This window comes from Maritimimonas sp. 2205BS37-2 (assembly GCF_056591755.1).
Genome location: NZ_JBWQOI010000001.1, coordinates 57,672 through 115,342, shown reverse-complemented (window position 1 = coordinate 115,342; position 57,671 = coordinate 57,672). Strand labels below are relative to the sequence as shown.

Genomic DNA, 57,671 nt, shown 5'->3' with positions numbered 1-57,671 from the left:
ACCGGAACCAATATAGGTAAGCCTGTTATAAGAGGGCTTAGCGGCAATCGCGTTTTGGTTTATACGCAAGGTATACGATTAGAAAATCAACAATTTGGTGATGAGCATGGTCTTGGTATTAATGAAGCCGGTATCGGTAGTGCAGAAGTGATAAAAGGTCCTGCATCTTTGCTTTATGGTTCTGATGCTTTAGGTGGAGTTTTATATTTAAATCCAGAAAAATTCGCTAAAACTAATTCAGTGAGTTCTAATGTAAGTTCTAAATATTTTTCGAATACAGAAGGAACAAATACATCATATGTTTTTAAAGCATCGGGTGATAAATTAAAATTTTTGGGCCGTGGAACCTATAATAGACATATTGATTATAAAACTGGAAATGACGAACGCGTTACAAACTCAAGATTTAGTGAATATGATATGAAAACGGCATTGGGATTAGAACTAAAAAGTTTTAGTTCTGAACTACGCTATAATTATAATCAGTCTAGAATTGGTATCCCAGAAGAAATTGGTGAGCAAAACACTCATATTGCTCTTGAAGCACCATATCAACGTATTGATAATCATATTTTAAGTCTACATAATCATGTTTATTTTAAAAATTCAAACCTTGATTTCAATATTGGCTACGTTGCCAATAATAGAAAAGAGTTTGAAGGTGAGCATGGACACGAGGAGGAGCATGGCGAGGAAGAAGAGGAGGAACATGAAGAAGAACACGACGAAGAAGCTCCGGAATTAGCCTTACATATGAAGCTAAAAACCTTAACCTATGATGCAAAGTATCATTTACCAAAGTTTGGTAAACTAGAAACTATATTTGGAGTACAAGGTTTACATCAAGAAAATAGAAATTTTGGTGAAGAGCTTTTAATTCCTAATGCTAAGGTAAATGATATTGGTGTTTTTGGTACCGTAGCATATACTTGGGATGATCATCATATACAGGGTGGAATTCGTTTTGACAATAGAAATATTTCGTCTGAAAGAATGATTGTAGAAGAACATCACGAGGAAGGTGAAGAACATGAGGAAGAGGAAGAAGAGCATGAAGAAGAAGAGCGCGTTTTTGAAGCAATTGATCGCTCTTTTAATAGTTTTACAGCTTCATTGGGTTACAAAACAACTTTATTTAAGGTAATTACCACACGTTTGAATTTAGCAACAGGGTTTAGAGCTCCAAATTTAGCTGAACTAACTTCCAATGGGGTGCATCATGGTACCAATCGTTTTGAAATTGGTAATGCTAATCTAAATAATGAGCAAAATTACCAGGTAGATTTAGCACTTGAATATAAGAATGAACATATAGAATTTTTCGTTAATGCGTTTTATAATGCCATTAACGATTATATTTTTATTAGTCCAACCGGCGAATTTGAAGAAGATAATGCCGTATTTAATTATGTTCAAGAAAATGCTAAACTTTATGGTGGAGAGGCTGGTTTTCACTTTCACCCTCACCCTTTAGATTGGTTGCATATAGAAAGTAGTTTTGAATTAGTTATTGGTGAACAAGATAATGGTGATTACTTGCCTTTAATACCTGCGAACCAATGGAATAATACAATAAGAGCAGAATTTAACAATAGTAATTGGTTAAAAGATGGATTTATTGCATTAACTCTAGAAACAGCTTTTGAACAGAATAATGTAAGTCAATTCGAAACAGTAACTGACGGCTATAGCTTACTTAACTTTGGTTTTGGAGGTGATTTCTCTTTAGGAAAAACAAAATTTAATGCCAGTTTAAATGTTAACAATCTGCTGGATGAAGAATATATTTCTCATCTTTCTCGATTGAAAAATGATGGTATACAAAATATGGGTAGAAATATAGTTGTAGGTCTACAATTTAATATTTAACCTTTTAATACCCCCTGAAGATGAATTAAAACTTGCTTTAGCTTTAAACAGTTAAATTAATATAACTGTACAATAGAGTACCATATTTTAGTTTAAAATACCCTCCGGTTTAAAATCAGAGGGTATTTTTTTCGATAGAAAATAAAAGATTGAAATATAATTGTTGGTCAATAATTTAATATTTAAACTTTCTGCTTAATTTTAGAACTTATGAGAATCAGGAGCATAGTTCTATTAATATTACTCTTTTGTTCAGCACACTCACTGCTTGCACAAAAATATGAACCCGCAGACGGAAAATGCCTCGTTTTTATTGGCCAAGATTTAACCGCAATAGGTGGTTTAGAAACTTATAGCAACGGATATACAGACTATTTCAAAACTCCTGCCGGTATCACTACATATACAAACCTATCACCTGGTGATGAATCTTTTGGATATTATAATAAGGGATTAGACGGAATCAAAACTAAGGCTAATTGGGGAGCAGGAGATTCATGGGCTAATCTCTACCTTCAGGATACAACCTATCAAAATAGCGCAATTGCCATTGGATTATCACTTGTTAATCATGAGAAAAATATTTCTAAAGGAAAGCATGATCTCTTAATTGAAGAACTCGGCATGTGGATTAAATCTGCGAAGCGTCCTGTTTTTTTAAGAATCGGCTATGAGTTTGATGGCTGGGAATGGAATCACTATAAAAGGAAACATTATTTAAATGCATGGAAAAGAATACATTCAATTTTTAAAAGAATGGAAATAACTAATGTTGCATTTGTTTGGCAATCAAAAGGCGAGGGATCAAATCAGAAGGTTTTAGAGCGATGGTACCCAGGAGATGGTTTAGTAGATTGGTGTGCTTATTCATATTTTGGACAACCAGATCAAGAAATGCTTCTTTTTGCAAGGAAGCATGGTAAGCCGGTATTTATTTCTGAAGCCACTCCAGTAAGGCAAATAGAAAATCTATACTTTGATAGTGATTTAAAGAAAACGGTATATGAAAAAATAATATGGAAAGAATGGTTCGTTCCCTTTTTTAATACTATAAAAGATAACGCCGACGTTATAAAAGCATTTAGTTATATAAATTCAGATTGGTCTTCTCAACCTATGTGGATTTCAAGTCCCGTATTCAAAAAAGTAGATTCTAGACTTCAAGTTAGCAAGTATATTTCAAAAAAATGGAAGGAGGAAATACAAAATTTACGTTACCTAAATGCATCTAATAAACCTTGGGGTACGTTACCGGAATAGCTTTAAAATCCTCGTATTATTAAGTTGCTTTATGTAACTTATAATCGGTTGGTTATCTCCTTGAATAATTTGGAGCTTCTTTAGTAATCATAACATCATGCGGATGGCTTTCATTGATCCCAGAAGCCGTTATTTTTACAAACTTACCCGAATCTTTAAGTGTTTGAATATCTTTCGATCCACAATAGCCCATACCGGCTCGTAATCCTCCAATAAACTGATGAATACTTTCAAATAGTTCTCCTTTATATGGTACACGCCCTACAATTCCTTCAGGCACCAATTTCTTAATATCGTCTTCAACATCTTGAAAATAACGATCTTTTGAGCCTTGTTTCATAGCTTCTACAGAGCCCATTCCGCGATAAGATTTAAACTTACGCCCTTCATAGATAATGGTTTCTCCTGGAGATTCTTTAGTTCCAGCTAATAAAGATCCTAACATTACACTATCTGCTCCCGCCGCAATGGCTTTCGGGATATCACCTGTATGACGAATCCCTCCGTCTGCAATAACGGGCACTCCGGTATCTTTAATTGCTTCGGCCACTTCTAGCACGGCAGAAAACTGCGGAAACCCTACTCCGGCAACCACCCTTGTTGTACAAATAGACCCTGGACCAATTCCTACTTTTACAGCATCAGCTCCAGCTTCTACCAAATACTTTGCGGCTTCGGGCGTAGCAATATTTCCAACAACCACATCTAAGTTCTTAAATTTATTTTTTACCTCTTTTAAAACTTCAACCACACCTTTTGTATGCCCATGCGCAGTATCAATAATCACGGCATCAACACCAGCATTTACTAAAGCTTCTACCCTATCAACGGCATCTGGGGTTACACCTACTGCTGCTGCAACGCGTAACCTACCATACCTATCTTTATTAGCTGTTGGCTTTTGGGTTAGCTTTGTAATATCACGAAAGGTGATTAATCCTATAAGTTTATAGTTTTCGTTAACAACCGGAAGTTTTTCAATCTTATTTTCTTGTAAGATTACTTCAGCATCACCTAATGAAGTTCCCTCACCTGCAGTTACAAGATTCTCGCTTGTCATTACTTCAGAAATTGCACGCTCATTGTTTTTCTCAAATCGCAAGTCACGATTGGTTACAATTCCTAATAATTTACCTTCATCATCTACCACCGGAATTCCGCCAATTTTATGCTCTGCCATATTACGTTTGGCATCAATTACTTTTGCCGAAATTGGTAAAGTTACCGGATCAATGATCATACCTGATTCTGCCCTTTTTACTCTTCGCACTTCACCTGCCTGTGCTTCTATGGTCATATTTTTATGTAGAACACCAATTCCTCCTTCGCGCGCAATGGCTATTGCCATTGCCGATTCTGTAACCGTATCCATGGCAGCAGATACTATTGGTATATTGATCGTAATATTTCTGGTAAATTTTGTTTGAATGTTGACCTCGCGTGGTAAAACTTCTGAGTAAGCCGGAACGAGTAATACGTCGTCGTATGTTAATCCTTCGCCAACAAATTTAGACTGATGAGCTTTCATGGTGCAATTAAGATTTAATTGCGAGCAAATATACTTCTTTTAAAGTAATTAGAAACAATAAAAACAGTTAAAACTAGCAGTTACAATCACTTCCACCACAGTCATGTGTTTTCTTCTTTTTTTTAAAGAATTTACTGTAGAGAATATATACTGCAATTAGCGCTGTACAAATCACCAATATGTTTTGAACCCACTGCATTATTTTAGGAATTGAAAGGCCAATAAAGCAGAAATATACGCAATAATTGTCATAGACGTTAACTGTATCATAGGCCATTTCCAACTATTGGTCTCTCTTTTTACAATTGCCAAAGTGCTCATACATTGCATGGCAAAGGCATAAAATAGCAATATAGAGATTCCCGAAGCCAAGTTATATACGGGTTTCCCTGAAATAGTATGTCGCTCTTTCCGTAATTTATTCTTTATAGAGTCTTCTTCTTCTGAGCCTACACTATAAATGGTAGCCAATGTCCCTACAAAAACTTCTCGCGCTGCGAATGAGGTAATTAATGCAATACCAATTTTCCAGTCGTAACCTAAAGGTTTTATAACAGGTTCAATGGTTTTACCTAAAATACCGATGTATGAATTTTCTAATTTATAAGATGCTATTTTAGTGTCAATATCAACATCATTTATCGTATTGGCATAGTCTCTTTTTACGATTTCTTCAGCATTACTAAATTTTTCGGTTGGTCCATTAGAGGCTAATATCCACAAGAGCACTGAAATTGCTAGAATAATCTTACCAGCTCCGAATACAAAAGCTTTGGTTTTTTCAAGCACATGATAGATTACATTTTTAAACAATGGAAGTTTGTAATCTGGCATTTCGATTACGAAATACGATTTAGATTTTATCTTTAGTGTACGATTTAAAATTGCAGCTGCTATAATAGCCGATACAAAGCCTAATAAATACAACAACATTAATGTAAGGCCTTGCAGGTTCAAAAAGCCGCCAAGTATTGCATTATTTGGAATTACCAAGCTAATAATAATAGCATATACGGGTATTCTTGCAGAACAGGTAGTAAACGGTGTTACCAAAATAGTAATTAAACGTTCTTTCCAGCTTTCTATATTTCTAGCAGCCATAATTGCCGGTATAGCACAAGCGGTACCCGAAACTAAAGGGACCACACTTTTTCCACTTAGTCCAAATCGTTTCATAATCCTGTCCATTAAAAAGACAACACGACTCATGTATCCTGTTTCTTCTAATATTGATAGAACCATAAAGAGAAAGGCGATCTGAGGAATAAAAATTACTACTCCACCAATACCAGGTATAACGCCTTCAGCCAATAGATTAGTAAAAGCTCCTTTTGGTAAGGTATTTTTTACCCATTCACTTAATGATGCGAATGAAGTATCAATATAATCCATAGGGGCTTCTGACCAGTAGAACAACCCTTGAAAAATTAAAAATAAAATGGTAAAGAAGATTATATATCCAAAAACAGGATGCGTTAGTATTGCATCAAGTCTAGCACGCAAGTCGGTTGCCTTATCTCGGTTAATCGTATAAGATTTATTAAGGATATCTGTTAAAAACTGATAGCGCTTAATCGTTTCGCGATGTTTTTGTTTTTTCTCGCCTTTTTTTTGTTTGTCTAATATCCCATTTATATCAGTAAAACAAGGTTCTAAAGGAAGATTCTTATAATCTAAAATGAGTTGTTTTAGCTCATTAATACCAGTATTTTTCTTAGTACTGATTAATGCAATTTTGGTTTTTAGATCATTCTCCAGGCTCTTTACATCAATAGAAATGCCCCTACTTTTCATTTGATCTTGCATATTGATTGCCAAAATAGTAGGTAAGCCTAAATCTTTAACTTGAGTAAATAATAAGAGGTTACGTTTTAGATTTTGAGCATCTGCTACCACCACAATAATATCAGGGTAATCTTTGTTATTAGCGTTAGAAAGTACTTTAACGGCAATGTCTTCATCTAACGAGCTCGGGTTTAAACTATAGGCTCCGGGGAGGTCAATAATTTTGGCTTGCTCATTTTTTGATAATCGACTATTTCCAGTTTTTTTATCTACGGTAACCCCTGGATAATTACCTACTTTTTGGTTTAAGCCGGTGAGTCTATTAAATAGTGAGGTTTTCCCAGTATTAGGATTACCGATTAAGGCAACTTTCAACCGCTCTTTCATACACGTTCTACTTGAATTAAAGCTGCCGTTTCTTTGCGAATAGCTAAATAGGTGCCGTTAATGTTAAGATATAACGGGTCTGAGAACGGAGCATGCTGCACTAATTCGACATGGCTGCCTTCTATACATCCCATTTCTATTAGTTTTAAAGGAATTTTCTTAATCAAAAATTTTTTGATAACTGCTCGCTCTCCCTTTATCAATTCATCAATCGTAATTAACATATTCGCTGTCGCCTATTAGGTGAGCAAAAATACACATTATTTAGAATTAATCTAATTAATGAAGTGCGATTTTTTTAGGAGGTTTACTGTACTTTGTTATACTGACTTTTCCAGATATTTTCATTGAAGTTCTTTCCGGTTGTAATACCATAGAAAAGAATAAATCCTATAGCAAATTTAAAAACGAAAAGAAATAATACTAATGAATATTTTGGACTTGCATTATTTGCAAATACAAAGTCTTTAAAGACTAAAGTAAGTAGTAAACTAGCTACTAAAGTTATCGCAATTAGATTACCAACATTCTTTAAAGACCATACCTTATACTTTCGTAATGGGTGTAGATCCTTGCCCCATTTGTGAATAAAATAATAATAGTCATTCCCCATGGGTGCAAATAATAAAGGATCATCAGCCTTTTTTAAAACGAATAGCTTCGAAGGTGCAATAATCTTAAATCCGTTGAGTTCGGTTTCATGCTCTTTTTCTAATTCATGAATCTTAGAAATTACTTCTTCCGGATAGCCTCCTTTAAAAAATTTTGTATCTAAAAACCGGAGTCTATAGTCTATACATATCTTTTTTATATCATTAATATGAAAAACCCTATTTACATCAATTTTATCACTATTAAATTTGTTTGAAGCCTGTTCTTGTGAAGATTTTACTTTTTGAAGTGTAGCTTCCCTTTGCGTATCTAAGTCGGTAAAAATTTGCGCAACCCACACTAAAGCATCATTGTTTTTGATCGTTTTACTACGTTCTTTTAGTAATGTTTTATGCAGGTTTACTTTACTTAACACTATACTTAAGGCTTTCTATAAAAATAATGAAAAACAAGTAATTTATTTTTTCTTAAGTAATTGTGTGAAAATTATTATAACAGCTAGGGCAAAAGAAAGGGTCATTAAAGAACCAGAGATCATAACAATATATTTCATCCAAGACATACCTTTCCAGAGAAAATAGATTCCTCCAAAAGTAAAAACAACAGAAAAGAAAGGTTCGATCATTAAAAACAGCTTCAGGCTATTGTTTAATTTAGCTGTTGAGAGAATTAATCCGGTAAGAAAAAAGATCAATGACATCGATAAAATATGCGTATGAACCGTAGTAAGCATTTCTTTATCGGATTTTTTAAATTTCATTACTGTAATGTCTTCCTGATCTTCATTGCCATTATAGTTTTCTTCAATGCCTGAAGGTTGCAACGAGGTAGTTTTATCTACAAAGAGTAATCCACTGAAAAAACCAATACTTAGCACTACTAGAAAAGCACCTATGAGTAATTTGATTTCCTTCGGTAAGGTTAAAAGCAATCCGTTAAGCTGCATACATTAAATAATCTTATGCTTTTGTAATGTATCTATAGACTTTAATAGGTTGTTAACAGCAACCGTCATAGAATTAGCTGATATGGTAGCACCAGAAATAGCGATAATATCTTTTTCATATTTTAATCTATCAGCATATGTTTTTCCAATAAACTGTTTCAACCAGCGCTTACTGCCTATTTCACCTCCATAATCTTCTCGATAAACCAAAACTTTTGTTTTTTTAATTATTAGATTGGTGTCAAACAATACTAAATAATCAAACTCATCAGTTTTGCTTGGCGCTTTATCAATAAATGCATAGCCAATGAGCTTATTGTTAGAATGAATTTTGAAAAAGGTATTTTTTTTAATCTTGGTCTGTAACTTAACATTAAGTTCATTTGTAACCTCAACTGGCTCTAATTGAAAAATTTCTGCATTAAAAGCTGATTTAATTTCTTTATCAACTTTCTTTTTTATGCTCTTAGAAAGGCCATTAAAAGACATCAAAAAAAACGCTGAACAAGCTAAAATTACAACAACAATCCTTGAAAAATTCATGTTACAAAAGTAGTATTTTATTTAAAATAAATCTAAATAAATGTAAAAACCGAAGTAAATTTATGCTACTTCGGTTTTCATTTAACAAACTTACTAACTCAAATAATTATTTTTAGAACCAAACACCAACGCCAAAATTAAGTCTGTTGGTCCCTGTATTTGCCGCATTATCTCTTATTTGATAATCTGCTTTCACAACAGCTCCGGGAGCTAATTTATAACTTAAACCAAAGGTCCATTCATCTCTATCATATGAAAGGTTTCTTTCCAAATCTCCATCTACTGAATGATGTGTATCATAGTCTTCATAGCGAGCAAAGGCAAATAATTGCTGTTTTTTCTCTTGCGATAATAAATTATAGGCCGCTTCTAAATACCAACCTTGTAAGGCACTTCCTAAGTTTCTTCCGGTGAGATTATTATATTCTTCTGAATCAGAAATATTTGCATGAATGAATTGTCCTCTTGCGGTAAATCGTTGGTAAGCATATCGTGCATCTAAACCAAACATTGCGATACCAACATCTGAACCTTCTATGGCGTCTACATCATCATCAGCCTGTGTTCTTCCTAAATAAGTTGAAAGCCCTAAGCGCAATCCTGGAATACCATAGTGATCTAATTTCGCAGAAAATGTAGGTTTGTTTATAGTTGATTGAATTCCTTTCTGGCGTCCTCCACGTAATCCAGAACTTCCACCTAAGAAACCTCTTACACCGTCACCATCTGGCGTTGTAGATTTAAAACCATTCATAATATAAGCCTGATAACGTAAAGAGGCATTGTTTAATCTACCAGCAACTCCAAAACCAATTTCACGCCAGGTTGTAGGAACAATCGCTCCATCAATACTAGGTCGTTCTACACCATTAAATGTTGTAGGTTCATGAAATTCATTAACAATACCCATAGGCACTAACATTAAACCAGCTCTCAAATTTACATTATCACTTACACTATATTGTAAAAACGCCTGTTCTACGAAAACCTCTTCAACGTGCTCAAATTCTATCTCAGTTACAAATTGGGTGCGATCATTAAATTTATAGCCAAAAAGAATAACTAAACGTTGTACATCTAGCTCCCCATTGTCACCCTCTGGCTGATTGTAAAGTACTTCACCATATCCCCCAACGGTTACACCTGTATTTATGTTACCCGAAAGGATACGTTGGGCTGCATTTTGTTGGTTTTGTGGGTTCGTATTTAACGAATCTGGAACAGTTTGAGCAAATAGGTTTAAACTAAGTAGTATTAGACCAATGAATAGGCTGATTTTTTTCATTTTTTAAATTTTATTTAGACTAATTACAAATAACAAATTGTTTTCGAGGGCAAATGTACATTACTAAAATGTTTGAGCAAAATTTATTTAGATTAATTTTAGATAAAATTATAATCAACTGACAATCAGAAGTAAATGTCAATTCATAAATAACTTATAATTGATTTTGTCAAGATTTATCAATGTGTAATTTGGGTTCTTAGAATGAGAAAAAAGTGTTTGGAGTTCTTTAAGTTCATTAAAATTTAGAGCTACCATTAAGTTTTTATGCCCTATGGGGATTGGTATCTTTTTGTCCTGCAAAGGATCATCAAAATAGTGATTAAAATAGCCAAGATCGATACTTGAAATATATTCGCAAAAATGGAAGTATTCTTTATCATCAAAACTAAAATCTAGGTTATTAAATTGCACCCTATAGTTTTCACAATTCTTACAAAGAAAAACAATGCCATTTTTTGTTTTACTAATGATATTCAGTTGATCGCACATATCTCTATTTTAGATATGCAAATATAGTAGAAGTTTTTATTATTTAGAATAATTCTAAATAATTATTTTCCAGATTTTAAATAAGCAATTACGGTTTTACGAATATCAAAGCCCAACTCATCTTTTTTAGGAGTATAAACGGAGATTACCCCTTCGTTATCAGGTTTTAAAAAAGGAATATCAAAACCCCTAAGTAAATAATCACTAAAAGCCACTGTATACACCTTATCAGGGTTAATAGGTTTACCATCTATAAGCCATTCTTCATTCTCATTAGCAACTAAATATCTTTGAAGATAGGCTCCATCCCCAGCCTGTGATTTACCATAATCTAATACTTTTTTTAGCAAGTCTCCCTTCAATTCTACTTTAAGAATTCCTCCTCCAAAAGGTAAAACTCTAAAAATATCAACACTGTTAATTGCGCCTTCCAGTTGATCGTCTAAACGAATAGAGCCACCATTAACCAAGGCCGCATCAACTTTATTGTCAAAACCGTAAGCCATTGCTTTTGTTATTAGCTCACCAAGGTTTGTTTGCACACCTCTTATAGATGTATCTCTTCCATCTAAAGGTGTTTTAGTAACATGTATTACCTCATAAGGGTTTGCTACTATTTCTTTAATTTTGGCTTCTAAGACTTCATTCCATTTATTAACAATAGCTTTTACTTTTTCATCTTCCCCTGTTTTTTCATTAATAGGCACCAACTCTGAAGTTAATTGCAATTGTTTTGTTCTTTTATCGTAATGAATTTTATGCACATATACTGTTTTTGCATTCGCATCAGCCTTTGCAATTTTTGTTTGACCAACCTCAATTAACATATTATTATGTTCGTGCCCTCCCATAATTAATGGAAGTTGAGGCAACATCTCGGCAATTTTACGATCTTGTTCTATCTCAACATGTGTTAAGCCAAAAACGAGATCTGCTTTTTCTTTTAAGGAATTATAAGCTCTTTTTGATTGTTCGTACATATCAGTATAATGCACATAGCTTACGGGATTAGATGGCAGAACAACACCAAAAAATCCAATTTTAATTGTAGTTCCATCTGCATCTTTAACTTCCATAATATGAGTGTCTCCTGCAAATTCTTTAATGCCATTTTTTTCTCGATAAAAAGGATACGTTGTTCCACATACTTTCTGACGAGCATTTGCTGATGTCCACGCAAAGTGAGATTCATTTAATCGTTGCTGTAGTTCATTTTTACTTAGGTCAAATTCATGATTTCCAAAAGTGACTAAATCAACTCCTAAGGCATTCATGACTTCAATCATTTGCCTTCCTTTAATTCGTTGCCCATCTACTTTTAACGTTCCTAATAAAGACGGGTTTAAAAAATCACCCGCCATAAAGGTGAACGTATTAGGGTTTTCTTTTTTAAGTTGACCTCTTAAGTTAGCTACGCGTGACATACCAGCTACCTTCCCTCCTTCAAGGGGCGCAATTTCATATACATCATTCAATTGTAAAAAAGTAAAACTAATTTTATTATCATCAGTTTTTATTGAGGTTCTTTCGGTAGTAGTATGTTTAACTGATCTGCACGAGATTAGAACTGTTATTAAAAAGAATGTAAAAAATAAATGTAGTCTCCGCATGGTTTAGTTTTTAATGAAATACTTTTGAAGAGTGCTTATACGATCGCTCAAAGGCTTCTTTATTTATATTAATATTGATCTTTTTATCTTGAAAATAGGCAACAAGGTGTTCCGTTGGCATATTACCGGTTAATTCATCTTTTGCCATTGGGCAACCTCCAAATCCCTTTATCGCTCCGTCAAATCGTTTGCATCCTGCTTTATAAGCAGCGTCAACCTTTTCATACCATTTTGTAGGCGTTGTATGCAGATGTGCTCCAAATTCAATATTTGGATATTGAGGAATTAGGTTAGCAAACAAATAATCAATTATTTCGGGTGTTGAACTACCTATAGTATCTGATAAGGAAAGAATCTTAACTCCCAATGATGCCAGTTTTTCTGTCCATTCTGCTACAATTTCCACGTTCCAAGGATCTCCATATGGATTTCCAAAGCCCATTGACAGATACGCTACCACCTCTTTATTTGATTTTGTAGCAATATTTAATATTTTATTAAGTACTTCAACCGATTCAGCAATTGTTTTACTCGTATTGCGCATCTGGAAATTTTCTGAAATAGAAAATGGATAACCCAAATAATTAATTTCTTCAAAATGCGAAGCATCATTCGCTCCACGCACATTAGCTACAATAGCCAACAATTTGCTTTGAGTATTTGAGAGATCTAACTGCCCTAAAACTTCTGCTGTATCTCGCATTTGTGGTATCGCCTTAGGAGAAACGAAACTACCAAAATCTATTGTATCGAATCCAACCTTTAATAGTGAATTGATATAGGCCGATTTTATAGCAGCAGGAATGTAGTATTCTTTAATGCCTTGCATCGCATCTCGTGGGCATTCAATAATTTTTACAGTAGAAGTCATCGCTGATAAAAATACTACTTTTATTGAGATATAGCTATTTAGGATATGCTAGAATTAAAGCATAAAAAAATCCCGCAAAGCGGGATCTTTTAGTATCAATTATCTTTTTTGATTTATGCCATTACCGCTTCTTTTTTATTAGAATTTACTTTTGCAGCGTGTATTAGTAAATCTACGATTTTATTAGAATATCCATATTCATTATCGTACCAAGCGATTATTTTTACAAATGTATCAGAAATGGCAATTCCTGCTTTGGCATCAAATACAGAAGTGCATATTTCACCAACAAAATCTTGCGATACTACGTCATCATTTGTATATGCTAAAATTCCTTTTAGTTCTCCTTTAGAAGCCTCTTTCATAGCATCACAAATAGCTTCGTACGTAGTTGGTTCGTTTAAATTCACGGTTAGGTCAACAACCGATACATCCATTGTTGGTACACGAAAAGCCATACCGGTAAGTTTACCATTTAATTCTGGTATTACTTTACCTACTGCCTTTGCAGCACCTGTTGTTGATGGTATTATATTGTGTATTGCAGATCTACCTAGTCTCCAGTTTTTTACTGATGGTGAATCAACCGTTTTTTGCGTAGCGGTAGAAGCGTGCACTGTTGTCATTAGGCCTTCTTTAATACCAAATTTATCATTTAACACCTTAGCAACAGGCGCTAAACAATTTGTTGTACACGAAGCGTTAGAAATAACAGTATCTTCTTCTTTAACTTCTTCATGGTTTACACCCATTACAAACATTGGAGCATCTTTAGAAGGAGCAGAAATGACAACTTTCTTTGCTCCGGCTTTTAAATGCAAACCTGCTTGCTCTTTTGTTGTAAAGAATCCTGTTGATTCTATAATATAATCTGCACCAACTTCATCCCACTTTAAGTCCTCAGGATTTCTTTCGGCGGTTACTCTAATTTCGTTACCGTTTACTACTAATTTTCCGTCTTTAACCTCAACATCACCATTAAACTTTCCATGTACTGAATCATATTTTAATAAATATGCTAAATAGTCCACATCAAGAAGATCATTAATTGCTACTACTTGAACATCGTTTCTTTCAACTGTCGCTCTAAAAGCAATTCTACCTATTCTTCCGAATCCGTTAATTCCTATTTTAATCATTTTTTAATCTAATTTATATTGATAATATATCTGATATTCTTAATAATTCTCTATTGATATCTGGCTCGTGTTTTATAGCCCCTTCAACACTAGAAGTCACTACTTCACTATTTACAAATCCAACCATTACGTCTGATTGGCCGTCTAATAAAAACTCTACTGCCTTAACACCTAATTTGCTTGCCAGTACTCGATCAAAGCATGTTGGGCTTCCTCCTCTTTGCATATGACCAAGCACAGAAACTCGTGCTTCATATTCTGGTAGGTGTTCTTTTACATAATCGGCTAATTCAAACACATTTTTACCGATCTTATCTCCTTCAGAAACCACAACTATACTAGATGACTTGCCACTGCGTTTACTACGCTTTAATGATTCAAGCAATCTATCTAAACCAAGATCCTCCTCAGGAATCAATATTTCTTCAGCTCCAGCTCCTACACCGGCATTCAAAGCAATAAAACCGGCATCACGCCCCATTACTTCAACAAAGAATAATCGATTGTGAGAAATGGCAGTGTCTCGAATTTTATCAATAGCGTCTACAACCGTATTTAAAGCCGTATCATAACCTATTGTATAGTCTGTACCCGCGATATCATTATCTATGGTTCCTGGCACTCCAATAAATGGCAGCTTATACTCTTTACTAAAAACAACGCCTCCGGTAAACGTTCCGTCACCTCCAATTAATACCAAAGCGTCAACTTCATTCTTTTTTAAATTCTCGTACGCCTGTCTTCTACCTTCTACGGTTCTAAAAGCATTTGATCGTGCCGTTTTCAAAACGGTACCACCTTTACTAATAATGTTCTTAACACTACGAGCAGTTAATTCTACCGCATCATCTTCGATAATACCTTGATAGCCTCGATAAAAGCCAACACATTTTACCTTATAATATGAACAAGCACGAACCACTGCACGTATTGCAGCATTCATACCCGGAGCATCACCTCCTGATGTAATAACACCTATTTTTCTAATTCTATTCTTCATTTTTAAAAGCTATGTAAAATTAGCCATTTCAAGGCCATTTGATATATAAAATAGTACTTTTATACGATAACGTTTTCGATTGAAAGTCCTGTTTACTTGGGCTGAGAAGACCTATTACTTTTAACAGTATCTTTTTTTTGTTTTACAAAGTTTACCAGACTTTTCTTTATTTCTAAGCTATCTGCTTTTTTTGTCTTGGGATTTTGTTTTTTCTTACCAAAAATCTTTTCTTTTAATTCTTTGCCGGTATCAAAATCTACACGATAAGAGAGACCAATACCCTGCGTATATCCTTCTTCATCGGCTACGGCAAATTCTACTTCATTTTGTCTATTGTAACCTTTAAGTCTAAACGTTTCTGCTTTATTCAATGGTAATTCTAATTCTACTTCTCCAACCACACGAGATTGTGTATTTCCTCCAACAGGCACACCAACTCTTCCATTCCATATAATTCGTTTTCCTAAACGCCCAGAAGCGGTAATACCTAATTGATCGTCTGTATTAAGCGCTTCATTTAAATTATTTCTATTGCCAATAGCATAAGAAACACCTACATTAAATTTATCGCCTCTACTTTTTAGTAGGTTCGATAAAACACTAGAAATTTTCTCAGATAATAATGAGGTTCCTGCTACTCCGGCATCTATTCCAATTCCTCCTTCGTCAATATTTGTAAATGCTCCCGAAACTAATAGGGAGAAAAACTGTGTCATTTTTCTATTTTGATCACTTAATTTGAATTGTAATTCTGAATTCACCAGCGAATTAGAATTAGGAATATTCAAATCAAACTCTATATCTGAATTTAACAATTGACCCGAAATCTTTGCAATTAGATCTACATCTAATTCTCTACTTGTATTAACATTATCTAATAAAACGCTCGGATTTGCTTTGGTTCGGTAAACTGCAGTAATATTATTTAAATAAGCATCAAAAGGGTTGCCATCCCATATCACAGAACCACCGGGTTGTACCGTAAAGTCTTTATTAACAATATTTCTAAACTCGTAAATACCCTCACTAACCACATAGGCTCCTTCTACTTCAAATTTACCGTTGGTATTAATTTTTATATCTAAGATACCATTACCTTTCCCTCTTAATACACTACCCGTATTTCTATCAATAACTATTTCTGCCAAAGCATCGTCGGTAGCTTCTAGTAAGAAATTAAGTGTTAACCCTTTTACAGAATCGAAGATTACATCTTCAACTACATTTTCATTAACTCCTTTTTCAACTTTAGAGATGAACTTCACTAATCTAGAATCTCCAATAGTATTTACATCATTTAAAGGCACAATAAATTCGGTGCCTGGCATTGTTTTACCTTCTACATCAATAACAAGCTTATCGGTAAAACCACTGATTGTAGCATTCCCTTGTATGAATCCAGTACCGTAATAGGGTATCTCTTCGGTTTCTCGAGTATTTAACACTAACAGATTATCTGTATCTATAAGTAGATCTAGATACCATCTTTTAAATTGGTTATGCAAAATTCTACCTGACAATGTTGCCTCGGTATCATGAACAACATCAACAAGTGTTGTGGGGGCAAATGTAAAAGTTTGTTTATTTAGACTTACTTCCGTTCTACCTATAAAATCATAATCAATATTTAAGTAGGGGAAAGCTAAACCTGCATTCTCTAAATAAAGAACGCCATCCAAATCAGGATTCTTTAATAGACCGATAGCTGTACCACTTCCTGAGACCTCTCCTCGAATATTGGATAAAACTCCTTCTCCTAAAGGATTAAAAGGTTTAAGTTTAAACTTATCTAAATTATAATTTGCAATGACCGTTGGTTCTTTCGATGTAAAATCAACTTCGGCCGTTGCAACCAATTTTCTTTGACTTTCATTTTGGAGCGTAAGGTTTACGATATAATTCTTTAAAGACCTCCCCCCTTCAGCATTTATAATAAGACTACCTTGTTTATAGTTATTAATATAAAAATCATCAATATCTAAGCGAGCGATTGGCAGCACTACATCATTAATTTGTTGATAGTTTAAATTACCATTTACTATACCTTTTAATGCAAGACTATCAATACGTGGGGTAACCCCTTCTAACTTCACATTCTCAAGTGAGAGGTTCACATCTTTATGATTTTTACCATTAATAACACCTAAAAAGCTTACTTTTTGCCCACCCGAAACTGCACTAATTTTATCAAACGCAAAGGTTTGTAGTTTCTCATCAATAACTACTTTGTTTTGCTTATTATTAGTAGGATTTAGAACCCAACTATTTCTCTTAAATTTAATGTTTGAAGGTTTAATACCAATAACCGATTGGTTATTTTTATTTAAAGTGTGGTAAAAACTTAGATCAAATTTTTCTTGAAGTTTATCACCTCCTACAAAATCGGTTCTAAAGAAGAGTGTATCGTTTAAAGTAACATTAACCAAATTAAGGTCGGCTATGTTATAATACTTGGTATCTACTTTGCCCAGACTTAATAAAGTATTATAGAGTGGATTTTTATTATCTATTTGTAATCTTATCTGCTCTATAACATTTTCATAGGCCTTAACTTTTGGTGATTTTACCAAAAGTTCAAATTTATTATTGTCGGCATTCACCTTTCCTTTAATGGAAGTATTTGCTCCTAAATTTACTTTTGGATAAAACACCTCTACAATTTTATTATAGATTTTAAAATTAAAATCTAAAAACTGACCAGGTGTTACGTTATCAGGACTGTAATTTGCATAGATACTACCTAAAGAATTTTTAGCAAGCTTTGATAATTCATTAAACCTGTAGCGTCCTCTTAAAGTTCCGTTAACTATATCAGTAGAATTAATCGTTATGGTTCTAATTGAATCTGCAAATGCTGATGTTACATTGAAATCTTTAAAGAAATAATCACTGATATGGTTTGTATAAGATGCGTTTTTAAAAGCTATCGTTCCTGCAATATTATCAAGCGTATTTCCTGTTAGTTTAATGTCAATTTTACCTTTAAGTATGGCTTTAGCGTGTTGGGTAAAGAGATTTAATTTATTAAAATCAGAATAGGTAACATCTGCTTTAAAATCAAACTTATAGTCTTTAGATGATAAGTCGGCCAAGCCATTAAAGTTCATTTTCAGATTTTCATCATTCGTGATTAGCTGTCCATCAAAAAGCTGATTTTTAAAGACACCATTTACGTCAATATTACTGTAAGTATATCCTTTATATTGATGTTTTGAGACGATTCCTTTTATTCTTGTATCAAGTTTTTCAAGTGTAAACCCTTTACCATCAACATCTGCTATTAAGGATAGCTTACCAATCAAACTATCATTTACAATTTTACCAAAATCAAGATCAACAAATTCTACTTTTCCTCTATATTTTGCATTATCTATGTCATCAATATTGGTAAGTTCTAAATCAGTGATTGATCTACCCAATGCGCTATTTATCATAACATTCGCATTAACCATATCTTCGGTAATATAAGATTCACCGGCCAATGAAAACCGGCCAAACTTGTTCAAAACGCTTGGCAGTGTTTTTCCTAAAATATTTGGTAATAACTGTTTTAAGTTATCATGGGTTGATGAGAGCTGATAAATACGTGCATCAAGAGAGAAACCGTTTTCTGTATTAATGACATTCTTAAAATGCAGGTCGCCATCGATGATAGAATTTCTATTCGATATTAAGCTTAGTTCTTCTAATTTAAAATCATTAAGGGTTCCTCTTAACTTCGTTGTAAAGTTCACCTTGTCATTTTTACCGAGCTCATTGTAAAATTTATTGAGATCGATTAGTGATACCGACGATTCACTAAAATCAGATTCTATTTGTACTTTATTATTAAAATCTGCAAGATCATCAATAGAATATTTGAATAGAATGTTTGCATTTACCAAAGAATTTTCAGTTTGCAATTTGGTGTTTGCAAAGGTCATTTGTGATTTTGTATATGTAAAATCAGTAGTGAGATCAACTACTCGAATATCATGATCTTCATAAAAACTTAAACGTCTTATATTAGCATAAACATTCGGCCCTTCTACTTTGAAATCTCTTACAAGCCCTGTAATATGTTTATAATAAACTATTGGTTCTTCTCGATTGTTTTTATCGTAGAGAATAAAGTTTACATTGGTTAAATTAAGCTTGGGGCTCGTCAATAAAAATTGAGGAGTGTCTGGGTTCCTGGGTTTACCATCATCAAATTTATCAACAAAAACTGTGAGATTATCTATTGAGTCACCTTGATGTGTTACCATGTTAACGGTAACATTCTCTAATTCTACATCACCCATTTCTAACCTATTATCAACTATATTTTTATAGCTAAACAAAGATGTTTTGAGGCTTTTAATATAAATAAGTGAGTCATTTTTGTGGTCGTTAATCTCAATGTCTTTAAGATTAACATTCCCTAAGAAGGAGAGATCGACTTTTTTTACTAAAATATTTGTGTTGTACGCTCGGTTAAGCTGAGAAGTAGCAATTTTACCTAAGTGGGTTTGTACAAATGGTACTCTCAATAAAATAACTGCCAGCAAGAGAAAAAGGATCAATCCTACCAGTATTTTCTTAGTTATTTTAATAAACCGTTTTATAGCTTTAATTATTATAAATTTGCAACCTTAAAAGTACATAATTTATAAGCACAATTTTTGTGCCTTTTTATATTTATTCATGCAAAAAAAATCAACGTACATATTAGCTATTGAGTCGTCTTGTGATGATACTAGTGTCGCTATCTTAGAAAACGATAAAGTGCTATCTAATGTTGTTGCCAACCAAGAGATTCATTCACAATATGGTGGTGTGGTGCCCGAACTGGCCTCAAGGGCGCATCAACAAAACATAGTTCCTGTTGTAGATCAGGCTTTAAAACAGGCTTCTATCGACAAAAAAAACTTGCATGCTGTGGCTTTCACACGCGGTCCTGGTTTAATGGGTTCTTTACTCGTGGGTACATCTTTTGCTAAGTCAATGGCTTTGGCTCTAAACATTCCGTTAATAGCTGTTAACCATATGCAGGCTCATATTCTAGCACATTTTATTGATGATGTGACTCAAAAGAAGCCAGAATTTCCATTTATATGCTTAACCATAAGTGGAGGGCACACACAACTTATCAAAGTAAACGACTACTTTGAAATGGAAATTTTAGGTGAAACTATAGATGATGCCGTAGGTGAAGCTTTTGATAAGTCTGCAAAGATTCTAGGTCTTGATTATCCCGGCGGACCACTAATTGATAAACATGCACAACTTGGTAACCCAAACGCTTTTGAGTTTCCGAACCCTAAAACAAAAAATAAACTAGATTTCAGCTTTAGCGGATTAAAAACATCTATTTTATATTTTATTCAAAAAAAGGAAAAAGAAGATCCTAATTTTATTAAAAACAATCTTAATGATGTTTGTGCCTCTATACAATACACTATCATTGATATTTTAGTTAAAAAATTAAAATTGGCAGTTAAAGAAACAGGCATTAAGCGTATAGCCATTGCAGGTGGAGTTTCTGCAAATTCTGGTATTAGAAGAGCATTACAAGAGGCTGAAGGTACTTATGGTTGGCAAACGTACATTCCAAAATTTGAATACACTACAGATAATGCAGCCATGATAGGTATTGTAGGGTATCTTAAGTATTTAAACAAAGAATTTGACACGAGCTCAATTTCTGCGAAAGCTAGGATGAAATTTTAGACTTGAATTCTCATCAAAAAAAAATCCAAATCTCATAGCAGAAATTTGGATCTTTTTCTTTTAACTAATTGTTATCTTATTGAGCCGTAAGCGTAGCAGCTATACGTTTATAAATTCCGCCTTGTAACTTAGTACGAATAGCAGAAAATGCTTCTATTGTTTCTTTTACGTCATCCATTGTATGCGATGCAGTAGGAATTAATCTTAAAATAATTAAGCCCTTAGGAATTACCGGATAAACCACGATCGAACAAAATACACCATGATTCTCTCTAAGATCATGCACCATTGCCATTGCTTCAGGAATATCTCCTTTTAAATAAACAGGAGTAATACATGTTTGTGTAGTTCCAAGATCAAATCCGGCTTCACGAAGTCCATTTTGAAGTGCATTCGTGTTTTCCCACAGTTTTTCTTTCAGTTCGGGCATACTGCGTAGCATATCTAGACGCTTTAAAGCACCTTTTACCATTGGCATTGGTAGTGATTTGGCAAACATCTGCGAACGCATATTATATTGCAAATACTGAACGATATCTTTATCGCCGGCAAAGAAAGCACCTATTCCGGCCATTGATTTTGCAAAAGTTGCAAAGTAAACATCAATATCATCTTGTACTCCTTGTTCATATCCTGTACCTCTTCCGCCATCACCTAAGGTACCAAATCCGTGCGCATCATCAACTAATAATCTGAAGTTATATTTTTTCTTGAGTTCAGCAATTTCTTTAAGCTTCCCTTGTTCTCCTCGCATTCCGAAAACACCTTCAGAGATTACAAGAATTCCTCCGTTATTTTCAGTAGCCATTTTCACGGCACGCTGTAAATTCTTTTCTAGACTCTCAACATCATTATGTTTATATACAAAGCGCTTACCTGCGTGCAAACGCACTCCGTCTATAATACATGCATGGGTATCCATATCGTAAACGATCACATCATTTTTAGATACTAAAGCATCGATTGCCGACACCATACCTTGATACCCAAAATTCACCAAATAAGAAGCTTCCTTGCCTACAAATTCAGCGCATTCTCTTTCTAATTGCTCATGATACTTTGTATGTCCTGACATCATTCTGGCTCCCATTGGATATGCCATACCATGTTCTAGGGCTGCCTCACCATCAACTTTTAATACTTCAGGATGGTTCGCCAGGCCTAAATAATCATTAATACTCCATGTTACAACCTTCTTACCATTGAAGTTCATTCTATTAGAAATAGGACCTTCTAATTTAGGGAACACATAATAACCTTCAGCTTGTTCTGCCCACTTCCCTAAAGGACCTTTATCCTTTATTATTCTTTCAAATAAATCCTTCATCTCCATTGATTTTTAGACGCTTGCAAAGTAACTACTTTTTTAAGGCTCTGCAAAAGGTATTTTTTATTTTTTTCAACAAGAAAGAGGTGCTCGCAAGCGAAGCACCTCTTATCTAATTGTATAAATTATTTGTTATTTTATGTATTCTATTACTTCTTGTTCGTGTTTTTGAGAATCAAAGAATCCCTGTTCACGCATCCAGTTATCACTATAAACCTTAGCCATATATCTTGATCCATGGTCAGGAAAAATAATAACTACCTTACTGTTCTTATCAAATTCTCCTTTTTCTGCCAATTGCGCAGTAGCCTGCATCGCAGCGCCACTAGTATATCCTGCAAATATACCTTCTGTCAATGCTATTTGACGAGCACGATGCGCGCTATCTTCATCAGTTACTTTTTCAAATTTATCGATAATATCAAAATCTGTGGCTGTAGGTATTAAGTTTTTTCCTAAACCTTCTATTCTATAAGGATAGCTTTCCTTAGGATCTAATTCACCAGTTTCGTGAAACTTTTGTAATACAGATCCAAAAGCATCTACACCTAAAATTTTAATATTTGGATTTTGTTCTTTTAGGAAACGAGCTGTACCCGAAATTGTACCTCCAGTACCGCTGGCTGCCACTAAATGTGTTATTTGCCCTTGCGTTTGCTTCCAGATTTCAGGGCCAGTAGTGTTATAATGAGCATCAATATTCAATTCGTTAAAATATTGATTGATATATACTGAATCAGCAATTTCAGAATGTAATTTCTTTGCAACATTATAATAAGACCTAGGGTCGTCTGCACTTACATGCGCTGGGCAAACATATACTTTAGCTCCTAAAGCTTTAAGCATGTCAATTTTATCTTGAGAAGACTTAGAGCTTACTGCTAAAATACAGTCATATCCTTTGATGATACTTACCATTGCAATACTAAAACCAGTATTACCAGAAGTAGTTTCAATAATTGTATCTCCTTTTTTAAGAATACCCTTTTTTTCAGCCTGTTCAATTATATGAAGCGCTATTCGGTCTTTAGTTGAATGGCCAGGGTTGAAGCCTTCAAACTTTGCGTAGAACTCTCCTTCTAAATGTTCCGTGATCTTATTTAATCTAATCATCGGAGTATGACCAATCAGTTCTAACACATTTTGGTTTACACCTAAATTTTGTTTCATAATAACTAAATACAGTTCGTATTAAAATAACCGCGCAAATTTACTATTTTTTTTTTAATTACTTTTTTACCCCTTCTAAATCAAGTAAAAAAGCATAGTCTATAGCTGTTTCTTTTAATGCATTAAATCTACCTGAAGCTCCGCCATGCCCGGCTTCCATATTCGTATGCATTAATAGAATATTATCATCAGTTTTGTAATCTCGCAATTTAGCAACCCATTTAGCTGGTTCATAATACTGAACTTGAGAGTCGTGAAGCCCAGTAGTTACCAACATATTTGGATAGGACTGCTTTTTAACTTGATCATAAGGCGAATAAGACAACATATACTCATAAGAATCCTTATTATTTGGATTCCCCCACTCGTCATACTCTGAAGTTGTAAGAGGAATACTATCGTCTAACATCGTTGTCATTACATCTACAAAAGGAACTGCTGCAATGACTCCATTAAAAAGCTCAGGATTCATATTAACCACAGCACCCATTAGCAATCCGCCCGCCGAGCCACCCATCGCATAAAGATGTGCTGCAGATGTGTAATTTTTAGAAATAAGCCCTTTAGCACAATCAATAAAATCTGTAAAGGTGTTTATCTTATTAAACATTTTACCATCTTCATACCATTCACGCCCTAAATATTGACTTCCTCGAATATGTGCTAGTGCAAAAACAAAACCTCTATCTAATAAACTCAAACGTGTTGTACTAAAGCTATCAGGAATTGTATATCCATAAGAACCATAAGCATATAGAAGTAATGGAGTCTCTTTAGTTAGCTCTGTATCTTTTCTTCTTACGATTGAAACTGCTACTTTTTTACCATCTCTGGCATCAATCCAAACTCTTTCGCTCGTGTAATTGTTTTTATCAAATGTACCCCCAAGTACTTCTTGTTCCTTTTTTATGTCTTTAGAACGATCACTCATATTAAAATCAATCACCGAAGCCGGAGTTGTAAATGAATTATAACTATAGCGAATAATATCAGTTTCAAATTCAGGATTAGCATAGACACCCGCAGCATATGTTTCTTCATCAAATGGTAAATAGTAATCTTCTGAGGCATCCCATCGCTTGATTCGTATTTTGTTTAAGCCATTTGTACGTTCTTCTAAAACTAAATAATCTTTAAAAATAGAGATATCTTCCAACAATGTATCTTCTCTATGTGGAATTACATCTACCCAGTTTTCTTGCGTCGTTTTATCTTCTGGGGTCTTCATTAACTTAAAATTTGTAGCACCATCTTTATTCGTTAAAATATAAAAATGATCTCCATAATGCGAAACACTATACTCTAATCCTCTTGTTCTTGGCTGAATCATTTTTAGTTCACCATTAGGCTCATTGGCGTCTAAAAATTGATATTCCTGAGTTATCGTACTGTAAGATCCAATTATGATATACTTTTTTGATTTTGTTTTGTAAACAAACGTATCAAAGGTCTCATCTTTTTCATCAAATACTAATTCATCTTGAGCAGAATTGGTACCCAAAACATGCTTATATATTTTTTCACTTCTTAGGGTAACAGGGTCTTTTTTGGTATAAAAAACAGTCTTGTTATCACCGGCCCAGGTAGCACTTCCAGTGGTATTTTCAATTTTATCTGGGTAGATTTCACCGGTTTCCAAATTCTTAAATTGTAATACATATTGACGTCTACTTATCGTATCCACTCCAAAAACAGCCAACTTATTATCTTCACTAATATTTACACCTCTTAAAGCATAATATTCATGACCTTCGGCCATTTCATTAACATTAAATATGATCTCTTCCGCTGCATCTAGGTTTTCTTTTTTACGCGCATGTATCGGATATTGCCCACCCTTTTCATAACGTGTAATATAATAATACCCATTATTTTTATAAGGAACCGTTTCGTCATCTTCTTTAATACGGGCCTTCATTTCTTCAAACAAGGTTTCCTTAAAATCTTTGGTATGTGCAGTTATAGTATCGTAATAAGCATTTTCTGCATTTAAATAATCAAGTACTTTTTGCGTATGCGTATCTGGATCTTTGGCATTTTTTTGTGCATCGGTTAAACGCATCCAATAATAGTCATCAACTCGTACATCTCCATGCTTTTCTAATTTCTTCGGTTGTTTTTCGGCTACAGGCGGTTCTGCATTATTTTTTTTCATTTGTTCATTTTCTGTTTTACAGGAAGTTGCAAAAGTAAGAGATACAATTGCAATTAAAAGGAATACTTTCTTCATTTTTTAAAGGTTTCAAACCGCTGAAAATAGTAATTTTGCTGCAACTAAACTGTTAAATTTCTTAAAATATGTTTGGAGGAGACCTTTTCTCAATGATGCAAAAGCTAAAAGAGAGTCAAAAGAAAATTGAAGAGACCAAAACACGACTAAATACAGTACTTGTAGATGGCGAATCTAATAATGGAGCAATTAAGGTTACAGTTACTGCCAATCGTGAAGTTAAAACTATACAAATTGCCGATGGGCTGCTCGAAGACAAGGAAGAATTAGAAGATTATTTAATTCTCGCTCTAAACGATGCTTTAGCAAAAGCCTCAAAAATTAATGAAGCTGAACTCGCTGCTGCTGCAAAAGATGGAATGCCAGACATCCCTGGACTCGACTTTTTTAAATAGTTGTAGATTTTTTAATCATATAGCTGCAAATTAAATATTGAGCAACCGCGTAGGTAAACATAACAATTAAACCTAGTTCAAGTTCTCGATGTAAGATCATGAAACGCTCAATAGCCAGTACTCCATCTGATGCTATAAATAGAAAAACACCAAGTAACATTAACATTGTGATTCTATTTCTTTTCTGCAGATAATTATAAAAAGAAAGCGTACCTAGTAAGGTAATCACTAAGCCATAAATCAAAACTGGTATTAGAAGTTCTTGTAAGTTATCTTTTATGACTAAAAATACCGAAACAAATGTGATAACAAAAGGAAATGCCGCTACCAGAATTGGTTTCAACTTATATTCTGTAATATCTTTAGTAACAATGATTAGATAAATAATATGTGTAATTAAAAACGAACTTAGCCCTAATAGAAAAAAATTATTAGTCTTATTTAGCAATAAAGTATCTCCTAAAAAACTGAAAAAGAGTGCAATTAAATAAATTTTATTCACCTTTTTTGCAGAAAACCAATACAATAATGCCAATGAAGGTATTATCAATGGTTTAAATATAAAGCGCATTGACCATTCACTAAGAATCAAACCTAAACTATCAAAAGCATAGGCTATAAAAAATAGAACTAGCGAAAATTTTATCAGATCTGAGTTTTTCATAGCATTTACAGAGCTAACATTGTGGCTATAAAGTTAGTATTACTTTTTCAATTAATATAATTATTCAATACTAATCTAACATTGCTAAGTAATCTTCTTCAGAAATAATTGGCACCCCTAAATCTTCTGCTTTAACACGTTTGCTTGGCCCCATATTATCACCGGCAATTACGTAACTTGTTTTTTTAGAAATAGAACTAGAAACTTTTCCGCCATTATCTTCTATAGATTTTTTTAGCTCATTCCTACTTAGTATAGTAAAAACACCTGAAACCACAAAAACCCTACCTGCCAGTTTATCGGTTTGCCCTTCTTGAGCCTCAGCTGAAAGCTCCAACTGAACGCCATAGCTCATTAAACGATTAATTAGCTCAATATTTTGTTCGTTTTGTGAAAAATCTAGCACACTTTCAGCAATTCGATCACCTATTTCATCAACAGCAATAAGTTCTTCAAAAGAAGCCTGCATCAAGGCTTGCATACTTTTAAAGTGCTTCGCTAGTTTTTTGGCTACCGTTTCACCAACATATCGTATACCAAGAGCGAACAATACTTTTTCAAAAGGAATTTGCTTAGAAGCCTCGATACCGGCAACTAAATTTTGAGCAGATTTCTCAGCCATACGCTCCAACGGAATTACTTGTTCTACAGCTAAGTCATATAAATCGGCGTAATTAGCAATTAAGCCTTCGTTAAATAAAAGCTCAACTGTTTCTGCTCCCAGGCCATCAATATCCATTGCTTTTCTACCAATATAATGCTGAATTCTCCCTGTTATCTGCGGCGGACATCCATATTCATTCGGACAATAATGCTGCGCTTCACCTTCCTTTCGAATAAGTTCGGTGGCACATTCCGGACAGTGCGTAGCATATTGTGTCACCTCAGAATCTTTAGCGCGTTTTGACAAGTCTACTTTGATCACTTTAGGAATAATCTCTCCTCCTTTTTCAACAAATACTGTATCTCTTTCACGAATATCTAATTTCGCAATCTGATCAGCATTGTGTAAAGAAGCACGCTTTACGATTGTACCGGCTAACTGCACAGGCTCTAAATTTGCTACTGGTGTAATCGCTCCGGTTCTGCCAACCTGATAGGTAATCTTATTCAAAACCGTACTTTCTTGTTCTGCTTTGAATTTATAAGCAATCGCCCAACGAGGTGCTTTGGCCGTATAACCTAATTCTTCTTGATATGCCAATGAATTTACTTTCACCACAACTCCATCTGTTTCATAGGGTAAGTTATGACGCTCAGTATCCCAATGATTAATAAATGAGAATACCTCATCAATACTTTTACAAACTTTGATTGCATCTGGCACTTTAAATCCAAGCTCACGTGCGCGTTCTAAAGATTCATTATGTGTTTTAAATGGAAGTCGCCCAACCATATGATAGAGCAAACAGTCTAGTGGACGTTTTGCAACCTCAGCACTATCTTGCAGCTTCAAGCTTCCGCTAGCGGTGTTACGTGGATTTCTATATGCCTCTTCCCCATTTGCTACGCGCTCTTCATTCATTTTATTAAATCCGTCAAGCGGAAGAATAATCTCACCGCGTATTTCAAAGTCAGTTACATCATCACTCTTTAGTTTTAATGGAATTGAGCGTATTGTTTTTATATTGGTAGTAACATTGTCACCTTGAAAACCATCCCCACGTGTTACAGCATTTTTTAACATACCATTTTCATAGGTAAGGTTGATTGACGCCCCGTCATATTTTAATTCGCAGGTATATTCGATTTGATCGATACCTAAACCTTTATGTAATCGTTTTTCCCAATCGAGAAGGTCTTCTTTAGAATAACTATTATCTAGAGAATACATTCGGTTTTTATGCGTTACCGTTTCAAAGTTTTTGGTGATTTGCCCGCCCACACGTTGTGTCGGTGAATTGGCATCAAAAAACTCAGGATTCTCAATCTCTAATTTTTCTAATTCCTTGAGTTTAATGTCGAAATCATAATCAGAAATGGTTGCTTTATCTAACACATAGTAATTATAATTATGTGTTCTTAACTCATCACGCAGCTGTTCAATCTGTTCTTTAGGTGTTGGCATTGATTAAAAAAATGGGACGTTAAAAATAGGAAAAATCCATACAAAAGATAGCGAAAAACTTTTTGATTTCTAATGGTTAAATGCGAACCTTGTTAAGGCTGTATATAATTCATCAAAACAAACTTAAGTTTATTAATTATATCTAAACTTTAGAATTACAACATAAAAAAAGCCGAAACATGTGTTTCGGCTTTTTAGATTTTTTGCTATGCTTAGAAGACATATTTAATAATACGTATAACGTCTTACTTTAGAGATATGTTTTGCTAAACGTATTACTTGGTGGCTATAACCATATTCATTATCATACCATACATACACCACCGCTGTTTTACCATCGGGTGTTGTTAGCGTGGCATTGCTATCATAAATTGAAGGTGCCGATGTACCAACAATATCAGATGATACTAACTCATTGCTTAATGAGTATTGTATTTGCTCCACCAAATCACCTTCTAAGGCATATTTTTTCATCGTTGCATTTAGAGCCTTGGCGCTCGCTGCATTTTCTAATTGTAAATTCAAAATTGCTAACGATCCATTTGGTACCGGTACGCGAATGGCATTTGAAGTTAATTTACCTTCTAATTCTGGTAATGCTTTAGACACTGCCTTTCCGGCGCCTGTTTCAGTAATTACCATATTCAAAGCGGCGGCTCTACCTCTACGGTATTTCTTGTGCATATTATCCACTAAGTTCTGATCATTGGTATAAGCATGTATGGTTTCTAAATGACCTGATTTAATACCAAAACTATCATTGATAACCTTTAATACAGGAGTAATGGCATTCGTAGTACAAGACGCAGCAGAATAAATACGCACTTCATCTGGGTTATAATCTTCATGATTCACACCATGTACTATATTCGGTACACCTTTACCCGGTGCTGTTAATAATACTTTATCTACACCTTTAGCTTTTAGGTGACGCCCTAAAGCTACTTCATCTCTAAAAGCACCTGTGTTGTCAATTACTAAAGCATCATCGATCCCATATTCAGTATAATCGATATCTTCTGGTGCATTTGCAGAGATAATGTGTACTGTTGTACCATCTATAATTAATGCTTTATTTTCGATATCTGCCTTTACTGTACCCGGAAAATCACCATGAACAGAATCACTTCTTAACAACGAAGCTCTTTTTTCTAAAACGGTTTCATTGATTTCTCCACGTGTAACGATTGCACGTAAACGCATTTGCTTGCCTTTACCTGTACGAGTCATTAATTCACGAGCCAATAGACGTCCAATTCTACCAAAACCGTACAATATCACGTCTTTTGGTTGAATTTCGCCATTCTTGTTTGCATCATTTAATTTACTTGAAACAAACGCCAATACATCATCAGAAGTATCCATATGAAATTCATAGGCTAGTTTTCCGATGTCCAACTTAGCAGGTGGCAAATCTAATTGCTTAATAGCTCTTGCAATTTCAACGGCATCAAAAATTGAAATAGGCTTTTGCACAAAATCGCCAGCATATTCCATTAAGTTTAAGATTTCACTTACGTTTCTGTCAATCAATTGATTCCTAAAAAGCACCAATTCAATAGCATGATCATACCAAAGATCACTAGTGATATTGATAAACTCTACAGTAGCTCTTCTTCTATCTGCTTGAAAAGCCAACTCTTTTTCATAGGTTTCGTTTGTATGCATTTTTTTAAATTTTGTTGTGTTTTATTTTCGGCGCAAAAGTACTTATTTCAAACGTTTTCGAAAAGGTTTTTCATAAAAAAATCCCTCGTAGAAAATGAGGGATTTTTTATGTTGTTTATTCTTTCGATTAATTAGGTACAAAAGCTTGAATATATTCAGCGTACCCATCTTGATTTAGTACCTGCAATACAATTCTACTACCTTTATTCTTTCGAAGTACGGCTTCTACATCTTCAACATCGTAGATTTTAGTTTCTCCAACCTTCAAAATAATATCTCCAACTTTAACTCCTTGTTCAACTAAAAAGTTATCAATTGAGCCTACGATCTCAACTCCATAGTTAATTCTATGTTTTTCAGCAGATTTTTTAGATACCTTCTTTAAAGAACCTATATAATTATTTGTAAAATCGAATTTATCAATGGTTACTTTACCAAATTGATTTGCCAATTTTACATCAAATGTTTTCATGGCGCCATTTCTAATAACTTCTACATTCACAATTTCTCCAGGTCTTTTGCTACTTAAAAAGCCTTGTAAGTCTGCAAATTTACCAATCTTAACATTCTCTACCTGAGTAATAATATCATTAACCTTAATACCAGCTTGCTCTGCACCACCATTTTCTGTTAATCTGGTTACCAACACACCTTCTGTAATTCCGCCGGTATCAAATCGCTTTGCCTGTTCACTTCCTAACTCCGCATAACCAATACCAATATAAGCCGTTTGCACATCGCCAAACTCCATAATATCTTCAATTACTTTTTTGGCAATATTAGATGGTACCGCAAAAGAATATCCAACATACGAACCTGTTTGTGAGGTAATGGCTGTATTGATCCCTACCAATTCACCACGTACATTCACCAAAGCGCCTCCACTATTACCAGGATTCACCGCCGCATCAGTTTGTATAAAAGATTCAATCATATATGGGTTTGAAATATTAATATCTCTTCCTTTAGCACTTACAATTCCTGCAGTTACCGTAGATGTCAAATTAAAAGGGTTTCCTACCGCCAACACCCACTCTCCTACTCGCACATTATCTGAGTTGGCAAAAGGAACAAAAGGAAGGTTTCTATCCTCAATTTTTAATAGTGCTATATCCGAATTTTGGTGTGCACCAACAATCTCTGCCTTATATGTCTTCTGATTGTTTAATGTTATCTCAATATCTTCAGCGCCTCTTATTACATGATTGTTCGTAATGATATAACCATCGGGTGAAATAATAACACCTGAGCCTGTACCTACCGTTCTACGTTCTCCTGAGCCTCTTTTATTGCGTCCAAAGAAAAACTCTTCAATAGGATTACTACTAGCTACCGCTTTGTTCTTAACGTGTACCACGGCATTCGTAGTTTCTTCTGCAGCTTTAGTGAAATCGATCGCTTCACCATCTAAAGCAGCTTTCGAAGTGGGTACATATTTTGTTTGAAAAACTTTAGGACTCTTCTCAGCACTTTTTAAAGCTCCTGGTTCCAAATTTTTACCTGTCAATAAAATATAACCTCCTAGAGCTAATGCTCCTCCAAAAACAGATGCTAATATTAAGCTTGCTATTCTTTTCATATTTCAAATATTTAATCTTGTAAATTTAGTTATAATAATCAACCATCTAACATCCAAAATTAAGCCAATATTATAAGATTTTTAATACTTTAACGATACTTTAACAGCGCCTTTTTCTAGTGAAATTATTAGTACATTTGCCCTGATTATGAAACTCAATTTTTATAAATATCAAGGTACGGGTAATGACTTTATTTTGATCGATAACCGTCAAGAAAGCTTTCCTAAAAATAACACTAAACTCGTTGCAGAACTTTGCGATAGAAAATTTGGTATTGGTGCTGATGGGCTAATTTTGTTAGAGCATAGTGAAACAGTAGATTTTACCATGGTGTATTACAATTCTGATGGTAATACCAGCAGTATGTGTGGCAATGGCGGAAGATGTATTGTTGCTTTTGCACAACATTTAGGCATTATTGAAGACAGCGCCGTTTTTGAAGCTGTAGATGGATTACATGAAGCCAGTATTGAAAACTCTATGGTAAGCCTAAAAATGATTGATGTACAAGAAATAGAAGAATTTGAAAATCACATCTTTATGGATTCAGGCTCACCGCATCATGTTACCTATGTTGATAGTGTTAAAAGCGTTGATGTGAAAAGTACAGGGAGCAAAATTAGATATGGAGCTCCTTATTTTGAAGCCGGAAGTAATGTGAATTTTGTAGAACAAATAGATAATAATACTTTTAAGGTGCGTACTTATGAACGTGGCGTAGAAGATGAAACTTTGAGCTGTGGCACCGGTGTAACCGCTGTGGCAATTGCTTCCCATAAATCTAAAAGAACCTCAGAAAATACTATTACACTAAAAACTCCCGGAGGAAATTTGATGGTTTCTTTTGACCTTAACAATAATGGTTATAAAAATGTGTTCTTAAAAGGAGCAGCTGCAATGGTTTTTACCGGAACAATAGATGTATAATGCAACCACTAAAAGGAGACCATATTTACCTAAGGGCGATCGAGCCGGAAGACCTTAACTTTCTGTTTGATACAGAAAACGACCCCTCCTTTTGGGAAGTGAGTAGCACGCAAGCACCTTTTTCTAGGCATTTATTAGAACAATATATCGCGAATGCTCATTTAGATCTTTATACAGCGAAGCAATTGCGTTTAATGATTTCTATTGTAGCAACCAATGAAACCGTTGGAATGGTCGATCTTTTTGATTACAGCCCACAACATCAACGAGCCGGAATAGGGGTTTTAATAACTAAAACGCATCAACATAAAGGGTATGCATCTGAAGCACTCGAAGTATTAATCCCTTATTGTTTTAATACGTTAAATCTCCATCAATTATACGCTAATATTACGTCAGACAATACACATAGTATGACATTATTTAAAAAGTCAAATTTTATAGAAGTGGGCATCAAAAAACAATGGATTCGTTCAAACGGAGTTTATAAAGATGAAATTTTACTTCAATTGATAAATAAATGAGTTTAAAGAAAATTATTTTAATAGTAGTAGCCGCACTTCTTTTAATAGGAGGAATTATTGGGTATACTTTTTATTCAAAGATATTTAATGGCAATGTCAAAGAAGATACTTCATTATACATTCCGTCAAAGGCCAATTTCGAGGATGTTCTAAAAATAGTTTCACCACATATCAACAGTACCGAAAGTTTCACTTGGGTAGCTAAAAAGAAAAATTATCCAAATCTTATTAAGGGAGGGCATTATATTATAAAAAAGGGAATGAACAATAATGCCTTGGTTGATTTATTAAGAAGCGGTGAGCAAACTCCAATAAAGATTTCTTTTAATAATCAGGATACTATAGAAAAATTAGCAGGTAGAATTGCTGAGCAACTTGAGGCAGATTCAACATCGCTAGTTGCGACTGTCTTAAATGATGCATTCTTAGAAAGAAATAAACTAACAAAAGCAACAGTTTTGGGTATTTTTATCCCAAATTCCTATGAATTTTACTGGAATACATCGGCCGAAACATTCGTTAATCGTATGCAAAAGGAATATGATAAATTTTGGAATAAAAGTCGATTAGCTAAAGCTGAAAAACTAAATCTTACTAAAAATGAAGTAATGGCACTGGCTTCTATTGTACAAAAAGAAACGGCAAATGCTTCTGAAAGGCCTACCGTTGCAGGTTTATATCTAAATAGACTGAGAAGTCGATGGCCTCTAGGTGCTGATCCAACTATTATTTTCGCCTTAAAGCAGAAATACGGGCAAGATAAAGTATACAAAAGGGTATTGAATAAAGATTTGGAAATTGATTCACCATACAACACCTATAAAAACTATGGATTACCACCTGGCCCCATAGCAATGCCAGATATTTCTTCAATTGATGCCGTTTTAAATGATAAAAGACATGATTATTACTATATGTGTGCAAGCGTAAATAAAATAGGATATCATGAGTTTGCTAAGACCTTAGAACAGCATAATAGAAATGCTCGTAAATACCATAAATGGATCAGTCAACAAGGCATTAATCGTTAATAGTTTTATTTCAAACCTTATAAGTTACTCCCTATTGGCTTATATGAATTCTGTATTGCAAGAAATCATGTTTCTATAGAAAACAGCAATCTGTAAATTATATTATTGCGAAATTCCACAAAAAAACTCCTTCAAATTAAGAAATCTGCATTAAACCATCGCCAAAATTGAATAAATCACAATTGTAATTTATTGATTTTCAACATGTTAAAATTTTTATAATATTTTTTGTACATTTGAATTATTGCTATATATTTGCACGCTCAAAATTTAAATCGGCTAACGACCATTTTTAAATTTGCAATATCATGAAAAGGAAAGTTTTAAAGGTATCAGGTATACTTACAGTACTATACTTTGTAACTACAGGTTTTACCACTTGGAAACAGGTAACTGTAAAGTACAACCTACCACAGGAAAACGCAATCTATACGGTACTACCTACCGGGTTGATTGAGACAAACGAAGCTCCCTTATTACCTATAACGGGTAAATCGTTCATTGGTTTTAAAGAGGCCATTGGTTTTAAAGAATCTCAAGGTAAATACAGCACTGTTAACACCTTAGGATATTTAGGAAAGTACCAATTTGGCAAATCTACATTAAAACGATTTAGAATCTACAACACTGTTCAATTTTTAAATGATGCTAAGCTACAAGAAGATGCTTTTCAAGCTTTGTGCTCGGTAAACAAATGGATCTTAATAAGAGACATTAAACGCAGTGTGGGTAAAAGAATAAACGGTATTAAAATTACAGAATCTGGCATTTTAGCAGCTGCTCATTTAGCTGGTGCCGGAAACGTAAAAAAATACCTTAGAAGTAATGGTGCATTTAAATTTGAAGATGCTTATGGTACTTCAATTGAACATTACTTAAAAAAGTTTGCAGGCTATGATACTTCATTCATTGAAGCCAACCGTAAACCTGCAATTTGATTGGTTATAATTATTGGTTAGTTAATTAAAAAAATCCTCGACTTTGTTGAGGATTTTTTTATGGCTTATGTATAATGAAAATAGCTGGTCGTTTATGTAAGTCTATTGAATTTCGTTTCCATTCCTGCACCTGCATGGTTTTAATATTTTCATTAGGCAAAGTAATATCAACAGCAACGCATAAATTAGTATTCGGAGTTAAAACCTGCAGTAGATCACTCATCATTTTTTCATTACGATAGGGCGTTTCAATAAAAATTTGCGATTGATTCTTTTCTGAAGATAATTTCTCTAATTGCTTCAGTTTTTTCTTTCGCTCAGCTTTATCTATTGGCAAATATCCATTAAACGCGAAGTTTTGCCCGTTTAAGCCTGAAGCCATTAATGCCATAATAATAGATGAAGGGCCAACTAGCGGCACTACTTGAATCCCTTTTTTATGTGCCAAACTAACAATAACAGCTCCTGGATCGGCCACAGCCGGAACACCAGCCTCTGAAAGTAAGCCAATATTATTTCCCGCAAGGCAGGCGTCTAAGTAATGCTGTGTCTCTAAAGCTTTGGTATACTTATCGAGCTTATAAATATGTAAATCTGGTTGTGATTTGCGAGGTGTAATTTTTTTTATGAATCGCCTAGCGGATTTTTCATTTTCAACAATAAAATGATTCGTTTTTTCAACAACCTGCTTTACAGATATTGGTAAAACTACCAATGGCTCATTATCTCCTAAAGTAGTAGGGATCAAATAAAGTTTGCCCGAACTCATAATTTTTCTACTATTATCTTACAAGCCTTATCAAGCATTTCATAAACACTTTCAAAGCCAAATTCTCCTCCATAATAAGGGTCAGGTACATCTACATTTTCATTTGGAAAAATCTCATTTAATATCATTTTCACTTTCGATCTATCGTCATCATTTCGTGCCAAAGAAAGCACGTCCTTCTTATTAGCGTTATCCATTACATAAATGACATCAAAATTGTCATAATCTTCTACCGTAAATTTTCGACAACGCTGATCGGTAATATCTAGTCCATTTTTTTTTGCAACGGCTATAGAACGTTTATCAGGCAATTCCCCTACATGATATCCGCCGGTACCTGCCGAATCTACAAAAAATCGATCAGAGCCAATTTTAGACTTTAAAATGCCTTCAGCTAATGGAGAGCGACAAATATTCCCCAGGCAAACCATTAGAATACGTGTCATTACAATGAGTTAAAATGATAATTTCTTAGAAATATCTTCTACGTACTTTCTAAACTGCTTATCGGTTTCTGTAAGATTATCAACCGTTTTACAAGCATGCAATACTGTAGCATGATCTCTACTTCCAATTTGAGCACCTATACTTGCCAATGACGCCTTTGTCATTTTTTTAGCAAAATACATTGCTAACTGACGCGCTTGAACAATGTGACGCTTTCTGGTTTTAGATTGAAGTGTTGTTACGTCCATTTCAAAGTATTTAGACACAACTTTTTGAATGTAATCAATAGAAACTTCTCTTTTGGTATTCTTAACAAATTTATCTACAATCTGCTTTGTAAGAGGTAAGGTAAACTCTTTTCTATTAAACGATGCCTGCGCAATCATGGAGATCAACACACCTTCTAGCTCACGCACATTTGTTTTGATATTTTTAGCAATATATTCAACAATCTCATCTGGCATCTCTACGCCATCTCTAAACAACTTCTTTTGAAGTATAGAAATACGAGTTTCATAATCAGGCGCTTGCAATTCCGCAGATAATCCCCATTTAAATCTTGACAATAAACGTTGTTCAATATCTTGCATATCAACCGGAGCCTTATCAGAAGTTAAAACAACCTGTCTCCCGTTTTGATGTAAATGATTAAATATATGGAAGAATACATCTTGTGTACCCGATTTACCTGATAAGAATTGAACATCATCAATAATGAGCACATCAATCATTTGGTAAAAATGAATAAAATCATTTCTGGTATTACCTTTTACAGAATCAATGTATTGCTGAGTAAATTTCTCCGCAGAAATATAAAGCACTGTTTTTTCAGGGTACTTATCTTTTATCTCAACTCCAATGGCATGTGCTAAATGGGTTTTACCCAAACCAACACCTCCATATATCAATAATGGGTTAAATGAAGTACCTCCAGGCTTATTAGCAACAGCCATTCCTGCTGAACGGGCTAACCTGTTAGAATCACCTTCAATAAAGCTATCGAAATTATAATTTGGATTTAATTGAGATTCAATCTTAACTTTTTGAATACCCGGAATTACAAATGGATTTCTTAACTCACGTTTGTCGATCTCTAATGGAACAGTGACACCTTGAGAGTTAAAAGGTTTTCTATTTGAACTTGGTATTTTAACCGTATGCGGATTCTTACTACTATACGCATTTTCCATACGTACATCATAAATTAATTTCGCATCATCCCCTAATTCTCTCACCAAAGCTACACGAAGCAATTTAATATAATGTTCTTCTAACCACTCATAAAAGAATTTGCTTGGCACTTGTATGGTTAATGCTTCTCCAGTTATTTTAATTGGTTTAATTGGTTCGAACCAAGTCTTAAATGCTTGTGGCTTGATGTTATCTTTTATAAAAGACAGGCAATTATTCCAAACTGAAGTTGCAGTTTTTGTCATTATTAGGGTTTAGTTTTTTTTGTTTGGTTAAGGAAAAAATGAGAACTCGTTTTAAGGGCTTATTCTCTCTTTTTTTAGTGTTACAAAAGTGTGAATATTTTTTGTCATAAAAAAATAAAATTACTATTGATTTTTAATTTTTTTTTCCGTAAACTCTGACCATTTCGAAAATTCAAAAATGCGATCACATTCTATAGAAATCCGCGTCAGATATGGCGAAACCGACCAAATGGGCTATGTTTACTATGGCAACTATGCTCAATACTTTGAGATGGGCAGAGTTGAATGGTTGCGTAACCTTGGCCTATCATATAAACGTATGGAAGAGCTCGGTATTATGTTACCCGTTTTAAAATTAAACATAGATTATTTAAAGCCGGCCAAATATGACGATTTACTTACTTTAAAAACTACCCTAATAAAAACGCCTTCGGTTAGAATAGAATTTGATTTTGAGTTATTTAATGAGCAAAAAGAATTACTCACTAAGGCATACTGCTCGCTAGTATTTATAGATATGAAAAAAAATAGGCCTACTAAAGCACCCGCCTATATTATTGAAAAAGTTGAAAATTTATTCTAAATTTCCTTTAATTTTAAGCAACGTAAGCTCTCAAAAATATTCTTAATTCGTTCGGTTTCACTTTTTCTAACTGAAATCAAAAACTCACATTTTAATTCCATTTTTTGACTTTTTATAGTCAGGTTTTGCTCTTTAACAACACGCATTACCTTATTCATATCTTTGTATTCAAAGACGAGTTCTAGTGTGTCTTCTATCGTTTTTTCAACAATATTTGAAGCTTCTAAAGCCAACTCTGCCCCTGCTCTATAAGCATTGATGAGTCCGCTCACACCTAACTTTGTTCCTCCAAAATAGCGAACAACCACCACAAGAACATTTGTTACTTCTTTTGATAGTATTTGCCCATATATAGGTAGTCCGGCCGAATTATTTGGTTCTCCGTCATCATTCGCTCTAAAATGCATTTTTCCCTCTTCAACTCCAAGTCTCCATGCATAGCACCAATGACGAGCTTTATGGTGTTTTTCCTTTAAGGTGCCTATAATCTCTTTTACTTGATCTTCACTATGCAACGGAAAAGCATAACCTAAAAACTTACTTCCCCTATCCTTAAATAAAGCCTCTGCTGAGGGTTTTGAGATCGTTTTATATGTGTCTAAAGCTTGCAATTAACAGTTTCTTAAAATCTCTAATTCATCATCTGCAAAGGTAGCTTTGGATATTATATTTCCCGAAATATTTGGAGCTTTAACACCATTTCTAAAGGCCGTAGTCCCTTTAAATATTCTAGCTTCATCCCATAAATTAGCATCTATAAAAGTTTGCAAGGTTTGTTGACCTCCTTCAATAATCACAGATACTAAATTATGTTTATACATAACATCACAGATTTGTTTGGCTATATTTTCCGAAAAATCAAGTTTTTCAAAGATTAAATTCTTAGATGATTTTTCTTGTTGCTCGGTTAAAATGATCGTTTTCACTTCACCATTATATATGGTATAGTTTTTTGGAATTCGAAGATTTTTGTCTAAAATAACTCTAACCGGATTTGTACCTGTCCAATTACGTATATTTAATGTAGGATTGTCCTTTAAAGCTGTGTTTGTTCCTATGAGAATCGCGTCCTCCTCTGCCCTCCATTTATGAACAATTTGACGAGAATATTGATTTGTAATCCAATTTGGCTTTGCTTCTTCTTTGGAATCTACTTCTCGACTTATATCAATAAAACCATCTTGGGTTTCTGCCCATTTTAAGATAATATACGGACGTTTTTTTTTGTGAAATGTAAAAAAGCGTTGATTACTTTCTATACATTCTTGTTCTAATACACCAACGATAACGTTGCAGCCATTAGCTTTAAGCTTTTGAATTCCGCTACCAGCTACTTTTTCAAACGGATCTACACAACCAATGACCACATTCTTGATTCCGCTTTTCACGATTAAATCAGAACATGGCGGAGTTTTTCCATAATGATTACAAGGCTCTAAACTAACATACAAAATTGAATCTTTAAGCAATGAAGTGTCCTTCACAGAATGAATTGCATTTACTTCGGCATGGTTTCCTCCATACGGACTAGTAAATCCTTCTCCAATTACTTTTTCTTGATGAACGATCACACATCCTACCATTGGATTTGGGTTTGTTGTACCTAATCCGTTTTTAGCCAATTCAAGACAACGTAATATGTATTTTTCGTGTATCTTCACAGCACAAATGTACAGTTTTACAATATAGTTCTCTAGTAATGATCATTAGAAAAATACAAGCAAAAGATAATCAAGAAATTGAAGAAATTATAAAGTCAACTATTGTTGAATTTGGTTTACCAACAACTGGAAGTGCCTATGAGGATAACGATACAAAGGCGATGTATGAAGCGTATCAAGGTGAAAATGCCATTTATTTTGTTGCTGAAGTCAACAATGAAGTTATTGGCGGTGGCGGCATAAAACCATTACAAGGCTATGATACCACCGTTTGCGAACTTCAAAAAATGTATTTAAAAACCACCGCACGTGGTAAAGGCTATGGAAAACAAATTTTTGATGCATGCCTACTGGCTGCCAAAGAACTTGGTTATAAACAATGTTATTTAGAATCTGACCCCAGCATGACCTCAGCCATTAATATCTACGAAAAGAATGGATTTAAACACTTACAAGGCTCAATTGGCAGCACCGGACATACTGCTTGCGGCATATGGATGCTAAAAGATCTGTAAATATGACCATAAAAGAATTACGAGCTACATTCAATACCGATTTAAATGGATTATACCCCAAAGAAGAAATTGCATCTTTTTTTCAATTATTGATTCAATTTAAATTAGAACGCTCTAGGATTGATATTGCCATGCAACCGAACCTAACAATTGAAACTAGTGATTTAGATTTTCTTTTGAACGCATTGTTAGCACTAAAACATGAAAAACCTATACAATATATTATAGGTGAAACCGAATTTTACGGGTTGTCGTTTAAGGTTACCAATGATGTGCTAATACCACGTCCGGAAACGGAAGAATTGGTAGATTGGATCATTAGAGAGACTAAAAATAGCAACAGACAATTAAATATTCTAGATGTTGGAACCGGAAGTGGTTGTATTGCAATTTCTCTTGCCAAGCACTTGCCAAATGCTATTGTATATGCGCTTGATGTTTCAAAAGAAGCTTTAAAAGTTGCAAAAAACAATGCCAAGCTAAACAAAGTTAATGTGAATTTTATCCAGCAGGATATTCTAAATATTTCTGCTATTTCGATCCCAATTTCTTCGGAAAAAAATTCTTTAACATTTGACATTATTGTTTCCAATCCGCCCTACGTTTTAGAGGATGAGAAAAAAGAAATTAAAGCAAATGTTCTAGACAACGAACCTCATCTAGCATTATTTGTTAATGATTCAAAACCTTTACTTTTTTATGATAAAATAGCTGAAATCGCAAAAGATCAACTCAATACAAACGGGTTATTATTTTTTGAGATCAATCAATATTTGGGTAAAGAAACCGTGCATCTCTTAGAAAGAAAAGGGTTCAAAAATGTAACCTTGAGAAAAGACTTGTTTAGCAATGATAGGATGATCAAAGCAAGCTTGTAAACTCTTATTGTATATTATTAAAATTTCTCCGAAATTCGCCCGCTTATTTGGTATCAACCATTCAATAGAAAAGAATCTTATTTAAATTGAATTATACAATGAAAAAAATCTTTGCGATATTATGGATCATTTTGGCTTCTGCTCAGGTAAATGCTCAACTCATAAAAGAAAAATCAATTGACGTTTCTGTAGGTTATGGATTGAGTGCGTCTTATGATGATGTTGATATTTCAGGTTCGGGGTTTTATTTGCAAGGAGAATATGTAATGACACTCGCTAAATGGATCGATGTAAGGCCTTATGCGGGCTTAATATTGACCAAAGCCGATGACAATGAGCAAAACTCACCTCAATTCAAAGCGACGGCAAATGCCTTTCTAATTGGTGGAAAGGCAAGGACTACTGCTCCAATTCCGTGGGTAGCTCCGTATGTGGAATTAGGAATAGGAGCATCAATTGGTTCTTTTGAGACCTTTACGCCACTAACCAATATAAAAGACAGCGGATTAATTTTCCATATTCCTTTTTCTATCGGACTGGAACTAGGGCCCAAACGCAATTTCGATATTGCTTTTACATATTATTTCCATCCAAGCGTGGAACAATTTGCCGGAGCGGCCGCAATTGGAATTTCAATCCCCCTAAACAAATAACTTCGCGAAGTAGCTATATCTAATTCTTGTTATAACTTGCAAAAACAACTGGCTGTTATTGTTTTTTAATTAAATTTATATCGAGAAAGTGCTAATGCTAATCGAATACAAACTTATAACCAAACTTGAAAATACAAGACAACATAGCATCTGAGTTTAATGAGTTTTCAAAAAACTACACAAGTGATATGCAAAAATGCGTACCGCATTATGATTTTTTATTGTCATGTTTTTCTAATGGTTATGCAACTAACTTTAGTCCTCAAAACATCTTAGACCTTGGTTCTGGTAACGGTAATGTTACCGAGCAATTATTAAAGCTTTTTAAAAATGCTCGTTACACCTTGCTGGATGCCTCTACTGAAATGCTAAATATTTGTGGCAATCGATTTAAGGATTATAAAATTAATTTGGTAGAGTCGTATTTCAATGCTTATGATTTCCCTGAACATCACTACGATATTATAAGTGCCGGATTTAGTTTACATCATTGTACAGGTGTTGAAAAAAAGGATGTGTTTGAAAAAATATATACTTCGTTAAAAACTGGAGGAATATTTACCATTTCTGATCTAATGGTCGATAAAACAAGCCTTGATCATCCGCAACTAATTGGTCAATGGGGAAATTTAGTCAATGGTAACTTTCCAGATGGCGAAAAATGGACTTGGATCATGGAGCATTATGACGAATTTGATAAGCCTACAAGCCTAGAAGATCACTTAAAATGGCTTCGCGAAATTGGTTTTAGAAACTTTGAAATCGTTATAAAAGATAAATACTGGACCCATTTTAAGGCAAAAAAATAGAAGTTTATTTTTCTGATTATCAATAATTTAAAAAATATTTCAAAAAAAATATTCTTTTGAGGTAGGAATTTTAAAGCTCCGGTTGTCTTAAATACGAAGAGTAAAAAAGATTATTAACTTAACAATTAGAAACTACAAGTAAGTTAAGAATTAAAAAAAGGGAAGAAATAGCCTTAGTCATAAAAAGCTAAGGCTATTTTTTTACTGAATTATTTTCCGCATTACCATACTTTTTTCAACCGTTTCTTGCCATTCTTTTTCAGGAATACTATCCGCTGTAATTCCTCCACCAATAAAAAGGTTTGCAAGTTTATTATCAATGTTCATACAGCGAAGATTGACAAATAAGTTTATTTGATCATCGAGATTCAATTCGCCCAAAAAACCGGTATAAAACTCACGGTCATAACCTTCGTTTTCTATAATAAATTGTTTTGCTGTTAGTTGTGGTACGCCACAAACAGCGGGTGTTGGATGCAACTTCTTGATCAACAACTCCACATCAGTACTCTCTTTTAAAGTAGCAGCTATATCTGTTCTTAGGTGTAATAGATTCCCGGCCTTTACAGTATGCTGTTCTGAAACATTTAATTGAATTACGCTGTCTTCAATGGCAGTAGTTATAAAGTCAGTAACGTACTGCTGCTCTTCCTTCTCTTTCTGCTGCCATTTAACCGCCATACTCCCATTATATGATTGCGTTCCTGCCAAGGCCATGGTAGAAAATCGCTTTTCATGCATTGATAGCAGCGTTTCGGGAGTTGCGCCTATCCATAATCCTGTTTTAGGGTGAAACCAGGCATAGGTCATTGCCATTGGATAATGGCTCAATAACCGTTTAAAAATCTCTACAATTGAAAATGAAGTAAGGTTTAGCGCTACTTTTCTAGAAAGCACAACCTTAGCTGTTTTTGTTTGCTTAATAAACTCAATCCCCTTTGCAACTAGCTCTAAATGCCCAGCTTTTGAAACCTCCTCTTCTACAAGAAGAAATCCACTCTCAGCTTTAACAATAGCTATTTCAGAAAATTCAACATGAATACATTCTGCCTCTTTCTCAGGAATAAAAATTGATTTTTTATTAGTATCAAAAGGTGCGAAAACAAACCCTTTGCTCGTATAATCTTCTAAAAAATGAGGTGTTGGATCTTTTTGAAAATAAGCCTTAACTGAATTACTTTTCGGTTTATTATAGATAACAAAAGGCAAGTTCAATGCATGTTGCACCTTTACCTTTTCTAAAAGTTCATCGAGTTTCAAGCTAGTTTAATGTTTTTAAGATTTCCTTTTTTATTAATTCAAAATCTGACCAAATAAGATCATGACCACCACCAGGTATTGTTACCATTGTAAATTTATCTTTATCGATTACCTTTTGTAGAAATACGGAATTTTTATAGGGAACAATCCAATCTTGATCACCATGAATATTGATAATTTTTGTAGGGCTTTGATTCCAAACATCCTTATAATTAGGAAACTCCTCTACATGTGCATATTTTTCTTTCGCTGCTGCCCTAGCTTTTGGAGGTATTAACCAACGTGTTAATTTCCATTTATAAAAAGTTAATGCCTTAAACATAGGTTCGTATTCACCCACTACAGCACTAGCCATAGATACTTTGTATTTATATTCTTTATCTGAAGCCAATACAACCGGACCTCCATAAGAATAACCGGCTAAAACAATCTTTTCTTTAGGGTAAGCTTGTAGTAAATCATGCAACACTCCTAATTCTACCTTCATTTCGGCAGGAGTTTTTCCTAAATTATTGGGACCATACCCCACACGATCATAGGTAATAATATTAGATTTAGCATTTAACAACGAGTCTCTTAAATAGCGCTGAAAATCCATCGCAGAACCCGGCGAACCATGTACAAAAACTAAAATAGGTAATGTTGTATCTATTTTCTCCTGTAGTTGGATAACTCTATATTTATAATCATTGTATGAATTATAAGTAATCGTTGGTTTTATATAATCAGTCGTTAATTTTTGAATAATCTCTTCATCAGAATCTGGTTTCAAAAATTGATGTGCTGCAATTAATAGTCCTACCAAAAGCACGAAAAGAACAATTCCGATTATTTTTAAGATCTTTTTTAGAATTCTCATGTAAAATTATGGCTAGCTTATTTTTTCTTTAAAATTATGGTACTCAACTTACACAAAGATATTAATCGATTTTCTTCATCTTCAATTCGAATTTCCCATAGATGAGTAGTTCTACCTTTATGTAAGGCACTTGCAGTAGCAGTAACGTATCCATCTCGTATTCCTCTAATATGATTCGCTGAAATTTCCATGCCTCTAACCATTTGTTTTTCCATATCTATATTTAATACCGAAGCAAAACTACCAACAGTTTCTGCCAATGCCACACTTGCTCCGCCATGTAAAACACCATCTGGTTGATGTACTTTGGGAGTTACCGGCATTTTAGCCACTACTTTGTCTTTATGGGCTTCTAAAAATTCTATACTTAGCGTTTCCATGAGTGTATTTTTAGAAACCGCATTCATCATTTCTAATATTTTACTTTTTTCTGTCATAAAATGTAACGGATTAAAATATAAAAACTATCGTTTTTATGACGCTAAAATAGCTAACTTTGCGCAGAATTAGAACTGTACATGATCTATAAACTTCGTATCATATTAGACACTGAGCAAGATGTGATTAGAGAAATTGCGATTCACAAAGAAAATTCTCTAGAAGATTTGCATAATGCCATTACAAATGCCTTTGGTTTTGATGGCTCTGAAATGGCTTCATTTTTTACAACTGATGATAATTGGAATCAAGGAGAAGAAATTCCATTATTCGACATGAGTGAAAATGGCGATGCATTAACTATGCAACATATTTTACTTTCTGAAATTATTGATGAGCAAAAATCGAAGCTTATTTATGTTTATGACTTTTTCTCCATGTGGTCATTTTTTGTAGAATTGGTTGATATTAATGACGACTATAGTGAACATGAGCTTCCCTTATTATTATTGTCTTTAGGAAATGTGCCCGATAAAGCTCCTGAAAAAGAATTTAAAAGTGAGCACATTGACGACATTTCTAATGTGAAAAATGATGATTTTAATATTGACGAATTAGATTTCGACAATTTTGACGACCTGATGAATTAATCTATTTCATCACTTACAACTTCATAATAATTACTGCTCTTAATGAAATTCTCTTATTGCCGTTGTTATAAAATAGCAAGGGAATTTATGAAATAATGTTACAATTTTTAACTTTCGTCGTCATACTATACAACAACCAAAACAATCTTATCCTTGGAAACAATCTTATCTCTTAAAAGCCTTGATAAAAAATTCGGAAAAGTCCATGCTGTTAATAATTTATCATTCGATATAAAGAAAGGCAATGTATATGGCATCTTGGGGCCCAATGGGAGCGGAAAGTCAACTACTTTGGGAATTATTTTAAACGTAGTAAATAAAACCTCTGGCGATTTTAGTTGGTTTGACGGAACCATTTCTACTCACAATGCCTTGAAGAAAGTTGGTGCTATCATTGAAAGGCCAAATTTCTATCCATACATGACAGCTACTCAAAATCTTAGATTAATTTGTAAGATTAAAGGAGTGCCTCATGATAAGATTGATGAGAAATTAAAAATCGTTAACCTTTACGAAAGAAAAGATAGTAAATTTAAAACCTATTCATTAGGAATGAAGCAACGTTTGGCTATTGCTTCGGCATTGCTAAATGATCCTGAAATATTGATCTTAGATGAGCCTACAAATGGATTGGACCCTCAAGGTATTCACGAGATTCGTAAAATTATTAAGGAAATTGCTTCTAATGGTACAACTATTTTATTAGCATCACACTTGTTGGACGAAGTTGAGAAAGTATGTTCTCATGTAGTTGTTATCCGTAAAGGGAAAAAATTATATGACGGGCGCGTAGATGAAATCGTAGCCACATCGGGATTCTTTGAATTAAACACAGAAAATGGAGAAGACAAACTCAAAGAATTGTTAGAACAGCATAAATCTATAAGTACTGTAAAACATGAAGAGGGTAAATTAATTGCTACGCTAAATGAAGAGTTATCGGCTGCGGAGATCAATGAATACCTATTTAAAAATGGCGTGGTCCTTTCACATTTGGTGAAACGTAAACCAAGCTTAGAACAACAATTCTTAACCTTAACCAACAACAACTAATCAACCATGTTACGACTTTTAGATATAGAATTTCATAAATTAAAACACAATCGAGCGAGTAGAGTTTTATCAATTATTTACTTTGCTTTATTAACATCTATCGCCCTTATCGCGGCAATTAAATTTGACATTGGGCCCGTTAAATTTCATCTAGCAGATCAAGGAATTTTTAACTTTCCATATATCTGGCACTTTAATACGTTTATGGCGGCCATTTTTAAGTTCTTCTTATTATTAGTGATCGTTTCTATGATGGCCAATGAATACAGTAATAAGACCTTAAAGCAGAACCTCATAGACGGATTGAGTAAGAAAGAATTTATTCTATCAAAATTCTATACTGTTTTAGCCTTTGCAGCCATTTCTACAGTTTTTGTTTTCATTGTATCATTAATTTTAGGGTACTCTTATTCTGATTATAACGAATTTGCAATTGTATTTTCTGATCTTGAATACCTATTTGCCTTTTTCTTAAAACTGGTAGGTTTCTTTTCTTTTGGTTTATTTATGGGTATTTTGGTAAAACGATCTGCTTTTGCCGTAGGAGGTATTTTAGTTTGGTTTTTTGCTGAAAGTATCTTCAAGGGATTTTTATATTGGAAATTTAAAGACAATGATTTTGGAGATATTGGTGACAAAGTGAATCAGCTTATGCAGTTCTTACCTTTAGAGTCAATGGCTAATCTTATTAAAGAACCTTTTACGCGTCTAAATGCAGTACAAAGTGTAGCAAAACAAGTGGGGGAAGACCTATCAAAAGATTTCTCAGTACAATTTACGGATATGATCATTGTATCAGCTTGGACCTTCATCTTTATCTATCTGTCATACCGATTATTGAAGAAAAGAGACCTATAAATGGCTGTATGTACTTCTTAATAAAAACATCATAAAAGAAAGAGCATTGCCCCTAACCTAGCAATGCTCATCTTTTTACTAACCCAAATAAATATGTAATTTATGAATACCACAAATTTAAGTGGTATCATAATTCTTTTTGTTAACCCAGTTTTAAAAAAGCGTCTTTTAATATTCAGTTAATGTTAAAATTAATATGCAGTATTAACTAAATATTAATTCGTTGCACGTTCTTAAATAAAATAGTTCAGTTATTTTTGTAGAATGCAGTTTACACTAGAATCTGATTTTAAACCAACCGGCGATCAACCTGAAGCAATTAGACAATTAAGTGAAGGGATTTCTTCTGGTGATGATGGTCAAACTTTATTAGGCGTTACCGGATCAGGTAAGACCTTTACCGTTGCGAACGTGGTACAAGAAATACAACGCCCAACACTTGTCTTAGCACACAATAAAACTTTAGCCGCTCAGCTATATTCAGAGTTTAAACAGTTCTTTCCCAACAATGCCATTGAGTATTTCGTTTCTTACTATGACTATTATCAACCTGAAGCATATATTCCTGTTTCAGGTACTTATATTGAAAAAGATCTATCTATCAATGATGATATTGAGCGCTTGCGTTTAAGCACAACATCTTCGCTACTTTCTGGTCGTCGAGATGTATTAGTGGTAGCATCCGTTTCTTGTTTATATGGTATCGGAAACCCAATAGAGTTCAAAAAGAATGTAATCTCTATCGAAGTTGATCAAAAACTTCCACGCACCAAATTTTTGCATCAATTAGTTCAAAGTCTTTATTCGCGTACTGATTTTGAAATTAAGAGTGGCACCTTTAAAGTAAAAGGTGATACAATCACGGTCTTTCCATCTTATGGTGATTATGGTTATCGAATTCATTTTTTTGGTGACGAAATCGAAGAAATTGAAAGTTTTGACATTGTTAATAATAAGATCATTGAAAAATATAGTAAACTGAATATCTATCCAGCAAATCTATTTGTGACTTCACCAGATGTATTGCAACAAGCCATTCATAGTATTCAGGAAGACTTGATGAAACAAGTAGATTATTTTCATGAAATCGGAAAACATTTAGAAGCGAAACGTCTTAAAGAAAGAACCGAGTTTGATTTAGAAATGATACGTGAATTGGGTTATTGCTCAGGTATTGAAAATTATTCACGTTACCTCGATGGTCGAGATGCAGGAACGCGACCGTTCTGCTTATTAGATTATTTTCCAGATGACTATTTAATGGTGATTGATGAAAGTCATGTAACCATACCACAAGTACATGCCATGTATGGAGGTGATAGATCACGAAAGGAGAATCTAGTGGAATACGGTTTTCGATTACCTGCCGCAATGGATAACAGGCCTTTGAAATTCGAAGAATTCGTAGCGCTACAAAATCAGGTTATTTATGTAAGTGCCACACCTGCAGATTATGAATTGCAAAAAACAGAAGGCGTTTTTGTAGAGCAGGTAATTAGACCTACAGGGCTATTAGACCCAGAAATTGATGTACGCCCTAGTTTAAATCAGATTGATGACCTCATCGAAGAAATTCAGCAGCGAGTAGAAATAGATGAACGCGTTTTGGTAACTACATTAACGAAGCGAATGGCTGAAGAACTTACTAAATATCTTAGTAGAATTCAAATTCGATGTCGCTATATACATAGTGATGTTGATACGCTTGAGCGCGTAGAGATCATGCAAGATCTGCGTAAAGGTTTATTTGATGTATTGATTGGTGTTAATCTTTTGCGTGAAGGACTGGACTTACCGGAAGTTTCATTGGTGGCAATATTAGATGCTGATAAAGAAGGATTCTTACGTAGTCATCGCTCCTTAACGCAAACCGTAGGGCGTGCAGCACGAAATGTAAATGGTAAAGCTATTATGTATGCTGATAAGATCACGAACAGCATGCAATTAACAATCGATGAAACCAATAGACGTCGTGAAAAGCAAATAGCCTATAATACAGCTAATAATATTACACCAAAGCAGATTAAAAAGAATATTGACGATAGTCTAACAAAAAATAATATCACTTCTTATCATTATGATGCAGCGGCATTAAAAGCTGCAGAACAAGATTTAGAATACTTACCTAAGCCGGAAATCGAAAAGCGTATTAGAGATCGTCAAAAATTAATGGAAGAAGCCGCTAAAGCTTTGGACTTTATTGCTGCTGCTCAGTTACGTGATGAGATTAAGGTGTTAAAGGAACAATTGTAATCATCACAGGAAAAAACCTTTTAAAAAAACAGGAAAAAGCCTATTCAAATTAAGGGTTTTCCCTCTTGAATATTATACCCATTCGAGCTTAATTTTGAAGGAGTACTAGTCAAACCCCCTTCAAAGATGAAAAACCTCATTATAATACTTTTTATATGTTTTCATCTTTTTCACACTACTACATATTCTCAAGATCCAAAAAAAGAACAGAAAAAGACATACACCTTCTTTGATAATGCATTAATAGGAAGTACTGTCTATAGTCTTGAATTTAAATACCAAAACAACTCGTTTATAATCAAAATAACTTTACCAGATACTTCTAAAGTTCACACCACTAAAAGATTTGATACCAACGCTAACGAAAATATCTATTTAAACGGATTAGTAAAAGAAATTCATCATGGATTCGGAACCGGCCTTACAATAGAAAATGTAGAACATGAACAAAAATCACAAATCATTAGCACTTTTAAAAGAAATAATAACAGGTATAGAGAAGCCGTTTTGAATGAACTTGATGAAGAACTTAGAACCGCAAAACTTGTTGATGAAGATGAAATTGAATACTCCGGCAAATTGAGACTTCATAAAAGAGTAAAGATTAAACCTATAGCGGTTTTTAAAAATGATGAAGTTGTTTATCTGGCTAATCTAAAAAAGGAAACTAAAAAATCAAATGAGGAAAATAATACTATTAAAAGGTCTCTACTGTCAAAAAACTACTATTACTACGATCGTAGCAAAAAAGAAGAAAAACAAATCAATTCTCTTTTTTTAGGAAATAAGCCTGAGCTATTAATAGATACCGTTTATATTAATTTCTTTAATAATAAGGCTTCAACAATTGTTATAGAAGCTACTGCACAATTCACAAAACATAATAAAAAGGTTATTATCTTTAATAAAGATTATAGCATTCCCCTTAGATATTTTAATAGAAGTGGTAGTGGTAGTACCCAAACTTTTTGGATAGATTCGGTAAAATATCAAATGGATTATAATGATGTGTTAGACTATATGTCTGATCAACATTTTAATTTTTCTATCGCAAATGCAGAAATAAAACTAGACACAGTAAATCATGATGAAAAAGTTATACAACGACGCTTTTTTGATTTTTTTACTGCAGTGATATTCACTGATTTATTGGGTTTTGATGGTTCCAACGACAATAACCTATTAAATGCACAAGCACGGCTTTTACTACCTCTTAATCAAAGAAACAAAAAGAAATGGACATGGATTCGTCAATTAACTACAGAATTAAATTTAGCATTATACAATGGTTTTGAAAATGATGCTCAGTTTATTAATATAGTAGATGGTAGTACATTCTCTCATTTTGACCTGTTGAGAAAAAATAACATGAACGGGAGATTAAATTTAGAACTCTTATCACATGAAGCTAAAGGTTTTTTCTCTTATATCTCTTTAGGTTATAACACAAATTTCTATAGAACAGGAATCAGGTTTACCAATACTACAATTGCCCAAGACAACGAAACTTCCTCACAAGTATTTTCATTTAGTCATGGCCCAACTTTGAATATAGAAATTAGACCTCAAACCAATTTTGGAGCTGATGTTGGAGTTAGTTTTGAAAACTTAAGCTATAACGATAGTGAGATTATAGATGGCAATACAGTTAGCTCACTTATGATCGATCAAGGTCACAACAAACTTATCTTTTTAAAGCATAATATTATTAATCTTAAAGCTGACTTTTATTGGCTAACTGATCCGAAAAAATCTAAAGGGGGTGTTTATGCCCGTTTAGGTGCGATTTATCATACAGAAAATTCTGATATCTACCCACAAGTGATGGTGGGCTACGCAACCAATTTAACCTCACTAGTTAATCGATTTAAAAAGAATAAATAACTTGACTAATTATGGAATTACTTACAAGTTTAAAAAACCTACCTAAGTGGATTTACATTACGTTAGCTATTTTATTAATATTTAGCATTTTGATTATTGCCGGGTATCGTTTTAGAACCTTTTTTGAATGTAAAAGCAAACATGCATTTGAACCTCTTGAAAATGCTTATAAAAAAGAAAGAGCCAAGACAAAAGAACAATCAACTTTAAGCAGTGATGAGATAAGACTTTTACTATCGAAGTTAGATATAATGGAAGAAAAGAAAAATCATCACAAATTCATTTTAGTTGAAGTTTATAAAAATTATTATTCGGGAGTTACTATTTTCCCCTGGCTTACGGGAATCGCTGCTGTCTTATCTTTTTTTGTTGCACAGAAAGGGTGGAATTTGACTGAACCCATTATTAAAAATTTACTCATATTTTTTATCGCGCTTTCTGCTTTGTATGGTTTGTTTCCAACCATTTTCAAACAGGTAGATACCATTAATAAAAACTTCGATAGTTATCAAGGTTATAATAGGTTACAAAAACAAATATTCGATTATTCATCAACTCCCCCCTATCTATATGGGAAAGAATTTAAAGACTTTCGAAGTTTCGTTGATACCATAAACAAACAAGAGGCATTACTCAATACGATTCATTTTGGATTAGAGCATAAAGGAATTGATAAGGACTTATTACAAAGTCTTAATAAATAAACCAAAGATTAAATCATGCTTGAAATTAACTGTAAAAATCTTAACCATGATTGATAGAAAGAAAATAACCAAATACGCAAAAGACAGATATAGTGAAACGAGAAAAAGAATTGAAGAGCACACTCATGACTTAGAAGAAAATATTGAACTAGATAATTTAAGGGTTAATTCTACACACATAATTAATATAATTCTTAGTACGCTATTGGTTATTATCGTTTTTGTGTTAAACCAGACCAAAGAAATTGTTTCTTTTTACCTTAATAACTTCAATAATGATCCTTTTATAACCACCTTTTTACTTTGTTTTATCAGCTTTTCTTTTTACACACTTAGCAAGTTTGTACAAATTCAAAGAAATGAGCTTAAAGAAAAAAGTAGTAATAACACTCCTTTACCAGACAAAGATGGGCTTTGGATGGTATTTAGCTATCTTATCATTCCTATTGGTCTTGCATTTGGTCTTTTGTGTTTTGTTATTTTTTATAAAAAAGCTAGTGTTTTTCCTTTTTTAAGTATTCTAACATTATTGTTATGCGCTGCAAGTTTTTACTTTTTAATTCCAAACAATAAAGTTAAATCTGAACATGTAGATAAATACCGCTCAAAAATAAAAAATGTAGTTAAGCTGCTAGCTCTCATAAATTTAATACTAATTATTACATATATTTCTATGACTCATGGCGATGGGTTTGAAAACAAAATTGGCATTGGTTCCATTGATATATTATTAATGTCTATAATTACATTAAGAGGTTTATTTGCTTTAATCTTTTATTTATATGCCAAATCGCCTAACCTTATTAACCTAGTAAAAAGAAAATCATCTTTTAAGCCTAAACAATTGATTCCGCTTACGTTATTATTACTGCTTTTGTTTTTCTTATTCGCCAACATTAATCCTTTCATGAAAGGGTATGAAAGCTTCGTTGAAATCGAAACCAAACCAACAAAAAATGAAAATAAAATACAGCGAATGCGGTTATCTACCTACATCAAAGAATGGCTTCTTAAAAGAAAAAACAATAATGAAAATATCTATTTAGTAGCCGGACAAGGTGGTGGATCACGAGCAGGTTTTTGGACTTCAGTCAGCTTAACCAATCTAGATTCATTAACCACTAAGAAAGGGAAGTCATCTTTTTATAATAACTGTTTAGCCATCTCAACAGTTTCTGGAAGCTCGGTTGGGGCGGCTGTATATTTAAATGCTAAGAAAAATAAATTAGCACAAAAAGACTCGAGCTCATTTGTAAACAAAGCCTCTTTAAAAAAATTCTTTAATCAAGACTATTTCAGTTCAAGTATAATGAGGATATTTTATATCAACCCCTTTCAAAAAATTTATCCTTTTAATGTGAATAGAAATGAACAATTAATGAATGAGGAGAATAACTATTTCTCTAAGTATTTTGGTGATCATTATTCATATAAAAGTGAGTTTCCAATAATACAAGAGAAAGATGTTGAAAATGACTCAACGTATTTAACCCCTTTGTTAATTCCAAACACCTACAATATTACTGAACGGAAAAAAAGTATTATTTCCCCTGTAAAAATATCAGATAGTACGAGTCACTACGAAGAATTGATGGAAAAACTAATTAATGAAAATAAAACTATAAGTACCGCACAGGCAGTAAACCTGAGCCAAATGTTTCCTGTTTTGAGTGCTAGTGCTACTTATAAAAATTGCCAATATTATGATGGCGGAGTATATGATAATTCAGGTCTTTCTACCATCAGAGATGTTTATTCTGTTTTGGTTCCATATCGAGACTTGATTAGTCCAAACAAAAAAATAATAATTATTTATCTACAAAATAGTGGAACCAATTCAGGTAAAATAGCAAAAAATAGTCTTGGCACATTGGTTTCAGCAATTACAGGAAGTATTTTTTCTGCCAATACCGAGAAACATCAAAAAAAATTGATCAAGAAAATTGGCAAATATGGAGATGTCTTAGATACTTTAATGCTTGATGGTAAAATTGTTTTGAACCGATGGATTAGTGAACAACATGCTGACTCTATGCTTACTGAGAATAATGGAGAGGTTGAAGATTTTATTAATGAAAATTTAACAAAATCAAAAAAGCAAAGAAGTTATCCTGCATTATTTAAAACGAATGTTTATTTCGGATTTGGCAAAAAAGATTTAAATGAAACTGGTAAAAACAACTTAAAAAATATAATTAATGATATTTTACCTCATGGCGTAAGTTTAATAGGTTACACAGATGCGGTTGGAGATTCAGCAAAGAATAAATCTTTAGGTTTAGAACGGGCACAAGAAATTAAAAAGCTTCTCATAGAAGAAGGAATTAACGAGAATATCATTCAAGAAAATTTTGGAAAAATAATTGGCCAAAAGAAAGATCCTGAAAAAAAACGACAACTTTATAGAAGGGTAGAAGTTATATTCAATTATTATGAATCAAAAAACGGTTATTTTCCTGAACCAGTCCCTTCTCTTAATTAAAATTAATCTATGAAAAAAATTGCAATAATAATAGGGCATAATCAACATCATCAAGGAGCACAATCGATAATCCCTATTAATCGATCAGAATTTGACTTCAATAGTGAATTAGCTCAAAAAATGACTCAAAACGCAGTTAACTTTTCTTTTCAGTTAAAAATATTTAATAGACATTTTAAAAATTCTTATTCAAAAGAAATCAAAGAGGTCTATAAAAAAGTAGATCTATGGAAGGCAGATTATTCTATAGAGTTGCATTTTAATTCAGCCGTATTTACAGTTTCAGGCAGCGAAGTACTTACAAGTGGAAGTGCAAAGTCTAAAAAATTCGCTAGACTTATACAAAATGAGCAAGTAAAGCTATTCAATCGGTCAAAAAAAGAAAATAGAGGTGTAAAAGTGAGAAAAAAAGGCTCTCGAGGTTATTTAGCATTGGTTTCAGGCAAAGCACCGGCAATAATTGTAGAACCTTTTTTTGGTTCTAATAGAAAAGATTGTGACCTTATGAATACCATTGGAATCAACAAACTAGCCATTTCGTATTTGAATGCGATCGATTTGCTCTAGAATGAGTCATTATGATAGATATATAGAGTTGGCCAAAATCTCCAAAGCAGTCTATCCTGGTCCTGTTAATCAAAAAATCCTCTATTACAAGGCCAAATCAATGGAAATGCAAAAAATTGTTTTCGGATCATATGGTAAAGGCTTCTGCAGAATCTTTTGGAATGCTGATGTAGTTATTTTTGCTTTTCGAGGAACTCGAGATCTAGACGACTGGTTTGTATCAAATTTTAGATTGTTCCCCGAGAAATTAAAAAATTGCACCAAGAACCTTCAAACAATTAGAGTTCATCGAGGGTTTCAACAAACATTAATTAATTACAAGGATAAACCTACTGAAAAAAGAAGCATAGAAGCAATATGGCATTATATTTTAGAACATAATTTGTTCAACGGTAGAAAAATTATGATAACCGGACATTCTTTAGGCGGAGCTTTGGCATTACTTTTTGCGATTAACTTATTTAATAAATTTAAAAATTACGCGCTAGCAAATACTCAAGAAGTAGTTACCTTCGGGTCACCGGCGGTAGGTTTGAAGGGTTTCAAAAATTATTATGATAGTTTTAGAATAAAAACAACAAGAATAGTTAACGGATCTGATATCGTTCCATTTACACCTCCATTTTTTTATTGGCATGTAGGAACCCAATTATGGATTGGTGATAAAAACATCAAAGATAACTTTAGATGGCCTTCTAGATTGGCATATGCCCTTAATTTACCTTTAAGACAATTTCTAACGAATCATTCAATAGAGCATTATATAGAAAGTTTACAAGCGATCAATAATAGCTCTGAATTATAAAATAATTATTAACTAAATATTGTTTCTTCTTATGAATTTCAAAGAATTTTTAGAGAAAATTAATTCTCATACGAAATCAATTTATCAAAATGATATTAATCAGATAACTGAAAATGGAAAAATTGTTATTTGGTTTTTAAGCTTTGCAGGTGGTGGCTTGCTTTTTAGTTTTAATAAATATACCATGATCAAAAAAAAGGATTTGGATCTTATTACTATACAAGCAATTTTATTTATAATAATTTTAATGCTAGGAGTTATTCATAGATATATAACTAAGACGTATAATAATAAGGCAATTCAAATAATGAGAATGTTTGATTTTTTAACTATAGAATTCAACCTCATTAAAAATAATGATTTACAAAATGACCTTGAAAATGACAAGGAAGAAGAGAAAATAGATGTCATATTTTCGAACTATGTGAATGGGGAATATTTTAACGATAGTGATCAGAAATTATTTGATAAAACGATACGAAAGCAATCCAATAGTTACAAGGTAAACTTTCTTTTAAGTATCATTATTATACTATTAGTTTTAACTCAATTTATATTCTTTTTTGTAATGCTAACAAGAATGTAAAATAAAAATTCTTCATTAATCGCCAGACTGTATCTATAACC

General features: G+C 33.5%; 51 protein-coding genes (1 of these 51 only partly in view). 23 read left to right on the top strand and 28 right to left on the bottom strand.

Features of this window, described 5'->3' with window-relative positions; translation table 11 throughout:
* Both AC1EUU_RS00520 and AC1EUU_RS00515 read left to right on the top strand, forming a co-directional pair.
* A protein-coding gene (locus AC1EUU_RS00520; RefSeq protein ID WP_480199416.1) for a TonB-dependent receptor crosses the window boundary here: on the top strand, positions 1–1,869 show its 3' portion. 456 nt of this gene lie to the left of the window's left edge; the window shows 1,869 of its 2,325 coding nt (coding positions 457–2,325); its start codon lies off the left edge, out of view; it ends in the stop codon at positions 1,867–1,869.
* Positions 1,870–2,079: 210 nt separating this feature from the next.
* Entirely contained in the window at positions 2,080–3,129 is a 1,050-nt protein-coding gene (locus AC1EUU_RS00515; RefSeq protein WP_480199415.1) for a glycoside hydrolase family 26 protein, read from the top strand.
* A gap of 52 nt (positions 3,130–3,181) precedes the next feature.
* On the opposite strand, the gene guaB is transcribed toward AC1EUU_RS00515, so the two are convergent.
* The 13 genes from guaB to AC1EUU_RS00450 all read right to left on the bottom strand — a co-directional run bounded on the left by guaB (position 3,182) and on the right by AC1EUU_RS00450 (position 19,856).
* On the bottom strand, positions 3,182–4,657 hold the full coding sequence (gene guaB / locus AC1EUU_RS00510; protein WP_480199414.1) for an IMP dehydrogenase: 1,476 nt from the start codon (positions 4,655–4,657) through the stop codon (positions 3,182–3,184).
* A 198-nt stretch (positions 4,658–4,855) separates the two neighbouring features.
* Complete coding sequence (gene feoB / locus AC1EUU_RS00505; protein WP_480199413.1) at positions 4,856–6,829, bottom strand: ferrous iron transport protein B; 1,974 nt, start codon at positions 6,827–6,829, stop codon at positions 4,856–4,858.
* On the bottom strand, positions 6,826–7,053 hold the full coding sequence (locus AC1EUU_RS00500) for a FeoA family protein (protein ID WP_480199412.1): 228 nt from the start codon (positions 7,051–7,053) through the stop codon (positions 6,826–6,828). Before AC1EUU_RS00500 ends, feoB begins: the two co-directional genes overlap by 4 nt.
* 83 nt (positions 7,054–7,136) lie before the next feature.
* Positions 7,137–7,856, bottom strand: coding sequence for a hypothetical protein (locus AC1EUU_RS00495; protein ID WP_480199411.1), 720 nt, complete (start codon positions 7,854–7,856; stop codon positions 7,137–7,139).
* Positions 7,857–7,898: 42 nt separating this feature from the next.
* Positions 7,899–8,387, bottom strand: a complete 489-nt coding sequence (locus tag AC1EUU_RS00490) for a hypothetical protein (RefSeq protein ID WP_480199410.1) — start codon at positions 8,385–8,387, stop codon at positions 7,899–7,901.
* 3 nt (positions 8,388–8,390) lie between these two features.
* Positions 8,391–8,930: an FMN-binding protein gene (locus AC1EUU_RS00485; protein WP_480199409.1), complete on the bottom strand. Its 540-nt coding sequence runs from the start codon at positions 8,928–8,930 to the stop codon at positions 8,391–8,393.
* Positions 8,931–9,042: 112 nt separating this feature from the next.
* On the bottom strand, positions 9,043–10,215 hold the full coding sequence (locus tag AC1EUU_RS00480) for a porin (RefSeq protein WP_480199408.1): 1,173 nt from the start codon (positions 10,213–10,215) through the stop codon (positions 9,043–9,045).
* Between the two features lie 138 nt (positions 10,216–10,353).
* Positions 10,354–10,707 (bottom strand): DUF6686 family protein, encoded by a 354-nt coding sequence (locus AC1EUU_RS00475; protein WP_480199407.1) that lies wholly within the window; start codon positions 10,705–10,707, stop codon positions 10,354–10,356.
* A gap of 62 nt (positions 10,708–10,769) precedes the next feature.
* On the bottom strand, positions 10,770–12,317 hold the full coding sequence (locus tag AC1EUU_RS00470) for a bifunctional metallophosphatase/5'-nucleotidase (RefSeq protein WP_480199406.1): 1,548 nt from the start codon (positions 12,315–12,317) through the stop codon (positions 10,770–10,772).
* A 10-nt stretch (positions 12,318–12,327) separates the two neighbouring features.
* A complete protein-coding gene (locus AC1EUU_RS00465) occupies positions 12,328–13,188 on the bottom strand; it encodes a hydroxymethylglutaryl-CoA lyase (protein ID WP_480199405.1) in 861 nt (286 codons plus the stop codon).
* 113 nt (positions 13,189–13,301) lie between these two features.
* Positions 13,302–14,327: a type I glyceraldehyde-3-phosphate dehydrogenase gene (gene gap, locus AC1EUU_RS00460; protein ID WP_480199404.1), complete on the bottom strand. Its 1,026-nt coding sequence runs from the start codon at positions 14,325–14,327 to the stop codon at positions 13,302–13,304.
* Between the two features lie 13 nt (positions 14,328–14,340).
* Positions 14,341–15,327 carry a 6-phosphofructokinase gene (gene pfkA / locus AC1EUU_RS00455; protein ID WP_480199403.1) on the bottom strand — a complete coding sequence of 329 codons (987 nt, stop codon included), beginning with the start codon at positions 15,325–15,327 and terminating at the stop codon, positions 14,341–14,343.
* Between the two features lie 92 nt (positions 15,328–15,419).
* Positions 15,420–19,856 (bottom strand): translocation/assembly module TamB domain-containing protein, encoded by a 4,437-nt coding sequence (locus AC1EUU_RS00450; RefSeq protein WP_480199402.1) that lies wholly within the window; start codon positions 19,854–19,856, stop codon positions 15,420–15,422.
* Between the two features lie 136 nt (positions 19,857–19,992).
* On the opposite strand from AC1EUU_RS00450, the gene tsaD reads away from it, so the two are divergent.
* Positions 19,993–21,018 (top strand): tRNA (adenosine(37)-N6)-threonylcarbamoyltransferase complex transferase subunit TsaD, encoded by a 1,026-nt coding sequence (tsaD, locus tag AC1EUU_RS00445; protein WP_480199401.1) that lies wholly within the window; start codon positions 19,993–19,995, stop codon positions 21,016–21,018.
* A 76-nt stretch (positions 21,019–21,094) separates the two neighbouring features.
* Here the strand turns inward: tsaD and capB are convergent, their stop codons facing one another.
* From capB to AC1EUU_RS00430, 3 genes are all read right to left on the bottom strand, one after another.
* Positions 21,095–22,345: a cysteate-C-fatty acyltransferase gene (gene capB / locus AC1EUU_RS00440; RefSeq protein ID WP_480199400.1), complete on the bottom strand. Its 1,251-nt coding sequence runs from the start codon at positions 22,343–22,345 to the stop codon at positions 21,095–21,097.
* Positions 22,346–22,477: 132 nt separating this feature from the next.
* Positions 22,478–23,515 carry a cysteate synthase gene (gene capA, locus AC1EUU_RS00435; RefSeq protein ID WP_480199399.1) on the bottom strand — a complete coding sequence of 346 codons (1,038 nt, stop codon included), beginning with the start codon at positions 23,513–23,515 and terminating at the stop codon, positions 22,478–22,480.
* A 58-nt stretch (positions 23,516–23,573) separates the two neighbouring features.
* Entirely contained in the window at positions 23,574–25,745 is a 2,172-nt protein-coding gene (locus AC1EUU_RS00430) for a S9 family peptidase (protein ID WP_480199398.1), read from the bottom strand.
* A 68-nt stretch (positions 25,746–25,813) separates the two neighbouring features.
* Between AC1EUU_RS00430 and AC1EUU_RS00425 the strand changes: the two genes are divergently transcribed.
* Positions 25,814–26,140 (top strand): YbaB/EbfC family nucleoid-associated protein, encoded by a 327-nt coding sequence (locus AC1EUU_RS00425; RefSeq protein ID WP_480199397.1) that lies wholly within the window; start codon positions 25,814–25,816, stop codon positions 26,138–26,140.
* On the opposite strand, the gene AC1EUU_RS00420 is transcribed toward AC1EUU_RS00425, so the two are convergent.
* The 4 genes from AC1EUU_RS00420 to AC1EUU_RS00405 all read right to left on the bottom strand — a co-directional run bounded on the left by AC1EUU_RS00420 (position 26,133) and on the right by AC1EUU_RS00405 (position 32,119).
* A complete protein-coding gene (locus tag AC1EUU_RS00420) occupies positions 26,133–26,804 on the bottom strand; it encodes a lysoplasmalogenase (RefSeq protein ID WP_480199396.1) in 672 nt (223 codons plus the stop codon). The genes AC1EUU_RS00425 and AC1EUU_RS00420 overlap by 8 nt on opposite strands.
* A gap of 70 nt (positions 26,805–26,874) precedes the next feature.
* The gene (gene ligA, locus AC1EUU_RS00415; RefSeq protein ID WP_480199395.1) at positions 26,875–28,872 is read right to left on the bottom strand and encodes an NAD-dependent DNA ligase LigA; all 1,998 of its coding nucleotides are present in this window, start codon (positions 28,870–28,872) and stop codon (positions 26,875–26,877) included.
* A gap of 225 nt (positions 28,873–29,097) precedes the next feature.
* Positions 29,098–30,540 (bottom strand): glyceraldehyde-3-phosphate dehydrogenase, encoded by a 1,443-nt coding sequence (locus AC1EUU_RS00410; RefSeq protein WP_480199394.1) that lies wholly within the window; start codon positions 30,538–30,540, stop codon positions 29,098–29,100.
* A 127-nt stretch (positions 30,541–30,667) separates the two neighbouring features.
* Positions 30,668–32,119, bottom strand: a complete 1,452-nt coding sequence (locus AC1EUU_RS00405) for a trypsin-like peptidase domain-containing protein (protein ID WP_480199393.1) — start codon at positions 32,117–32,119, stop codon at positions 30,668–30,670.
* 148 nt (positions 32,120–32,267) lie between these two features.
* Between AC1EUU_RS00405 and dapF the strand changes: the two genes are divergently transcribed.
* The 4 genes from dapF (at position 32,268) to AC1EUU_RS00385 (ending at position 35,540) form a co-directional block, all read left to right on the top strand.
* On the top strand, positions 32,268–33,047 hold the full coding sequence (gene dapF, locus AC1EUU_RS00400) for a diaminopimelate epimerase (RefSeq protein ID WP_480199392.1): 780 nt from the start codon (positions 32,268–32,270) through the stop codon (positions 33,045–33,047).
* Positions 33,047–33,571 carry a GNAT family N-acetyltransferase gene (locus AC1EUU_RS00395; protein WP_480199391.1) on the top strand — a complete coding sequence of 175 codons (525 nt, stop codon included), beginning with the start codon at positions 33,047–33,049 and terminating at the stop codon, positions 33,569–33,571. Before dapF ends, AC1EUU_RS00395 begins: the two co-directional genes overlap by 1 nt.
* Positions 33,568–34,602, top strand: coding sequence for an endolytic transglycosylase MltG (gene mltG / locus AC1EUU_RS00390; RefSeq protein ID WP_480199390.1), 1,035 nt, complete (start codon positions 33,568–33,570; stop codon positions 34,600–34,602). Before AC1EUU_RS00395 ends, mltG begins: the two co-directional genes overlap by 4 nt.
* Positions 34,603–34,910: 308 nt before the next feature.
* Positions 34,911–35,540: a hypothetical protein gene (locus AC1EUU_RS00385; protein WP_480199389.1), complete on the top strand. Its 630-nt coding sequence runs from the start codon at positions 34,911–34,913 to the stop codon at positions 35,538–35,540.
* Between the two features lie 58 nt (positions 35,541–35,598).
* Here AC1EUU_RS00385 and AC1EUU_RS00380 read toward each other — a convergent pair whose 3' ends face one another.
* Genes AC1EUU_RS00380 through dnaA form a run of 3 tightly spaced genes read right to left on the bottom strand, consistent with a single transcriptional unit; the run spans position 35,599 to position 38,192 of the window.
* Positions 35,599–36,309 carry an SAM-dependent methyltransferase gene (locus AC1EUU_RS00380; protein WP_480199388.1) on the bottom strand — a complete coding sequence of 237 codons (711 nt, stop codon included), beginning with the start codon at positions 36,307–36,309 and terminating at the stop codon, positions 35,599–35,601.
* Positions 36,306–36,755, bottom strand: a complete 450-nt coding sequence (locus tag AC1EUU_RS00375) for a low molecular weight protein-tyrosine-phosphatase (RefSeq protein ID WP_480199387.1) — start codon at positions 36,753–36,755, stop codon at positions 36,306–36,308. Before AC1EUU_RS00375 ends, AC1EUU_RS00380 begins: the two co-directional genes overlap by 4 nt.
* 9 nt (positions 36,756–36,764) lie before the next feature.
* A complete protein-coding gene (gene dnaA / locus AC1EUU_RS00370; protein WP_480199386.1) occupies positions 36,765–38,192 on the bottom strand; it encodes a chromosomal replication initiator protein DnaA in 1,428 nt (475 codons plus the stop codon).
* A gap of 178 nt (positions 38,193–38,370) precedes the next feature.
* Between dnaA and AC1EUU_RS00365 the strand changes: the two genes are divergently transcribed.
* On the top strand, positions 38,371–38,775 hold the full coding sequence (locus AC1EUU_RS00365; protein WP_480199385.1) for an acyl-CoA thioesterase: 405 nt from the start codon (positions 38,371–38,373) through the stop codon (positions 38,773–38,775).
* Here the strand turns inward: AC1EUU_RS00365 and AC1EUU_RS00360 are convergent.
* Both AC1EUU_RS00360 and ribD read right to left on the bottom strand, forming a co-directional pair.
* Positions 38,772–39,386, bottom strand: a complete 615-nt coding sequence (locus tag AC1EUU_RS00360) for an IMPACT family protein (RefSeq protein WP_480199384.1) — start codon at positions 39,384–39,386, stop codon at positions 38,772–38,774. The genes AC1EUU_RS00365 and AC1EUU_RS00360 overlap by 4 nt on opposite strands.
* Positions 39,387–40,436: a bifunctional diaminohydroxyphosphoribosylaminopyrimidine deaminase/5-amino-6-(5-phosphoribosylamino)uracil reductase RibD gene (gene ribD / locus AC1EUU_RS00355; RefSeq protein ID WP_480199383.1), complete on the bottom strand. Its 1,050-nt coding sequence runs from the start codon at positions 40,434–40,436 to the stop codon at positions 39,387–39,389.
* A 38-nt stretch (positions 40,437–40,474) separates the two neighbouring features.
* Here ribD and AC1EUU_RS00350 point away from each other — a divergent pair, with 38 nt between their 5' ends.
* From AC1EUU_RS00350 to AC1EUU_RS00335, 4 genes are all read left to right on the top strand, one after another.
* The gene (locus AC1EUU_RS00350) at positions 40,475–40,951 is read left to right on the top strand and encodes a GNAT family N-acetyltransferase (RefSeq protein ID WP_480199382.1); all 477 of its coding nucleotides are present in this window, start codon (positions 40,475–40,477) and stop codon (positions 40,949–40,951) included.
* 2 nt (positions 40,952–40,953) lie between these two features.
* Complete coding sequence (gene prmC / locus AC1EUU_RS00345) at positions 40,954–41,829, top strand: peptide chain release factor N(5)-glutamine methyltransferase (RefSeq protein ID WP_480200748.1); 876 nt, start codon at positions 40,954–40,956, stop codon at positions 41,827–41,829.
* A 98-nt stretch (positions 41,830–41,927) separates the two neighbouring features.
* A complete protein-coding gene (locus tag AC1EUU_RS00340) occupies positions 41,928–42,482 on the top strand; it encodes a hypothetical protein (RefSeq protein WP_480199381.1) in 555 nt (184 codons plus the stop codon).
* A gap of 125 nt (positions 42,483–42,607) precedes the next feature.
* Positions 42,608–43,291, top strand: a complete 684-nt coding sequence (locus tag AC1EUU_RS00335) for a class I SAM-dependent methyltransferase (protein WP_480199380.1) — start codon at positions 42,608–42,610, stop codon at positions 43,289–43,291.
* Between the two features lie 201 nt (positions 43,292–43,492).
* Here the strand turns inward: AC1EUU_RS00335 and AC1EUU_RS00330 are convergent, their stop codons facing one another.
* The 3 genes from AC1EUU_RS00330 to AC1EUU_RS00320 are packed head-to-tail and all read right to left on the bottom strand — an operon-like array spanning position 43,493 to position 45,847.
* A complete protein-coding gene (locus AC1EUU_RS00330) occupies positions 43,493–44,551 on the bottom strand; it encodes a chorismate-binding protein (RefSeq protein ID WP_480199379.1) in 1,059 nt (352 codons plus the stop codon).
* A 1-nt stretch (position 44,552) separates the two neighbouring features.
* On the bottom strand, positions 44,553–45,410 hold the full coding sequence (locus AC1EUU_RS00325; RefSeq protein WP_480199378.1) for an alpha/beta fold hydrolase: 858 nt from the start codon (positions 45,408–45,410) through the stop codon (positions 44,553–44,555).
* Between the two features lie 17 nt (positions 45,411–45,427).
* Positions 45,428–45,847 carry a PaaI family thioesterase gene (locus tag AC1EUU_RS00320; protein WP_480199377.1) on the bottom strand — a complete coding sequence of 140 codons (420 nt, stop codon included), beginning with the start codon at positions 45,845–45,847 and terminating at the stop codon, positions 45,428–45,430.
* Between the two features lie 81 nt (positions 45,848–45,928).
* Here AC1EUU_RS00320 and AC1EUU_RS00315 point away from each other — a divergent pair, with 81 nt between their 5' ends.
* The 10 genes from AC1EUU_RS00315 (at position 45,929) to AC1EUU_RS00270 (ending at position 57,630) form a co-directional block, all read left to right on the top strand.
* The gene (locus AC1EUU_RS00315; protein WP_480199376.1) at positions 45,929–46,438 is read left to right on the top strand and encodes an IS1096 element passenger TnpR family protein; all 510 of its coding nucleotides are present in this window, start codon (positions 45,929–45,931) and stop codon (positions 46,436–46,438) included.
* A 153-nt stretch (positions 46,439–46,591) separates the two neighbouring features.
* A complete protein-coding gene (locus AC1EUU_RS00310; protein WP_480199375.1) occupies positions 46,592–47,491 on the top strand; it encodes an ABC transporter ATP-binding protein in 900 nt (299 codons plus the stop codon).
* 6 nt (positions 47,492–47,497) lie between these two features.
* The gene (locus tag AC1EUU_RS00305) at positions 47,498–48,349 is read left to right on the top strand and encodes an ABC transporter permease (RefSeq protein ID WP_480199374.1); all 852 of its coding nucleotides are present in this window, start codon (positions 47,498–47,500) and stop codon (positions 48,347–48,349) included.
* Between the two features lie 264 nt (positions 48,350–48,613).
* Complete coding sequence (gene uvrB / locus AC1EUU_RS00300) at positions 48,614–50,602, top strand: excinuclease ABC subunit UvrB (protein ID WP_480199373.1); 1,989 nt, start codon at positions 48,614–48,616, stop codon at positions 50,600–50,602.
* 126 nt (positions 50,603–50,728) lie between these two features.
* The gene (locus AC1EUU_RS00295) at positions 50,729–52,486 is read left to right on the top strand and encodes a hypothetical protein (RefSeq protein WP_480199372.1); all 1,758 of its coding nucleotides are present in this window, start codon (positions 50,729–50,731) and stop codon (positions 52,484–52,486) included.
* A gap of 11 nt (positions 52,487–52,497) precedes the next feature.
* On the top strand, positions 52,498–53,190 hold the full coding sequence (locus tag AC1EUU_RS00290) for a hypothetical protein (RefSeq protein WP_480199371.1): 693 nt from the start codon (positions 52,498–52,500) through the stop codon (positions 53,188–53,190).
* Positions 53,191–53,236: 46 nt separating this feature from the next.
* Entirely contained in the window at positions 53,237–55,672 is a 2,436-nt protein-coding gene (locus AC1EUU_RS00285) for an OmpA family protein (RefSeq protein WP_480199370.1), read from the top strand.
* A 9-nt stretch (positions 55,673–55,681) separates the two neighbouring features.
* Positions 55,682–56,239 (top strand): N-acetylmuramoyl-L-alanine amidase, encoded by a 558-nt coding sequence (locus AC1EUU_RS00280; protein WP_480199369.1) that lies wholly within the window; start codon positions 55,682–55,684, stop codon positions 56,237–56,239.
* Positions 56,220–57,044, top strand: a complete 825-nt coding sequence (locus AC1EUU_RS00275; RefSeq protein ID WP_480199368.1) for a lipase family protein — start codon at positions 56,220–56,222, stop codon at positions 57,042–57,044. The genes AC1EUU_RS00280 and AC1EUU_RS00275 overlap by 20 nt, the downstream gene beginning before the upstream one ends.
* Before the next feature lie 31 nt (positions 57,045–57,075).
* A complete protein-coding gene (locus tag AC1EUU_RS00270; protein ID WP_480199367.1) occupies positions 57,076–57,630 on the top strand; it encodes a hypothetical protein in 555 nt (184 codons plus the stop codon).
* Positions 57,631–57,671: the final 41 nt, after the last annotated feature.

Excerpts from the sequence above, each read along its gene's own strand:
- AC1EUU_RS00515 (WP_480199415.1), top strand. The coding sequence starts at position 2,080 with ATGAGAATCAGGAGCATAGTTCTATTAATATTACTCTTTTGTTCAGCA.
- guaB (WP_480199414.1), bottom strand. The coding sequence starts at position 4,657 with ATGAAAGCTCATCAGTCTAAATTTGTTGGCGAAGGATTAACATACGAC.
- feoB (WP_480199413.1), bottom strand. The coding sequence starts at position 6,829 with ATGAAAGAGCGGTTGAAAGTTGCCTTAATCGGTAATCCTAATACTGGG.
- AC1EUU_RS00500 (WP_480199412.1), bottom strand. The coding sequence starts at position 7,053 with ATGTTAATTACGATTGATGAATTGATAAAGGGAGAGCGAGCAGTTATC.
- AC1EUU_RS00490 (WP_480199410.1), bottom strand. The coding sequence starts at position 8,387 with ATGCAGCTTAACGGATTGCTTTTAACCTTACCGAAGGAAATCAAATTA.
- AC1EUU_RS00485 (WP_480199409.1), bottom strand. The coding sequence starts at position 8,930 with ATGAATTTTTCAAGGATTGTTGTTGTAATTTTAGCTTGTTCAGCGTTT.
- AC1EUU_RS00480 (WP_480199408.1), bottom strand. The coding sequence starts at position 10,215 with ATGAAAAAAATCAGCCTATTCATTGGTCTAATACTACTTAGTTTAAAC.
- AC1EUU_RS00475 (WP_480199407.1), bottom strand. The coding sequence starts at position 10,707 with ATGTGCGATCAACTGAATATCATTAGTAAAACAAAAAATGGCATTGTT.
- AC1EUU_RS00470 (WP_480199406.1), bottom strand. The coding sequence starts at position 12,317 with ATGCGGAGACTACATTTATTTTTTACATTCTTTTTAATAACAGTTCTA.
- AC1EUU_RS00465 (WP_480199405.1), bottom strand. The coding sequence starts at position 13,188 with ATGACTTCTACTGTAAAAATTATTGAATGCCCACGAGATGCGATGCAA.
- gap (WP_480199404.1), bottom strand. The coding sequence starts at position 14,327 with ATGATTAAAATAGGAATTAACGGATTCGGAAGAATAGGTAGAATTGCT.
- pfkA (WP_480199403.1), bottom strand. The coding sequence starts at position 15,327 with ATGAAGAATAGAATTAGAAAAATAGGTGTTATTACATCAGGAGGTGAT.
- tsaD (WP_480199401.1), top strand. The coding sequence starts at position 19,993 with ATGCAAAAAAAATCAACGTACATATTAGCTATTGAGTCGTCTTGTGAT.
- capB (WP_480199400.1), bottom strand. The coding sequence starts at position 22,345 with ATGAAGGATTTATTTGAAAGAATAATAAAGGATAAAGGTCCTTTAGGG.
- capA (WP_480199399.1), bottom strand. The coding sequence starts at position 23,515 with ATGAAACAAAATTTAGGTGTAAACCAAAATGTGTTAGAACTGATTGGT.
- AC1EUU_RS00430 (WP_480199398.1), bottom strand. The coding sequence starts at position 25,745 with ATGAAGAAAGTATTCCTTTTAATTGCAATTGTATCTCTTACTTTTGCA.
- AC1EUU_RS00425 (WP_480199397.1), top strand. The coding sequence starts at position 25,814 with ATGTTTGGAGGAGACCTTTTCTCAATGATGCAAAAGCTAAAAGAGAGT.
- AC1EUU_RS00420 (WP_480199396.1), bottom strand. The coding sequence starts at position 26,804 with ATGAAAAACTCAGATCTGATAAAATTTTCGCTAGTTCTATTTTTTATA.
- ligA (WP_480199395.1), bottom strand. The coding sequence starts at position 28,872 with ATGCCAACACCTAAAGAACAGATTGAACAGCTGCGTGATGAGTTAAGA.
- AC1EUU_RS00410 (WP_480199394.1), bottom strand. The coding sequence starts at position 30,540 with ATGCATACAAACGAAACCTATGAAAAAGAGTTGGCTTTTCAAGCAGAT.
- AC1EUU_RS00405 (WP_480199393.1), bottom strand. The coding sequence starts at position 32,119 with ATGAAAAGAATAGCAAGCTTAATATTAGCATCTGTTTTTGGAGGAGCA.
- dapF (WP_480199392.1), top strand. The coding sequence starts at position 32,268 with ATGAAACTCAATTTTTATAAATATCAAGGTACGGGTAATGACTTTATT.
- AC1EUU_RS00395 (WP_480199391.1), top strand. The coding sequence starts at position 33,047 with ATGCAACCACTAAAAGGAGACCATATTTACCTAAGGGCGATCGAGCCG.
- mltG (WP_480199390.1), top strand. The coding sequence starts at position 33,568 with ATGAGTTTAAAGAAAATTATTTTAATAGTAGTAGCCGCACTTCTTTTA.
- AC1EUU_RS00385 (WP_480199389.1), top strand. The coding sequence starts at position 34,911 with ATGAAAAGGAAAGTTTTAAAGGTATCAGGTATACTTACAGTACTATAC.
- AC1EUU_RS00380 (WP_480199388.1), bottom strand. The coding sequence starts at position 36,309 with ATGAGTTCGGGCAAACTTTATTTGATCCCTACTACTTTAGGAGATAAT.
- AC1EUU_RS00375 (WP_480199387.1), bottom strand. The coding sequence starts at position 36,755 with ATGACACGTATTCTAATGGTTTGCCTGGGGAATATTTGTCGCTCTCCA.
- dnaA (WP_480199386.1), bottom strand. The coding sequence starts at position 38,192 with ATGACAAAAACTGCAACTTCAGTTTGGAATAATTGCCTGTCTTTTATA.
- AC1EUU_RS00365 (WP_480199385.1), top strand. The coding sequence starts at position 38,371 with ATGCGATCACATTCTATAGAAATCCGCGTCAGATATGGCGAAACCGAC.
- AC1EUU_RS00350 (WP_480199382.1), top strand. The coding sequence starts at position 40,475 with ATGATCATTAGAAAAATACAAGCAAAAGATAATCAAGAAATTGAAGAA.
- prmC (WP_480200748.1), top strand. The coding sequence starts at position 40,954 with ATGACCATAAAAGAATTACGAGCTACATTCAATACCGATTTAAATGGA.
- AC1EUU_RS00340 (WP_480199381.1), top strand. The coding sequence starts at position 41,928 with ATGAAAAAAATCTTTGCGATATTATGGATCATTTTGGCTTCTGCTCAG.
- AC1EUU_RS00325 (WP_480199378.1), bottom strand. The coding sequence starts at position 45,410 with ATGAGAATTCTAAAAAAGATCTTAAAAATAATCGGAATTGTTCTTTTC.
- AC1EUU_RS00320 (WP_480199377.1), bottom strand. The coding sequence starts at position 45,847 with ATGACAGAAAAAAGTAAAATATTAGAAATGATGAATGCGGTTTCTAAA.
- AC1EUU_RS00315 (WP_480199376.1), top strand. The coding sequence starts at position 45,929 with ATGATCTATAAACTTCGTATCATATTAGACACTGAGCAAGATGTGATT.
- AC1EUU_RS00305 (WP_480199374.1), top strand. The coding sequence starts at position 47,498 with ATGTTACGACTTTTAGATATAGAATTTCATAAATTAAAACACAATCGA.
- uvrB (WP_480199373.1), top strand. The coding sequence starts at position 48,614 with ATGCAGTTTACACTAGAATCTGATTTTAAACCAACCGGCGATCAACCT.
- AC1EUU_RS00295 (WP_480199372.1), top strand. The coding sequence starts at position 50,729 with ATGAAAAACCTCATTATAATACTTTTTATATGTTTTCATCTTTTTCAC.
- AC1EUU_RS00290 (WP_480199371.1), top strand. The coding sequence starts at position 52,498 with ATGGAATTACTTACAAGTTTAAAAAACCTACCTAAGTGGATTTACATT.
- AC1EUU_RS00285 (WP_480199370.1), top strand. The coding sequence starts at position 53,237 with ATGATTGATAGAAAGAAAATAACCAAATACGCAAAAGACAGATATAGT.
- AC1EUU_RS00280 (WP_480199369.1), top strand. The coding sequence starts at position 55,682 with ATGAAAAAAATTGCAATAATAATAGGGCATAATCAACATCATCAAGGA.
- AC1EUU_RS00275 (WP_480199368.1), top strand. The coding sequence starts at position 56,220 with ATGCGATCGATTTGCTCTAGAATGAGTCATTATGATAGATATATAGAG.
- AC1EUU_RS00270 (WP_480199367.1), top strand. The coding sequence starts at position 57,076 with ATGAATTTCAAAGAATTTTTAGAGAAAATTAATTCTCATACGAAATCA.